The following is a 57671-nucleotide window of genomic DNA, read 5'->3' on the forward strand; positions in this document are numbered from 1 at the left end:
GCACGGCAACGGCGAGCTGGAACTGCGCCTTCGCTACCGCGAGCAGGCCTTTGCCCTGCGCGGAAAAATCGACCTTTTCGACCCCGCCCAGGGCATCGTGGACTACCGTGTTGCCCTGGAGCACAGCGATCTCGACCTCAGCAGCGAGGGGCGTCTGGTACTCAATCCCAATCTGCAGGACAGCGACCTTCGCGCCGAGCTGGCCCTGCGCCGGGTTGACCGGCTGGCGTCACTCGCCCAGGTGGAACTGCCTGACCTCCCCGCCATCAAGGCATCCACCCAGCTGACCATAACCCCGAACTACGAATTCAGCGAGCTGACTCTGGCCGTTGGCGAAAACCAACTGACCGGTGGCGTCACACTCTCGCCGGACGCCAGTCGAATTGATGCCAAGCTGAGCAGCCAATCTCTGGCCCTCGACCCGCTTATCGCCCTGTTCGCTCCCCCGGCAGAGACCGACACCAGCACCGCCCAAACCAACACTGCAGCGGCCAAGCCGGTGGCGAGCAATGAAGCTGAAATGGACTGGACCTGGCTCAGCAAACAAACCGTCAACGCCGAGCTGGCAGTGGCCAAGCTGTCGGCCCAGGGCTGGAACATCTCCGGACTGAAACTGAACACTCGCCTCGACAAGGCGATCCACCTCGAAGCGGCGGCGTCGACCATCCGCGAGGAAGCCAGTGGCCGCGACATTCCCGATTTCACTAGCAAGCTGGTCATCACCCCACTCGCCGTCCAAACCCAGGGGGCTGACGCCGATATCGACCTGGCTATTACCCAGAGCGAACTCAAGGTCAACGCCAGCGGCAAAGTGAACCTGAACGGCACCAGCGACAATAGCCTGAAACTCACCGCCAGCGCCCCGCGCAGCGCCGACCTGTGGGCACTGGGACTACTGCCCTGGCAGGAGGCCGGCGCCCTGAAGATCGACGCCACCATCGACAGCCCCTCATCGAAGGAATATACCGTCGACGCGCAGCTGGGCCTCGGTGAACAGCGCGCCGAGTTTGACCTGCGCTTTAACCCGGCTATCGACGACGGCGCCACCGCGCAACTCAATGGCGACATCGCCCTGAGCAAGATTTCTCTGGCATTTATGAACGATGTGGCCGCCGGAGAGGTGGTCAACACGGAGCCGGCACCGGCCCCTGCCGGCGATGGCAAGGTACTGAGCAACGAGCCACTTCCCTTCGATGCAATGAAGCAGCTCGACGCAAAATTGAATATTACCCTGACCAGCATCGACACCGGTCACCTGCTGATTTCCAAGGCGACCTTCCAGCCCACCCTCAACAAGGGCCATTTGAAATTGCCCAGCACCCGTATTTCGGTACCCGAGGGTGAGGCCTATATCGACCTGGAAATCGACGCCAGCAAGACCTCCCCACAGATTGCCACCAGCATCAAGATAGACAGCAGCAACTATGGCAAGCTGGGGCTGGACAAGGCCGCCGGGATCAAGAAGGGTCACGGCAAAATCCGTGTCGATTTGCGTGCAAACGGCAGCAATCCCAGGCAGCTGGCGGCCTCGGCCAGCGGCAGAGTTGATATGAAAGTGAAGGACCTCGTCGCCAAGGGCAATGCCCTCAACCTGATTGGCAGCGACGTGCTGTCAGCCACCATCGACAAGCTCAACCCTTTTCGGGAAAAGCGCACCACCACCAAGCTGGAGTGTGTGGCCACTCACTTCAAGGGTGAAAATGGTCGCTTTTATACCAAGAACGGGATTGCGGTCGAGACCAAGGAAACCAAGATTATCGGCACCGGCAGCCTCGACTTCCGCGACGAAGAACTGCTGTTCAGCGTGACTCCGATTGCCCGCACCGGTGTTGGCGTGAACGTCGGTGCCGCCGCCGGCCTGGTGCGACTGGCGGGCTCCTTCAGCAAGCCCAAGGTAGAAGCCGACCCGGCGGGAATGTTCACCTCGGGGCTATCCACCGGCGCGGCGCTGTACACCGGCGGCTTGTCGATTCTGGCCCAGGGGCTGATTAAACGCGCACTCTACTCGGGCAGCGCCTGTGACGGTGAACTGGATGAAATTCCTGCGGCGGATGAAATTCCCGAAGAACTCCTCAACCCGCCACAACCGGCTGCCGACGGTCAGGCCACCGAGGCAGCAGGCAATGAAGCCAACAGCGCGGGCGCTGATAACAACCCAGCGCCCTGACAGGGCTATTTGCGCAGCCGAATCACCCTGAAGCCATCGCGATCAGCGATGACTTCGCTGTGGCTGAACAGGCCCTCGGCCTTGCGCTGCAGAGGAATAAACTGGTTCACCACAAACAGAGCCTGACCGTCATTGCGCAACAGGCGGTGTGTCGCCGCCAGGAAACGCTCGGTCAGACTGCCCTCCACGGCAAAGCCTTGATGAAATGGGGGATTGCACAGCACTGCATCCACCGGCCCGGAGACGCCTTCGGCACAATCTGCCAAATGCAGCTCTGCGGACAGGCCGTGTGTCTCGACATTTTTGGCACAGGCCAACAGGGCCGTCGCATTGTTATCGGTCAACAACCAGCGGCTGTCCGGCAGTTGCGCACTGGCCATCACCGGCAGATAACCATAGCCACAGCCCAGATCCGCCAGGCTGCGCGGCCGTTGCGTAAATCCGTCGAGAAAGCTGCCCAGGCTGTCGATTAACAGAGCGCTGCCGCGGTCCTGCTTTTGCCAGCCGTAGATTCCCGGCTTGCTGAACAGCAGCGGTTCGGTGGCAATCTGCCGCAGTTCGCGGTAGTCACTGTCGGGCAGGAAGTGCTCCGGCTCGGCCTGTTTTACCAGCTCTGCCACATAAGCGTTACCCGACATCTTGCGCACATTGCTCGCGGTAGACAGCATTTTCGCCGCCTTGTCCCCATAGGTTTTCAAGCCGTCATTTTTAAACCCACTGAGCAACAACACACCGCCAATCGGCAGTCGCCGCGCGGCCTCGTTAATCAAAAAATGAACCAGCGGTTTTTCCTTTGACACCCGGTAGCAAATGGTGGCCGGGGTAGCGGCACTGGCGGCGTCAATATCAAAGTCTCCCAGCGCTACATTAAAACCGGCGGCAGTGAGTCCCGCCGCTGTGTCGCAGCGGTTGCTGAACACCCAACAATCCTCCCGCCGCGACGGTATCTCGTCGCTCACTTGCTCGTCGGCAAACCACCACAGAGGGCCAGTGCTGTTTTGCATTTTGCTGTAGAGGGCGCTCAGCGCACTATCACTCATGGTCTTCGCTCCAGACACTGTTAATTTCCTGCTCGCTGAGGCTGCGGTAGTCACCTTCCTCCAGCATGTCATCAAGTTCAATATGCCCGATGGCCTCGCGATGCAGCGCAATCACCGCATTGCCCAGGGCGGCAAACATACGCTTTACCTGATGATATCGCCCCTCGCAGATTTCCAGCCGCGCTTCGCAGTCATCGATAAGCACCAGCCGGGCAGGCAGGGTACGCGCCTTATCGTCCTTCAGGAACACCCCCTTGCTGAATTTATCAACGGTGTTCGCGGGTATCGGTTCAGCCGTGCGCAGCCAATAGCGTTTCCAGCAGGCGCGTTTCGGCGACGTAATCGCGTGGGACCAATTACCGTCGTCGGTCAACAACACCAGTCCCGTCGTGTCGATATCCAGCCTGCCGGCGACATGCAGACGCTCAGGATTGTCCTCATCAAGCAGGTCCAGCACAGTTAAATGCCGCCGATCCCGCGCGGCGCAAACATAGTCACGGGGCTTGTGCAGCATAAAATAGCGGGGCGCAGCGGCGCGCAGGCTGTGTCCGCGCAGGCGTACATCGGCATCGGCGGCGATCGGCTGTCGCGGGTCGCTGAGCACCGCACCATCAAGGGTGATTTCCCCGGCCTTTATCAGCCGTTTGGCTTCACTGCGGGAATAGTCGGTGACCGTGGCGAGAAAGCGATCCAGTCTGAGTGTTTGCGGCGGAGTGGATTTGGTCACAGCTGGCCTGCGTGGCTAGGAGGTAAAGCAGGCTATTGTCGGGAATGCCCACTCTGCGATCAAGTTCTGTGTTCGAGTTCGCTGGCCAGGCAAAACAGTAGGGGCTCGTAAACCATAGCATACAAACAAAAACGGGAGCCGAAGCTCCCGTTTCTCCGCCGTGGCGGAATCGCAGTACAACTTATTTTGCCTTGGCGTCTGCACCGGCCTCAACATTGGCGCTGGCGTTAACCTTAACGTTGGTCGCTTCGCGCAGTGCTTCCTTACGTGCCTGCATGTCTGCCTTGGCTTTGGCCTTGGCTTCAGCGCGGGCCTGGGCATCGGCTTCAGCCTTGGCTTTGCGCTCGGCTTTACGGGCTTCAGCCGCTTTGCGCTCTTCCTCGCGCTTGGCATCCGCCGCTGCTTTACGCTCTGCCGCTTCAGCCTTGGCCGCTGCTTTACGTTCTGCCGCTTCAGCCTTGGCAGCGTCTTTCTTCGCCTCAGCCTCGGCCTTCATGTCGTCTTTCTTCTTTTTGGCCTTGTCCAGGGTAGCATCGAGACCCAGATCCGCATTGGCTTCTGCGCTGCCTTCCATTGAGCCGCCGTCAGTGGAGCCACTGCCGCTCAGACCCAGGCTGCCACCCAGACCACCGGCGGCCAATACCGCGCTGCTGCCAACGGCCAGTACCAGAGCAAAAACACCGTGTTTAAAAGTCATCGTCATCTCCCCTTGCTTGATTTATGTCTCACCATTCTAATGCCGGGAGTCAGCTGCACAAGCCACACAATGGGGTAATTTTCACTGCAACTTTTCTATACTTGCGTGGTCTTCGCCATCATTTCGTCACAAATGCGTTTTCTGCCCAAGCCCTTTAATGCTCTCGAGTCGCGTGGAAATTCACCTTGGGGTGGCGCTCCTCGGTAAGGGACAGATTGACCCGAGTGGGCGCGAGATAGCAAAGGTGGCCGCCGCCATCAATCGCCAGATTATCAGCGCATTTGCGCTTGAATTCGGCAAAGGCCTTGTCATCGTCGCTGTCCACCCAACGCGCGGTATACACGTTGATAGGCTCGTAGATCGCCTCAACCTTGTATTCGTCCTTGAGACGATAGGCCACCACGTCGAACTGCAACACACCGACCGCGCCAACAATCAGGTCGCTGTTACGCTCGGGCATAAATACCTGGGTAGACCCCTCCTCCGACAACTGCTGCAAACCCTTTTGCAACTGCTTGGACTTCAATGGATCGCGCAGGCGAATGCGGCGAAACAGCTCCGGCGCAAAGTGAGGTATGCCAGTGAACTTGACCTCTTCGCCCTCAGTAAAGGTGTCGCCAATCTGAATGGTGCCGTGGTTGTGCAGACCGATAATGTCCCCCGACACGGCCTCCTCAACCAGTTCGCGGTCACCGGCGAGGAAGCTCACTGCATCGGCGATTTTGACATCTTTGCCCAGGCGCACATGGCGCATTTTCATACCTTTGCGGTAGGTGCCCGAACACACCCGCATAAACGCGATACGGTCCCGGTGTTTGGGGTCCATATTGGCCTGAATTTTAAAGATAAAGCCGCTGAAGCTTTCCTCCCGCGCGTCAACGGTACGCACATCGGTGTCGCGGTTAAGGGGGGCGGGGGCCCACTCGACAAAGCCGTCGAGCATTTCCCTGACACCGAAGTTGGACAGCGCCGTACCGAAGAACACCGGGCTCAATTGCCCGGCCAGGTATTGCTCCAATTCAAACTGGTGGCTGGCACCCCGCACCAGCTCAATCTCGTCACAGAAATCCGCGTATTCATCGTCCAGCAAGGCCTTGGCCTCGTCGGATTCCAGTCCTTCAATGCGAATGTCCTCGGCGATAACGCTGCCCTTGCCCGGCTTGAACACATGAATGGTATCGGTATAGAGGTTGTAAACTCCCTTGAAGTCCCGGCCCATGCCGATAGGCCAGTTGATCGGCGCCGCCGCAATGCCCAACACCTCCTCGATTTCGTCGAGCAGTTCAATGGGGTCGCGAATATCCCGGTCCATTTTGTTGACGAAGCTCAAAATCGGCGTGTCCCGCAGCCGACAGACGTTCATCAGTTTGATGGTGCGATCCTCGACACCCTTGGCGCCGTCAATCACCATCAGCGCCGAATCGACCGCGGTCAGGGTGCGATAGGTATCCTCAGAGAAATCCTCGTGGCCCGGTGTATCCAGCAGATTGACGATGCGATCGTTGTAGGGGAACTGCATCACCGAGGAGGTCACCGAAATCCCCCGCTCCTTTTCCAGCGACATCCAGTCAGAGGTCGCCGCACGGTCATTTTTCTTGCCCTTGACCGTGCCCGCCACCTGAATCAATTTGCCGAGCAGAATCAGCTTTTCGGTAATGGTGGTCTTACCGGCATCGGGGTGGGAGATGATCGCGAAGGTGCGGCGCTTGTTGATTTCCTGCTGGACATTAAAATCGGACATGAATCGGGTCTTCTGGCTCGACGTCAGCAGCGACGAAGGCCGCGTGAACGCACTGATCTATTTAGGAGGGCGGATTCTACGTCATTCCGGTCATTTTTTCATCGCGGACATTGGCGGGAACGCCGCCCACCGGCACCATTCCCAAAGGAAATTGATCAAAAAATCACCATTCATCTGGTGATTATTACAGATATGCCGTAAACTTCGGCACCGCCCCACTGGCGGAACCGCAAACCGGGGCAGCCCTATCCCTTCAGCAATACATCATACCGTGCCACCAGGGCCACCGCAGCGGCACCCCTTATTGAGATTTTCTATGCAGTTTAACGAACTGGGGCTTTCTGCTCCTATCCTCGACGCCGTTACCGAAAGCGGCTACACCGAACCCTCGCCGATTCAAGCCAAAGCCATCCCCGCCGTTCTCGAAGGACGGGATGTTATGGCCGCCGCCCAGACCGGCACCGGCAAAACCGCTGGCTTTACCCTGCCGATTCTTGAGTTGCTGTCCACTGGCCGCCCCGCGTCGCCCAATCAGGCTCGGGCACTGATCCTTACACCGACTCGGGAACTCGCCGCGCAAATTGACGAAAACGTCAGCAAATACGGCAAGAACTTACCCCTGCGCTCCACCGTGGTGTTTGGCGGCGTCAAGATCAACCCGCAAATGATGAAGCTGCGCCGTGGCGTCGATATTCTGGTTGCCACCCCCGGCCGCTTGCTGGATCTGTATCAGCAAAATGCCGTGCGTTTTAACGAGCTGGAAATTCTGGTGCTGGATGAAGCCGACCGCATGCTCGACATGGGCTTTATCCACGATATTCGCAAGATTCTTAAGGTGTTACCGCCAAAACGGCAGAACCTGATGTTTTCCGCGACCTTCTCCGACGATATTCGCCAACTCGCCCGGGGCATTGTCAACAACCCTGTCGAAGTCTCCGTAGCCGCACCGAACAGCACCGCTGAACGGGTCGAGCAGTGGATTTGTCCGGTGGATAAAAACCGCAAACCGGCGGTGCTGGCGCAGCTGATTCAGGACAACGACTGGCAGCAGGTGCTGGTGTTCTCCCGCACCAAACACGGCGCCAACAAACTCAGCCGTTTTCTGGATGAGCGGGGCATCAAGTCCGCGCCCATTCACGGCAACAAGAGTCAGAACGCGCGCACCAAGGCGCTGGCGGAATTCAAGAGCGGTGAAATTCGCGCACTGGTTGCCACCGACATCGCCGCCCGGGGCCTGGACATCAGCCAACTGCCCCACGTCGTCAATGTCGATCTGCCCAATGTGCCCGAAGACTACGTGCATCGCATCGGCCGCACCGGCCGCGCAGGTGCCGCAGGACAGGCAGTTTCACTGGTCAGCGCCGACGAATTCGACATGCTGGTCGCTATTGAGCGACTGATAAAGCAGGAGTTGAAGCGGGTCGATATCGAGGGCTATACCCCGGTGCACCCACTGCCCGCCTCTGACCTCAGCGCCCGTCCGCGCCGAGCCAAGCCCCAGGGTCAACGCCGCCCCCACAGCGAGCATCGCGACGGCCAAAAGCCGCCCGCTGCACGCCGTCGTCGCCGTTCCTCAGGGCCGCGCCCAGGCTAATGTTGCAGGCAAATGACCACCGCCGCGTTATAACTGCGCCAGGTGGTCGGCACCACATAGGAGCGTAACTCCGTTGGTAAATGGATTTTCCCCGGCGCTCCTGACACCACCACAGGTACCGAAATCATAAAGTTCTTGCCCAGTTCACGGCGGGCATTACCGGAAATGGTATTGGCCACCTCCCCCACCAGATCGACCATATTTTCGTCCGAGGTATCAGGCTCTCCCAGACTCAGAATCAGATGCCTGAGCATGGCCTTCGGCGCGGTGAAATACACACAGCCCTTATTGGACCCCGACACGCCGATCAAACCGGTATAGTCCATCGACACCGGCGCGCAGTTGTCGGCCAAATAGGGGGTGCCCACCCGCAGATCGTTGTCCTTGGTGTGTTCGAAATAGCGACTCACGCCATCAATAAATACTTGCAGGGTTTCTTCAGTCATAAAGATGTTCCGTCAGTTCGTCCAGCGCCTCGCGCAGTTGTTCTTCGCTAAAGGGCTTGAGTAAAAAGCCACTGGCACCGTTCTCCAAAGCCTCAATACCCGTGGCCTGATCCGAAAGGGCCGACACCACCAGAATCAGCACCTCCGGGTCGATCCGCGCCAACTTGGCAATACATTCAAGGCCGTCAACATTGGGCATGGTCAGGTCCATGGTCACCACATCGGGACGGCATTCATGAAACATTCGCAGGGCCTCGGCTCCATCGCAGGCAATGGCGACCACATCGAAGCGCTCACTGTCATGGGCTCGACAAATTTTTGAACGGATGATGTTCGAATCATCCACAATCATCATTTTTAACATAGCGTCCTCAGGCGGCAGATTTCACAGCGTTGATCTCCGCTGGAAAAAACAGTTGAAAGCGCGTGCCACGGCCGCGGCGCGACTGAATGGTGACTCGCCCGCCCAGCTCCCTTACCACTTCACGAATGGCGTGCATGCCCACTCCCCGTCCGGCGTCTTCATCGACCTCGCTGCGGGTAGACAGTTGGGGATGGAATATCAGGTTCATAATCGCCTTGCTGTCGAGGCTTTCCGCCGCCGCACCGTCAATCAGGCCACGGTCAACCGCGGTGTCGATCACCGCCTGCCGGTCGATACCGTCGCCGTCGTCTTCCACACTGAGTTGAATGCTGCCATCGGCCCTGGCAAGCAGGCGCACATCGACTTCGCCACGTGGCGGCTTTTGAGCAAGCCTGCGCTGCTCCGGCGTTTCAATACCGTGACTGATGGCGTTGCGAATTAACTGCACCGTGAGGGTATTCAGCGCCGCTTCCATGGTTTTCGGCAGCGGCACATCGTTAAATCCGCTGCACAGCAACTCGACTTCCTTGCCCTGACGCTCGGCGACTTGTTCAGCGAACAGAGACCAGTGCGGGTAGGCGTATGTCGCGCTGGAGGAAGCAACCTGACTCGTCCCACTGAGGCCTAGAGTACCCAGCTTTTCCACCAGCCCCTGAATCGTCTCGGTCTGGGCAATCAGCTTGTTCAAATGAACCACCAGGCCAAGGAAGTCATTGCCGGATAGCTCCGCACTGCGCCGCAGCCCGTCCAGCAGTTCCTCAAACTGATGGGCCTGGCGTGCAAAGCGGTGCAATTCCAGCGCCGCTGCCTCGCCCTTGTAGTTATGAATCAGCGCGAAGATCTGATTCGCCTTGTCGATGTACTGCTGATGGGTTTTCGCCGGCTGTTTCAGCAGGCCATTTATTTTCTGGAAACTTGCAAAGCTGTTGCTGAGGAAATGACGCAGCAGATCACCGTTGCTCTGCAGTATGGTCGACAGCAATTCCAGCTGCTCCTCCCCCTGCACCTTGGCGGCCTCAAGCTCGTCGGCCAGTTTGATCTGCCGGGAGATATCCTGCACGGTCACCAGAACATGGACGATCTCACCGTCGATCACCACTCGGGAAAAACCAAAGCTCAGGTGCTTATTGGCAAAGCTGCCATCTGGCTGGGGAATATGCACTTCAACCTGCCGCAGCGGATTCAGATCGCCGATCAGCTTCTGCTTTTTACGGGGATCAAACAGCAGCTTGATGAAGCCGGCAGCAGTGTTGCGGTCCCGGTCAGAGACGATGCCATCCAGCAACTCGGCAAAGGCCACCCCCTCCAACTCCCGCTGCCCAAGGATATTCAGCAAGGCGTGGGAGTACTGGCTGCCGATATGCTGGTCGCGGTCGAGCAGGAACAGCCCCTCATTCACCGTGTCGAGAATTTCCCGTGTTTCCTGGCGGGCCAACTCTATCTTGCTGTCACTCTCACGCAATTGCCGCAAAAAGTGGAACATGATGATAAAGAAGTTAAGCACGGCGAGGCTGATACCCACCGTTTGAATCAGACGCAGGCGCTTGGCCTTGGAAGCAGCGACGTTTTCAAGGTCGACCGTCAGCGCATTCATCAGTCGCAACAGCGTTAAATTATTCGCTCGCCCATAGGCCACCGCGTTGTGCAGACGCGCAGCATAACTGGCGTCACCGCCCAGCGAATGCCGGTCAATAAGCGGGTCCAGTCGCTGAAGAAAGGGCAACCAAAGGGTTTTTGCTTCCTCCAGCGCCTGACGTCCCGCCGGCGAATTCACCGCCCCTAGCATCACCCCATGCCCCTCTGCACTGAGGGTTTCCCCACCCGAGGCAAAAGCCCGCAGAGTATTGTCGAACAGGGCCACCGTTTGGCTCAGCTCAGCCATCGCCAGCTGTCGCTGCTCAACGGAGTCTGCGGCGTCCAGATCCAGCAGCGATTTCATCATTCGCTGGGACAGCATCCGCTGCCGCCCGGCGAGGTTGACCCCCACCGCATCCTCGGAAATTTCAAAGGAGATATAAAAATTCATTAGCAGTACTGAGGCGTCCAGCAGCAGAAATAGCGCGACTGACACAATGATTCCCCGGTACTTGCCGAAATCGAGTTTCATAGGTGCTCACCCATTTTGTTGTTGCGCCCCCACGGCGGGGCGATTTGGAATAGATTCGGTAAAGCTATGGCCGGGGGGGAATTGCAAGGAGCGCGCCCGGAATCGACGGCGCAGCAAAATAATTACGCACCAAAGTGGCAAGTCTGAAAGGCCCTGTTTCTGCGGAAAATGACAACAGCGGGCTCGCATGGCACTGCATTGACGCATTCCCGCTGCCACACACTGCGCCACACGCGCACCAAAACGAGACAATATAAGTACCAAGCAGCCCGCTGCGAATACGATAAAAACCAACAATATTAATAAATTAGCGCTGCATCACCACGGAGCTACACCACTATGCGCTACCGTAATAGAGGCAGCAAAAATACGGCTTATAGCGCATCGCCTTCGGTGTCATACGCGGTTGATAAAATTGGCCACAACGACACCACAATAGCGCCTATCGGCCAACCACATATGCCCCGGCTTCGCTTAACCTTGTCTGGTTAAATTCTGGATTCGATCAGGCCCTGACACTTGGCCACACCCATCTGAAAATAGGGAACCCCATGACACAACGATCTTTGCAACACTCTCGTTTTCGTCTCTCTCCCCTCATTAATGCACTCCTGCTCAGCACCCTGCCACTGTCGCTGAATGCCGCTCCGGCGCTGGAGGAGGTTCTGGTGACCGCCCAAAAGCGCAGTGAAAGCACCCAGGACATTCCCGTGGCGGTAACCGGCCTGGGCGGCGACATGCTGGACAAGCTGGGCTTTGACAACGCCAATGACATCGGCGCCCAGGTGCCGAATATGCAGGTCAGCGGCGCTTACGGGGAAGTGCAGCCGATTTTCTCCATTCGCGGTGTCAGCATGTCTGACTACAGCTCCAACCAGGCCAGCCCCATCGGGGTCTATGTTGACGAGGCCTATCTCGGCCCCACCTACAGCCACGGCGCAAGCTTCTTCGACGTAGACCGACTGGAAGTACTGCGTGGCCCCCAGGGCACCCTGTACGGCAAAAACACCACCGGCGGTGCAATCAATATCATCACCCGTACACCGGACATTGCCGGCGAAGGCCGGCGCTACCTGAAAGCCGGCGTTGGCAATTTCAACTCCCACAGCATTGAGGGTGCCACCGAATCGGTACTGATCGACAACACCCTGGCAGTGCGGGTGGCCGGTAGCCTGAAAAAAAGTGATGGCTGGATGGATATTGTCGGCAAAGACGCCAACGGCGCCGAAACCGACTTTCGCGGCGGGCGGATCGCCTTCAACTGGCTGATTAACGACCGCTTGGACGCGGTGCTGAAACTGACCTCTGCCGCCAACGATGGCAGCAGCACACCGCCCAAGGGTGAGCCCCGTACCGACCTACGCGGCACCGGCACCGAGGGCGACAGCAACGGCTTTATCGACTACACCGGCTACTCGCGGCCGGAGAGTCTTGGCTTTCACCAGGTGGAGGCCAATGCCTCCGGCGCGCTGACTACCAAAACCGATCTCGCGGTTGCCACGGTCAACTATAACGCCGACAACTACACCCTGACCTCGGTCACCTCCTACCTGAATGCCGATTACTATCAGGAACAGGACACCGACGGTGGCCCCAATGGCTTGCTGGAAATTATCTGGTCGTCAGATTCACAAAGCTACAGCCAGGACCTGCGCTTCACCTCGGCCTTCGACGGCATGTTCAACATCATTGCCGGTGTCTACTACGGCTTTGAAGAACTGTATATGCACAACACCTACCTGATCTATCGCGATCCACCGGACCCGCGGGTGTTGCTGGCCAAGCCTGACACCGCTGGCGACGCGCCCTTTTTGCTGGTCGTCGGCCAGGTCGTACAGCGCATGACCACCGAGAAGGAGAGCGCGGCGGCCTACACCCAGATGCGCTTTGACTTCACCGCCAACCTGGGCATGGATATCGGCCTGCGCTACACCCGAGACCGCAACACCATGCCCTACCTCAACCTGTCCCGTTACAGCGACGACGGCGAACCCATCGGCACCTGGGTGCCCGGCAACAACACCGGCGTCGACAATGGCTGGGTGCGCACACCGCTCACCCCCGATGCACTGCTGGCACTGGTGGCCAACCCCCAGGCCTTCTCGGCATTTACCTCGGCGGGCTACACCCACGGCCCCTTCACCCTGGATTCCGCCCCTGAGCTGGACGTGGTGGAAAGCGAAGTCACCGGCAAAGTCGGCCTCGACTACCGCTTTAACGACGAGTGGATGGTCTACACCAGCGCCAGTCGCGGCTATCGCGCCGGCAGCTATAATGGCGGGGTTTACTACGTTGAGCGCCCGGTGGAAACCGCCTACGCGGCACCGGAGTATATCGACGCCCTGGAAATCGGCCTGAAAGCCGACCTGTTTGAAAACAGCGTGCGACTGAATATGGCGGCGTTTTCCTACGACTATACCGACCAGCAGTTTATCAACGTAGTCGGCATCTCCAACTTCCTCGAAAATGCCGGCGCCTCCAGTATTCTCGGTTTCGAGGCCGAACTTTGGGCGCGCCTCACCGAGCGCCTGACCGTGCAAACCACCCTGGGTTACCTCGACACGGAATACTCAGAGCTGAGCCTGGCCAACACCGAAACCCTCAACGACCCCGACGACCAGGTCGACCTGTCCGGCAATGAATTGATTTCAGCGCCAAAACTCAACCTGAGCTACTCCGTCGATTACGACCTGCTGGTGACCGACCACGGCTACTTGAGCGCCAACGTAAACGCCAGCTTCCAGGACGACCAGTGGTACAGCGCCTACAACAACCAGAATGGCTACGGCGAAATTCGCCAGGACGCCTACTGGCTATATAACGGACGCCTCTCCTGGTACGCCAACGACGGCAGCTACAGCGTTTCAATGTGGGGCAAAAACCTGCTGGACGAGGAGTACCATGTGTACGCCCTTAACCTGCAGGCGAGCTTTGGCTTTGACGAGTATATTGCCGGAGAACCGCGTAGTTACGGTGTTGAAGTATCGATGAGCTTCTAGACCAGAAAGGGGGCGTAACCGCCCCCTGTTTCCCCGGGTGAGCCGGGCTGTTCGAGTGTCAGCTCGACTACGCAGAACATCGAACATTCTTCAGATTGGAGAATTTCATCAGAGCTGTGGTACTAACTCCCGGGAAGTCAGCTGCCGGACTTCCCGTTTTGTTATGCATTCCTTTCATCAATATTGCCGAGCTCTCGCCATTGATTAGAGTCAATTAGCCCATCCTCTACAAGCATTTCGTAAGCTAGTGACTTTTGAAGACGAATAACCAGAGACCTTCCGTTATTGTTAAGAGGTAAAACGGTCATTGAATAAGCTGTGGTACTCTTGAAATATTCTAACTCAATGTGATTTAGAAAATCACCAGCAGCTTTAAGCGCTGCATTCACGTCAGCCCGAGACACACCTGGCAGTGGAGAATTTTCGCTGCCAATAGCAACAGCCAAATCATTGTGTGCAATTCGTTTATTTCGGATATGTCGGAATGTTCCTGCTCTCCCCTGAAGCTCTTCTAGCAGTTCCTTTAGCTTCTGGACTATTTCTTCCCTGCCACTCCGTTCAATTTCTTCAATGAGATAAGAGAAAGATAGATTGGAATTTCCTTTCATTCTGGACGGATCAGTAAACTTACTTAATCCTAGAATCATGCTGTCTATTACAAGGCTTTGAAATTCAACCAGCAAGTTAGAAGCTGTTTTGTTAATAATTTGAATTCGGTGTGAATTCGTCCCAAAAAGCTCCACATACATTATCCAACGATAGTGCAGATGAGTAAGCTCTCTTTTCGCTCGGTCAAATACAGATTTTAAATCGTCTTCCATAAAATTCTCAAAATCGCTAATACCGCCAGCAGGCGTCCATTTGAGTGGAGCAAAGCACAACGAAAAATGGTCGCCTGCCTTACATTTTTAGGCGAAGCCTGGTGGGTTGTGAACCTTGAATTTATACACGTGAACTGGGCCCTGTGTTTTACCTCCCCAAAGACACAATGACCCGACCCTTTGATTCGGGGATACAAAAGCACCCAACTTTCTATTTATAGATTTTGCAACTTCAAGGTATTCATCGCCACTTAACGCTTTGCCGTCTTTTCCAGCCAACAAAAGCATCAAGACTTCTTTGTTCTCGCTGGAATATGCCAGAACTGTTTGTGACCTTTCTGGCCAATCAATTAAATCATACTTTCCTGCTTCAGCTCGCCCAAGACCATCTTGGAGTGCGTGCTTTATCTCGTCTATAAACACCATAATTCTCCTCGAGAATGATTTCGCCTAAGCCGTCGCCGCGTCGCATGGCCTTGATATGCGCACTGATATCTGACAACCCTCAGACTACCGAGAAATCTTTATATCCGGAACAGACTCCATATTTGGCCTTTTTAATTCCGGATCGTCCTCTTTTAAACACCGAAAATGTAATTCAGCGCTTGCCATCGACGAGCCCTTATCTCTATATGAATCACGCAATGGCATAAACTGCTTTCCTATAGACACGCAGTACTGGTTAGCCGACTGATAGAGCCCTGCCTTGATCTTACTCCCAGAGTAGTCAAACTCACCTCCTTGCCCTGCTATCATGTATGTATCTTTTCCTGCGGGAACCACATCACTCGTGGAGGCGCAACCATAGACCATAAGCGCCATTATTAGGTGAATAAAAAACTTCATGCTCAGCCTCCAGAAAAGCTCTATTTAATTATGGAAAGTATCAGAGCGACAACGGACACACATAGCGATCCAAAGGAGATGGATAATGAGATTAGTGACCTCCGAGAGCTACGGTACATTTCCAAGCGCCGATAAAGCTCCGCATCCGATGCAACACCGCGCAGCTTTGAATAGTCCCCTTCCTTAGTTTCCGTGGGATCGTCAATACAAGTGGGAACTCCATATTTTTCACATTGAACAAGTAATGAACCAGAATCTTTTGGATTCTTGTTCCCAAAAAAACTCGACCAGTCAGTTTGTTTCCGGTCAGACATTGTGCTCACCAATTGAACTCACAAATCCACTAGATTCCGAATCGTGGGATTCGCATGACAGCCTGTTAATTAACAAGGCCTGCGACCTGATGAGAATTCTTAGCGGGCGGCCCGTGTAATATCTTAGGCTGGCCCAGAAAAAACCAGCCAAGCCCATGAAAAAATTAATATTATTTTTCACTTACCCTACGGGCCAGGCATTTTTTCAGGGCGCACCGTGCAAACACAGCGAACATAAAACACTGTTTAAATACACCGCATTCGGCAATTTCGGTAAGGGAGTATCGAAATGTCGTCGTCAGCATCCCCATTCCTTGAGTCAATCCGCGAGTATATGTTGGTGCAGCACTATCTATCGCCGCCGTACTGTAAGTACGTACCTGTACTGAATCCGTTACTTTATTGTATTTCAGGAAAAAATACATCCTTGCGATTTAAGCGGGCAGGCAGTAGAGCAGTTTTAAGGTGGCTAGCTGTAGACCTTCCCCCAGAGTTTGCGCACACGCGTATACTGAACAAGCTGCTAACTGGCAGCAGGCTACGACCCCAGGGCCATTCAAGAGGAGCATGGGCATTGAATATTTCAACAACGGAGCGAACAATTTACCGGCGAATAGGCGCCAGGCAAGCGCCTATTTTTTGAAGAACTTGTTAAACAATTCCTTCGCCGCTTCGCTGTTTTCACCGCCGATTTTTTTGTCGATCGCTTCCCGGGCCTTTTCCTGCACCTTGGCCTTGGCCTTGTCTTTGGCAATATCCTCGATCACTCGAAAGTCGGGCAGGCAGCTTGTGGCCGACACGCCGTTAAAGTCGGCCTTGCAGCGAATGGGAATCTCTCGGTCGAGGAGCTTTTCATTGCGTATGGCGCAGCCCACACCCTGCTGATCGGCCTGTTTGAGGGTCGCCCCCAGCACCACGTCAAAACTCTCCTGGGTTAGATCGACCTTGCCTTCTCCGGTCAGGGCGAGTTTGCTCACCCCGGAATTCAGTTGCTGTATACGGGCCAGACCATCGGTAATGGTGATACGGGTTTTGGTGTCCCGCAGTTCACTAAAGGCGGGCCAGTCAGCGGGGTTGAAGGTCTCTTGCTGCAAACGCATCACCAGCTGGCAGAAGGCGCGCTCGATGTTCATATTGTTCAGTCGCAATTGCTGGGCATTCAGTTCGATCAGACCGTTGAGGTTTTTTTTCACCGCCGATACCGTTGCGCCCGATGTTTTCAGTTGCAGGTCAACATCGCTCAGGCCTGCCAGCTGGCGATTGTCTGCGACGTCTTCAAGAATGCGGCCAATGGGAATTTGCTTCGCCAGGGCCTTGGCCGACATCTTGGCGGCTTCGCCTCGGCTGTCCAGCTGTGCGTCCAGCACAAAGTTGCCGTCGTAAAGCTGCGCCTTCAACGGCGCGATACTGGTCAAACCCTGTTTGGCCGACGCCTGCAACAGCAGGTTTTTCATCGGCATTTTTTTAATCACCAGTTCGCCGATGGTGAGCTTTGCATCGGCATTGAGCGTGTTGAGTAACTCCCTGGGGATGGGCAGTTCATCTGCTGCTGGTTCCACCGGCGCAGCGGGTGCTGTGCTCTGGGCACTGGTCTGTTCCACCGGCGGCAGGTAGTGATCGGCATTGAGACGATCAATAGCCAATTCCAGGGTGTGGGCGGTTTTCCCGGAGAAATCCAGTTCGGCTTTACCGGTGAAGGTGCTGTTGTCCAACTTACCCCGCAGCGACGGCACCGACAGTTTCTGGTCATTCCCCTTAATTGTCGCCTCCAGACCCACAATAGAAAGGGTGCCCGGCCCGGCCATTTCCGGTAACGTTAATGACAGTGCCTGCGCCATCTTGCGCAGATCAAAGGGCGTGACCGCCACAGCCCCCTCATACGCCAATGGCGCAAGTTGCGCGGCAACATCGCCACTCAGGGTCACATCCTGACCGTTTAGCGAGGCCACCAGGCGAGTGCCCTTGGCCGCCACGGTGTCAAAGCTGGCACCGAGTTGCAAGGTGGTATCGAGGGCCATCCGCCCTTTCAATTCCTGCTGATCCGGCGCTTTATAGAGCAAATCGCCACGCAGCGAGATTGGCGCGGCCTCGCCTCCGGGGCTGACACCACCGCTGAGGGTCAGCGACGACACTTCAGCGCGCATTCCCGCTTTATCGGCGTAACTCAGCTGGCCGTCCTTCAGTTCCAGCTTCCCCAGCGACCACTGCAGCGTCTCTGCGGTATCGACCTCGGCGGCGGCGATCACCGCGATGGTGGCATCAAGGCTTGCCTGCTCACTGCGCTGTTTTACCGCGACATCCAGCTTTACATCGTTAAAGGAAAAATGATTCAACGCCTCGTTGAGCCCTATCTGCGCGGCTAGGCCCAGCTCGCCGGAGAGCTGCTGCCCGTTACCCTCCATTGCAAAGCCCGCATCGAGGGCAACAGGAATAGGCTGGCCACTCAGCTGGACGTTATCCCCCCGCAGGTTCACATTGCGCAACACTACGTCCTGACCGGTAGCGGCATCGCGATAATGAATTTCTGCACCGTTAAGACGCAGCGATGCTATTGCCAACTGCAGGGGCTTAACATCTTCCCCGCCCTGTTCCGGCTCAGCAGGGGCGTCCTTAGGGGCCGCATTTTTCTCCGCATCAACAATCTTTGTCCAATTGCCTACGCCCTCCTGGTCGACACTCAGGTTCAGCACTACGCCATCGAGGCCAATACCCTGAACAATGACTTCCTTGCGCAGCAGCGGCATCAGCGCCACCGACAGGCGCGCCGCATCCAGGTGCATAAAGGTGCTCTGTTCACTGTCGTGGAGGTTCAGACTGGCCGCCCCGGTCACCAGTTGAATATCGGGGAACAACTGCCAGGACAGGTCGCCCTCAAGGGCCAGGTTCACCCCCTGTGCCTCCGCCAGGCGCTCGATATCGTCGCGAAAGATATTCGGGTCGATAATAAAAACCAGCGCGGCAAAGGCCAGTGCAACAACACCGACGACACCGGCAAGAGAGAGGGTCAGAATTTTTATAAAGCGTGGCATGGTGCTCCCCAAAGGTGTACCTGCTTGACTTGAATGTTGGGTATAGACACGGAAAGTGCCTGAGGTTTCCTGAAGATGGCAAAGATGCCCGGCTCCGGCAAGTGAAATCTATACACAGGAATAAACAAGAATTGCGCCAAGAGACGGTCTGGGTCAGAAACTCGACCCCGGCTGCTGCAAAAATTCCAGCTCCGCCGCCGTGGATTCGCGCCCCAGTATGGCATTGCGATGGGGGTAACGACCGAAGCGATCAATGATGTGTTTGTGCCGCAACTCGAATTGATAATTATCACCGGGCGCGTGCTCTCGAAACAGCGCCTCGGCACAGATATGTACCGCCGCTGACTCACTGTGCATATAGGGCATCAGCATAAAGCTGCAACGGGTGGGTTCAAGGGTCAGATGGCAGCCCTGCGCGACCGCCTCCTGTGCCAGCGCGAGCGCCATACCGTCCTGGGCAAAAGCTCGCGGGGTGTTGCGATAAATATTGCGGGAAAACTGGTCCAGCACAATGATTTCCGCCAAACGCCCCGCAGCACTCGACCGCCAGCTATAAAACTCCCCGGCGGCGGCTTGGCACAGGGTCTTGCCGAAGCGCTGCTCAATCTGCGCATCGAGGGCCTGATCCACCGACCACCACTGGCCGGGTGAAAGCTCTGAAAACCAGAAATACAGTACGTCTTCCATAGCCTGCCCCCCTGGGCAAAGTGCCCCCTTCTGGTGTTCGCCGGTGACGGCTCTACCGGTGCGGGATTGCCAGAACCTCACCCGCCATAGTGGTCACCGCCTGCCCGAACAGTAACACGCGCTGATCGCGCAGGGCCACCGACAGCTCGCCGCCTCTGGGCGAGAGCTGGCGCGCGGAAAACTCTGCTTTACCCAGACGTCGCGCCCAGTAGTCGGCCAAAGCACAGTGAGCAGAGCCTGTTACCGGATCTTCATTGATGCCAAAGCGAGGGGCGAAAAATCGCGACACAATATCGCAGTCGTCACCCGCCGCGGTAATGATCACACCGCGCACAGGAATGGCTGCCAAGGCGGCAAAATCGGGGACAAAGCCCGCCACAGCCTCGGCATTTGGCAGTTCAACAAGGATGTCCTCCCCCGCATCAGCGACACTGACAAAACCCGCCACGGCGTTTTTCACTGCCTCACTGACATGCGGCTGCTCCAGCGTCTTGGTGCGGGGGAAGTCCATACAAATCCGCCCATCATTGCGGCTCACCAACAAACAGCCACTGCGGCTGTGGAAGCGAATATTGTCGCTGTTTTCCAGGCCCTGGCTCCACAGTGCATGTGCAGAGGCCAATGTCGCATGACCACACAGGTTGACCTCCCGCAATGGGGTAAACCAGCGCAGATCCCACTCTCCCTCAGCCCGTTTGCTGAGGTAGGCGGTTTCGGAAAGGTTGAACTCTGCCGCAAGGGCTTGCAGTAGCTCGTCGTTATAACTCTGTTCCAGCACGCACACCGCAGCGGGGTTGCCGCCAAATTTGCTGGAGGTAAAGGCATCGACAATGGTGTAACGCATAGTTGCTTCTCTCAGTGAATATTCCACCACCACGGGCGTGTTGTGTTTGTCTTGTCGAACACTGCCCCGTAGCGCTGTCCGTCGCTCGGCAAGCCCTCGACAGCAGGCGCTAGCCATAGCATAGCAAGCAGAACAGCAACGCCGACGATGGCGGCAACAATGTAAAAGTAAATGCTTCCATGATTGTTCATAGGGCCCCCTTACACCCCTAGTTTGCAAGGAAGCAGAAAACCAATACAGATACAGATTAAATATTTTGTTACGATACAGATCAAATACTTTTCAATCTGTCATGGTGCACAGCTGGCGATGGAAAACCCACAGGCAGTGAATAGCGAATCTCCCCTTTATCTGCAGATCGCAGAACAAGTGATCGAAGGTATCGGCTCGGGCAAACTGCGCAGCGGCGAACGCCTGCCCGGCGTGCGGCCCATCAGCCGAGCCTATGGTGTAAGCCTGGCCACAGCGGTGGCAGCCTATCGCTACCTGGAACGGGAAAATATTATCGAGGCACGGCCGCGATCCGGCTTTTTCGTCAAACACCGTTTCAGTGAGTCACTGCAGCAGCCGGAACAGTCGCGCCCCCGTCAGTGGCCTACCCCGGTAACGGGCCAGCAACGGGTGATGCAGGTTATCGAGGCCAGCCACGAACCCGGCTTGCTACACCTGGGCGCCGCCGTACCCGACCCGGACCTGTTGCCTCTCAAGGCCATCCAACGCGCCCTTGCCTCGGCCGCCCGACACCCCTTGACCACCCGTGGTGGCTACGAATTTCCTCCTGGCTTCAGCGGCCTGCGCGAGCCACTGGCTGCCCGACTTCAGCAATTGGACTGCCGAGTAAGCGCCGAGGAAATTGTTGTCACCAACGGCGGCCAGGAAGCCCTGATGCTTGCACTGCGCACCCTTTGCCAACCGGGGGATATTGTCGCGCTGGAGTCCCCCGCTTTTTATGGCTTGTTGCAGATTATCGACGCACTGGGCCTGAAGGCACTGGAAATTCCCACCCATCCCGACAGCGGTATTTCGCTGGACGCCTTGCAGCTGGCAATCGAGAAGTGGCCGATCAAGGTCTGTGTGGTGGTGTCAAACTTCAGCAACCCGCTGGGCTGCGTCATGCCCGACAGTCACAAACAGCAGCTCGCGCAAATGATGGAGAAGGCGGGTATTCCCCTGATCGAAGACGATATCTACGGCGACCTTAGCTTCGACAGCTCCCGTCCCGGCACTATCAAGCGTCACGATGTCAGCGGCAACATCCTCTACTGCTCCTCTTTTTCCAAGACGCTGTCCCCCGGCCTTCGAGTGGGCTGGCTATGCCCCGGCCGCTACCTTGAGGCGGTAAAGTACCAAAAGTTTATTCACAGCTGCGCCTCGCCCACAGTGCCGCAAATTGCCGCCGGCCAGCTGCTGGCCAGCGGCGATTACGACCGGCATATTCACCGCATGCGCGGCGAGCTTTACCGCTCGGTGATGCGTATGCGTGAGCGCCTGTGCCACCATCTTCCCAGTGGTACTCGAATCACCCTGCCCAAAGGCGGCTTTGTGCTGTGGGTGGAACTACCGCCCAATGTAGACAGCCTGGCCCTCGCCCAGCTGGCGCTGGCAGAGGGGGTCAGCATTGCCGCCGGCCCGCTGTTTTCCGCTAGCGAAAAATATCGCAACTTCATGCGGATTTCCTGCGCCTGCCCCTGGAGCGACCAGGTAGAGCTGGGGCTGGCCACACTGGGCAGACTCGCGCGACAATTGTGTCAACCCTGAAATTCCTACACCACATGGCGAGGTCACACTTGGTGAAATCCTTACATCTGCGCATCACCGGCCGCGTACAGGGCGTTTGGTACCGACGTTGGACGGCGACGACCGCCCGCAAACTCGGCGTCAACGGCTGGGTTAGAAACCGCAGCGACGGCAGCGTTGAGGCGGTGTTCAGTGGCCCTGAGGACAAAGTCGATGAGCTATTGGCGCGCTGTTGGCAGGGGCCGGAAAATGCCCATGTCGAGCACATTGAAACTCACCTCACCGAGCCAGTGTTAGAGCCCGGCTTTGCGCAGCGCGACACCCTTTAGCCAAACAGTCGCCGCAATCCCGCAGGCAGAATCCGTTGCGGCCGCACACCGCTGTGTACCAACAGTGCAAACAGAATCAATATCGCACCGGCAACCATCGGGCCGGTCAGCGTTTCGTCGGCAATCAGCACCCCGAGGGTCATTGCCAGCACCGGGGTGATCAACGGAATCACCGACACCGCCGACACGCTCATATTCGCCAGGATGTGGTAGTAGGCAAAAAAGCCAAACAGCGAAGCCACCAGCGCCAGGTACAGCAATGAACCCAGTGACACCGGGCTGAATACGATCGGCTCGACCCCGTAGAACAACACCCAACTGACGACCAGCCCCGGCAGGGCAAAGGCCATTGCCCCCAGCGTTTGCTCCATCGGCTCAACCGCCAGCGTGGCATTGAGTTTTTTAACCCACAGCGCGCTGGAGGAGAACAGCACGCTGGATAACAGCATCAGGGCAATGCCGCGATAGCTGTCGCCGGTCACCACAATGTCGTCATAGAGAATACACAGCAGCCCTGCCAGCGCCACCAGTATGGCGATGATTTTCCGCGGTTGAAGCAGGCTCTCACCCAGTATCAACCCGGACAACAGCACGGTAGTGAAGGGGCTTAAGCCAAACAGCAGCGCAATCAAACCCGACGGCAAATACTCCGCGGCCTGGTATACCAGCGCCATATTGGGGAACAGGCTGATCGATGCCGCAAAATAGATTTTCCAGTGGCGACGAAATGACAGACCGGCGTAGCCGCACAGGGTGAGCAACAAACTGCCCGCCATCAGTGCCACCACCAGGCGCAGGGTCAGACCGGCGATCGGTGCCAGGGTGTCACCGCCCAACTGGATCGCCAGGGGTGTCGTGGCCCATATCAAAATGACCGCCACGTAGTTGATTCTTACCAGCATTATCTTGCCCCTGCATACTGCCGAGGTCACCCTGTGCCTGAAACGAAAAAGGCCGCAGGGTGAGCTGCGGCCTTTGGAAAAATCGGTATTGATGACTACATCATTTTCCCGCCGCACAGCCCATCGCCCAACGCAGTGCTGCACTGCGATTGGCGACGACGATCATGGCGGGACAGAAAAATGTCATAGTTTTTCGATGTATTCATTTACGTTACGAACAACCGACTATACGGGATGCAAATTTACCTGTGCAAGCAATTATTACTCGCCGCCGTAGGTTTCGTTGAGGTAGCGGAGAATTTCCGTCGACTCGTACAGATCCATCCCGGTGTTGGGGTCGATCAAATAGGGCACCTGAAAGCGGCCGGTTAATTCAAACATCCGCTGGCGATTCGGGCTGGTAATCGGCGCGTCGGGAAAGAAGCGACGACGCACTCCGGGTGGCCCCATTTCCTGCCAGCGGGACTTGCCAAAATTGCGCAGATGATACGGCAGCTCCAGCTCACACATCAGCTCGCGCACGGGTCGTGAATAGGGGCTGCTTTCAAAGCTATAAAGCTCAAGAGGCTGCTCTGGTGCCGATGACGCCTTGGCGTAAATCCCACGGGCGCCGAGCACTGAACGTGTGGCGGTGGCCGCCATCGACGTGGCCACCTGGAACTGGCGCACTGGGCCACGGGCCGGTACACGTTTGCGGGTGTTGCCGTAGGTCTCGTAGAGGTAATTCACGATGTCGGCAGACTCCAGCATCACCACGCCGGTATTCGGATCAACCAATATGGGAAACTGATTGATTCCCGCTTGGTCGAGCGCCTCGGGACGGAAACGCATGCCGCCCTTCGGACAGGGGTATATCATCGCGTCGAGATCCAGTTCGCACAGCACTTCCCTTACAAGACGGCAGTAGGGGCAGCCCTCCATGTCGTAGAGCTTTAACAATTGCTCCGGCGCGGTCGCCTTGGCGGAAAAGGACGACGTACCCCGCCAGCCCCGTACCGCGCTGGTCATAAGGGAGTTGAGCAAATCAATGGTAGACATAGTGGGTCTCCGACCTGGGTAATGAAAGTGGATTAGTTGACGCGGGGCGCGCCATCAATTTCCGCCAACAGGTATACAGAAAAATACTCGCGAGACCAATGGTTCACGTGCGCTTTTTCCTGGCCTTTGCGGCATTCTTTTTCTTGTCACCCTTGGGCGGGTTCGCCGCAGTGTCTACGTCATCAAGCCAAAACAGGGTATCCAGATAGGCCATGTATCGCTGCAGATATTGCGGTGACAGCTCGCGCATCGTGGTCAAGGCCTTGATCGCCAGCATCTGCGGGTTGAGTGGCCCAGGGCTTTCAGGGCTGCGCTCAATGGCCTGGTCAACACGCTGCTCGACACTGTTCTGCTCACTGCGCTGACGCAACACCTTGATGGATTTTAATGGCGGCGCGCCCGAGGTTTGCGGCGACTGACTGGTGGACGCCGACTCCGGCTCAGCGGTGGCCAGCGCCGACAAAATTTCCTGCTGCTGGGCGCGCAGCATTTTATCTACCTCACTGAGGCCGACCACCTCAATATCCAGCGAGGCGTCCAGCGCCCGGCGCAGGGCCGCCAATTCATCGACTAATTGGCTGTGAGTAAAGCGCCGGCGACAGGCCGCCGCATAGCGCAACACACCGTGCAAATCACCCTGTTCGCGCAGCTGCGCGCAATGCTCATTTTGCGCCGGCGACAACAGCGGCAAGGCCGACAGGCAGTCGTCGACCCGGGCCTGCAGGGTGTCGCGCTCGACAACAAAAGCCTCCAGCGCCGTACTCAGTCGATTGAACAAACGGTTGCGGCGCGGTTCCGACGCCGACAACCAGCGCCGATGCAAGGCCACAATATGCGCCCAGGCGGTGGCGCTGATGCGCTCGGCACCCGTCCCTTGCAAGTCGTCGAAGCGGCGCTGCAGCGCCTCGACATCTGGCTCTGAGCGGTGCGTCCCGGCAGTGATTGGGGCGTGCTCAGTCATCGGCGGGCAGTGCACTCTCAACCGGCGCGGAGGCTTCCAGCATCGGCACCGGCGACATTTCCACACGGCGATTGCGCGAGCGGGACTCGCCATCCACATTGGGCACCACCGGCTGCTGGGCGCCAAAGGCCGCCGCGAATACTCGCTCGGCGGGCATGCCCTCGGCAATCAGTGCCCGGGTAACGGTCAACGCACGCTGAGCGGAAAGCTCCCAATTGTCACTGAAATGCAGATTGCCCTGCTGAATAGGCAGGTCGTCGGTAAACCCGCTGACCATCAACATCAAACCGTTCTCGCGCAGATAGAATTCCAGTGGCCCACGCAGATTGCGCAGCAGCTCCTGCCCCTCCTCCTGCAATTCCGCCGAGTTCAGCGAGAATAGAACATTGCCGCTGATACCAATACGTCCGTCGGTCAGCGTCACCCGCCCTTCGGCCAGCGGAACCGCCAGTGCCTGTTCGAGGTCTGCCCGGCGCTGTTCGGCCTGCTCTCGCTTCTGGGTTTCCTGCTCGAGACTTTGGGACAGCTCCAATTGAAATCCCAGCGCCCATACCAGCATCAGTACGAACACGCCGACCAAGCCGGTCATCAAGTCACCAAACACCGCCCAGATCGGCGGTTCCTGGGCCAGTTCGTTTTCCAGCTCAGACATGGCTACACCTGCTCAAGGGGCATGGCTATTTGGCCATCGCCCAACTGCTTGATCAGCGCCTGCTGCGACAGCAGCGTGTTGTCGATAATTTCCCGCGCCTGGGCAACATAGTAGGCCAGCTGTTCATCGCTGCGCTCGGTACTGGCCACCAGGCTCTGCTCTACCCGCCCCAGGGTGTCCAGCAAACCGGCATTTGCTTCACCGAACTGGGTTACGGCGGCGGCAAAGGACTCACCCAGGCAAGCCAGTTCGCTGGCACCATCGGCCACCTCAGCCACGGTGTTCTGCAGTTTATCGGTTTCACCTTCCAGCGCGGTCGTAAAGCGACCAGCGATTTCCGTCAGTGACGCCGCCGACTGGGCGACGATATTTTCCACCAACTCACGCTGACCATTCACGGATTGCTGCAGCGATGCCGACAGTGCATTCAGCTGTGCCATCAGTTCAGTGCGTTCTTCGATCAGGCTGTTGTCGCGCTGAATGTTTTTACTCAGTTCTTCACGCAGCTTAACCATCAGTTCTGCGGCCACCCGCGGTGCCTCAGAGGCGGTATTCATCAGCTCGGCCATCGGCCCGGTCAGCTCAGTGGCCAGCGAAGACAAGTGCCCGGCTACGGCGGACTCCAATTCGGCAAGGCGCTGTACCGCCGCCGCACCGCGCTCGGCTTCCTGTTCACGAAGCTCGGCAAAGGCCGCTGTAACAGTGCCATTAAGTTGCTCGGTACGCGCGTTAAAGTCTTGCTGCCATTGCTGCTCACCCTCAGCCCGTGCGGCGACCAGCTGCTCACATTGGGTGAGCAAGTCGGTCATTTTCGCCAACAGTTCGTCGGCGGAGTGTTGCGCAGCGACATTGATCTGCTCGATGTTGTGCTCAATCAAACTGCGACTTTGTGCGCACACTGCCTCCCACTGGGCCACGCGCTGCTCGTCAGCAACACGCTGCTGGGCCTGCCACTCACTCAATGCCGATGCCATTTGCTCGCCGCTGTCGCGCAATAGTTCGGCACTCTGTGCCGACACCATCTGCCATTGTTGCAAACGCTGTTGCTCCGCCTCCTGCTGGCGCTGCTGCCACTGCCTGGCCCCCTCGGCCAGCTCAGCCACCAGGGCACCGCTGGCACGGCTGAGTTCGCCGTGGAATTCACCCAGACTGGCAACCAGGGTTTCTTCCAGGCGGGCGTTCTCCTGTTGCTGAGCCGCGAGGCCCTGCTGCCAGCCACTGCTGAAGTCCTCGGCGGTTGTGGCAAACCGTTCGCTGAGGGCCTGCAAGTGCCCTTCTGCGGTTGCCTGCAACTGCTGTTGGCCATCGAGCAGGCTGCGCTGGACATCTCCCAACAGGGTTTCGACCACCGGGCGCATGCTCTCCCCGGCAAGCCGACCACTTTCACCAAGACTGCGCTGCAGCGACTCGCCAACCGAGGTTGCCAACTGCTGGTAGTGGCGTTCTGCATTCTGGTGAAACTGTTGTTGCTCCTGCTGTAACCCGCTGGTCAGTGTTGTACCCATGGTTTCCAGGCGCTCGGCCAGTGTGTCGAGGCGCTCAACAACAGCGGGCAGGGCAGCGGACTGGGCCTGCATCGCAGCATAGCCCTCGCGGCGCTGGTGGCTCAGTGAATACGCGGCGAATACCGTTGCCATACGGCCGTCCAATTGCCGTGACACCTGAAGACGCTCACGACGGCTTAGAATTGAGATAAGACCGAGCAGTGCCGATGCACTCACCCCCGCAACCGAGGTTGCGAAGGCAATACTCAAACCCTGAATCGGTGCAGCCAGGCCAGCGCGCACCGCTTCAAGTTCGTTACTACCCCGCAGGGCGGTAACAGCACCATTCAGCGTATCGACCATACCGATAAAGGTGCCGAGCAGGCCGAGCATCACCAGCAGGCCGATCAGATAGGGGCTCAGCAGCGGTGCCGGCAAGCCGACATAGTCGCCCCGAATACGCTGGCGCACGGCATTGCGCAGGCTGTTGGGCACCTGTTCCAGCCAGCGGTCCAGACCCTCAGGTGGCGCTGTTGCTGCGGCCAGCGCCGCGCTCAAACCGCGACTGGCCCGCTGGTAATTCAACAGTTCGACAAAACCGACGGTATAGGCAATGGCAATCAGCAGGCTCACCACCAAGGCCAGAGCGTTGCTGCCCACCACGGCAATGGCCATCCACAGTACGATCGCGCCCCCCACAGCGAATGCCGCCACCGAGCTTAATCTAGTCATTGTTGTTTTCCACCTCTACATCCAGTGCTTCCAGCAGGCCAATCAGCGGCATTAACCGCATGTCCAACTCAGCGATCAGCAGGCCGCGCATCTCGGCCAGAAATTGTTGGAGGCCACCGCCGGCGGCAACCCATTGCGCAAACACCTCATTCGGCGCCAACGCCGTATCCTGTTCAATTTGGGCACGGATCAAAGCATGAAAACGCTGACCCAGTAAACGGGGAATACTCGCCAAAACGCGCCTTGAATAATCGCCCAGGGTCTCGGTGAGGCTACGATCCAGTTCGGCCAGTTGCGCCAATGCTGCCGAGCGCGCGGTCAACACCTGTTGCATGTGCTTGCGCAGCGCGATCAGCCGGTAGTCCATTTCACTCTGGTGCAGGGCATAAAACCGCTGGTAGGCCTTATAGGCCTCTGCCGGCTCATCAATACTGTCGGTGGGCGGCCTGGGCAGAATAAAGGGCAGCGACGGGGCGCCTTCTTCGGTGCTGTCTTCATCGACAAAGCTGTTCACGATAAAGCCGAGGATTTCACCACGGGCGGTGAGTAATTCGCGGTGCAGCGACCCGGCGCCGGCATCGCCCTTTGGCCCCAGGCGCTTGAGACTGCGCAGCGACTCCGACAGGGCAATGGCATTCGACAGGCCGATCAGCTGTCCCAGCTTGTCGGCAAAGTCCCGGTGACTGAGCGCCCCCGCACTGCCGGTGAGCGCCTGTAATTGAGCCTGAAGAGTCGTGTGACGCTGCCCACCTGAGGGCGGCGATGTGTGGTGGTGCGGCAATAGTTGCGACATGATTTCCTGATGTTGTCATCATCGGCGGCGCCCGTTGTTGTTATGGACGGCTTATTACAGGCGGCGTTCACTGGCGGCCAACGATGGGCAGCAGGGTTATCCTGCTGCAATACGCAGCCAATTATCGCTATTCCAGCCCGATATTCAAGAAAACAGGGGGGATCATCAGAGACGACGGCGACTTCGGCCTCAGCCGCGCCGGGGCCGGCGGCGGTATTCGGGGGGAATATGCATCTCGTAGGTTGCGCCGAGAAAGCCACCCACACCGTCCGGGCCCCGCTGGCTGTTGAAATACAAGCGCGAGCCGTCAGGGGTAAAGGCCGGCCCGGTAATTTCCGAGTCGCCACCGATTATTTGCATCAACAACTGGGGCTGGCCGTTGGGCACGATTACCATCAACCGCTGCGAGCTGCCATCCTCGGCAACCACCACATCACCGGCGGGGCTGACCACCACATTATCGACCTGACTAAAGCGCGGACCACGCCGCAGCTTGCCTCGCTCGTCCACCGAGCTCATTTGCTGCTGATTGTCGTTATCGAACACGATCTCCACCAGCGCGTTCTCGATATCATAGGCGTAGATGCGGTTGTCTTTTTTGGTCGCGAAGAACATTACACCACGGGTCGGCTTGAGGCCCTCAACCGGGGGCATTTGCATCGACACCGGCACCTCGTGGTACCAAAGGCCCTCGCCACCGGCGAAATAGGTGCCCGCGTCACCGCCTGCTGGCACCCAGTTCACCCGGCGTGGCAGACGCAGATCGCTGGCCTTGGGTTTTCCGCCATTTTCAAACCCCGCCACCGACATGACTTGCAGCTCACCCTTTTCAAGCCCCATGCGCTTGCCGCCCCCCGGAAGGTCGGTCAGATCCTCAGGGGTGGAGACGAAGCGATAAAAACGCTGGTTGCCACCATCTTCGGTTTGGTAGCAGGTGTGGTGGATGGGGTCGATGGCACAGGCTTCGTGGGGAAAGGCCCCCAGCGCCGGCTTCACCACCGCATCGGCGGTGCTGCCGAAGGGGTCGCACTCATAAACCAGACCGTCCGAGACTTCTTCACAGGACAACCAGGTGCCCCAGGGGGTCGCGCCGCCGGCGCAGTTGCGACGTGTATCGTCGAGCACGCGGTAGGCGGCGGTTTTATTGCCGGCGGCATCAAAGCGCAACGCGCCCACTCCGCCGGGCACCGCCTCGCTGTTACAGGCATAGACCCAGCCACCATCGTCGGCGGGAAAGACAGCTCCGCCGTCGGGGTCACGATGCCAGTGGTAGCCGTCGCCCCCGGCCGCCATCGTCAATGGATCGAGGCCGTGACGGGCGACACAACGGACTTCAAATCCCTTCGGCGCATACAAGCGATCGTCGATACCCCGGGCAACGCCATCGGCAATCACCTTCTTCTCAATCGGCGGCAGCTTCGCCAGCGGCCCGGCAGCCAATTTCAGCTCTCCCGCAACCCGGTCTGCCGACGCCTTCGCCAGGGCCGGCCATGGTGCCGCGCCCAGCGCCACCCCACCAAGAAACACATTGCGTAAAAAACTGCGTCTACTCTGTGCCGCCAGATTCCGCATGAACCGCCTCACTTTTATCCATCAGGCGTTCAGTTTACGTGATTTTTAGCGGGAAAGAAGCGGCGTGATCCGCGACCCGGAATACTACTTGGCCTTTTTACTCGCACCGGTAATGGCATCTGACTCGGAACCATCCAGCCCCCGGTTGATGGCGTCAATGCGCAGCACACTCAACTCGGTGATCGACAATAACAGCGCGATTTCATCAAGCATGGCCGCCCGGTAGCGGGCAATGAGCTGTCGTCCAGCAGCGTTTGTCGCGGCGGGATCGCCCAGGGCCTCCAGTCGCGACTCGGCGGTATAGATATTTCCCATTCGAGTTTTTTTCCAGTCGTCGAACAGAGCCTGCCAGGAACGCAGCTCTGTGCGCAATTCAAATGCGCGTTGTTTTAGCCAGGGTTCGTTGGCTGCCACCACGGCGGCGTCCTTGCAGGGCGAATCGCAGGGGGTCATTGCCTTGCTGATATCCAGCTGTTTCTGGCCATAGGCCCGTTGAAGCCAGCGTTTGCGTTTGGCCAGCTGCGCCTCGGGGGTTTTATTGCCCTGATGCCTGACCAGATATACCCCATAGCTGCGCGCCGCCGCCTGAAATTCAGCGGTAGCGGGGAGATTATCCGGCACCGGCGCCAGACTCGGCGGAAGCTGCCCCCCGTTCAACCCGGCGACCTGCTCGCGCTGCGCGGCCAGTTCAGCGCGCACTGAAAGCACATCGGGATGGGAGATCTCGCCCTGCTGCAGCCAGGTCTGGGCGGCGGCTACCGCCACGGGCGGGGCCGGCACAGCATCGTAAAGTGACGACAGTGCACCACTATGGGCCAAAGTTACTCCCAAAACCTGAGTGAACAGGGTGATAAGGCATAACCGGGAGAGATTGCGCAAACGTGACATAGGCAGGCATTCCAGGGTCAGAGTGAAGGATGGAAGTGCCTTGATGCGAAGCAATAATAGTGCCTATCCCCAAGGAGGCAGCCCCATTGGCACAGACCTTGTATCTCTCATGACAGGCTCGATGTAGCGTCGCAACGGAGATCATTACAACAACATGACCCATAACATCACCTGGCTGGATTGGCTCGTTATCGCCTTGTACTGCCTTGGGCTGCTCGGCATGGCCGCCGCTCTGGCCAGAGGACAGCACAACCGCGAGGACTACTATGTCGGCGGCCGCAATCTTGGGCCCTGGCCCGTTGGGCTGTCTATTATGGCCACCCAGTGTTCCACCAACAGCATTCTCGGCGCACCGGCCTTTGTTGCCTTTGCTGCAGGCGGCGGCATGGTCTGGCTGCAATATGAGCTGGCAGTGCCGCTGGCGATGATTGCGCTGATGCTGTTTGCCATGCCGCTGTTCCGTCACCGGCAGCTGGTGTCGGTCTACGGCTATCTCGAGCAGCGCTATGACCTGCCGACGCGGCTGACCCTGAGTGGGCTATTCCTTTTTGTACGGGCCTTCGCCACCGCCGTGACGGTATACAGCATCGCGCTGGTCATCGAGCTTATTACCGGTTTGGGCTTTGTCGCGTCAGTGCTGCTACTCGGCGCGTTTACCGTGGTCTACGATGTGCTGGGCGGCATTCGCGGAGTGATCTACAGTGATGTGCTGCAGTTGCTGATACTGGTGGTAATGCTGGCACTGGTACTGGCCTTTCTCCTCGACGCCGGTGGCGGTATCACCACGCTGTGGCAGTCCTTTGCGCCAGAGCGGAAAAACGCGCTGGACTTCGCCCACCACGGGCTGGGTGACGGCCAGACCTTTGCCTTTTGGCCGATGCTGTTTGGCGGTCTGTTTTTGTATGTGTCTTACTATGGCTGCGACCAAAGTCAGGTGCAGCGACAATTAAGCACGCGGAACATCGATGCCACCAACAATGCCCTGCTGATAAACGGCCTGCTGCGCTTCCCTCTGGTATTGCTCTACTGCATGGTCGGCGCGGGTATCGCCGTGTACAGCGCACAACACCCGGACTTTGTCGCGGCCCTGCCCGTGAATAATGACCGCCCCGAATACAATCTTGCGGTGCCGCTGTATATGATAAATGCCCTGCCGACGGGACTGGTGGGCTTGAGCCTGGTCGCGCTGTTTGCCGCCGCCATGTCGTCGCTGGATTCGGTAATTAACTCCCTCAGTGCCACCACGATGGAGGATTTCGTACTGCGTTTTTCTTCCCGCACACTGAGTCCGCAGCAGGAGCTACTGTATTCCCGGTGCATAACCATTATCTGGGGGAGCATTACCATTGGCATGGCTTTTTTCGTCGCTGACATCGCACCCACTGTGCTTGAAGCCATCAATAAAATCGGTTCTCTGGCCAATGGCCCGATCCTGGCGGTATTTGTACTGGGCATGACCACCCACCGCGTTCGCGGCGCCCACGTGGTTGCGGGGCTGTTCTCCGGCATCATCGCCAATGCGGGATGCTGGTTATTTTTACCCGAGGTATCCTGGCTGTGGTGGAATGTATCGGGGTTTGCTGTTGCCGTGCTCACCGCCCTGCTTATCGCCACCCTCTCCCCGCGAAAACCCTCGACCTCAACCCCGATCACCACAGCCTTCGCCGAGGCAAAACAGCTGTTGCAAAAGCAGTCGGATATTAATTGGTACTGGCGCAGTGCACTGCTGGTGGTGTGGTTTACTGTGCTGTTGGGGGGACTGGCAATGCTTGGCTGAGCCAGTTCTGTCGGGGCTTATGAATACACTTGCTATGTATTCTCACTTCTTGCGATTGCCCGCTTTGTAAAATCTTCCAAATTCATGGTTTCATCAATACGGTAATCTTCTACCCAGATATCCAAATTTCCAAATGCGTTTCGAAAATCCTCCCATTCCAGCGGGGCATTGTTGAACTCCTCTTCATTCCTCGCAAAGCCAAATAACTTTCCGATGAGAGCTTGAAGCTCGCCAAGACGGTACAAGTACGTGAGTATATTGTGCCGATCCGGATCGGCTAGTTCAGAACTTTTGTAATTTTCAACGTACCCCCTTATGCGGGAGTTATGGATCTGAAGCCGGACCAGAATTTTCGAAAGATAATCACCTACATCTGGTTTCGCGCACCTAATACACTGCTGGAATATTTCCTTGTATTCATCAGGTAGCATAGGTGCTTCGGTAGAAAGGGGTTGCGTGCCGTTTGCGTCCCAGCCTTCAACAAGGGCTGCCGCACTTAATTTAAGATAATCCAATAGCTCGGCAAGGGCTGCGGGAAGAAATGCTTTTGTGGCCTGAAAATCTCTCTCGCGCTGTTTGTTGGCGTTAAAGCGAGCTATGTTGAAAGCAATAATGCTTGAAACAAATGCTAGCATACCAACATTTAGGCTCTGCCATCTATCCCATACGTTCTGAACGAGACCCCAATCCCACCCCTTATCAAACCAGGGATACACAAACATGCTTGCGATATAGAGCAGTGCAAGTGGGATACCGATCCAATTTAAGAGATCGACTAGCCTGTCAGGTTTCAAGGCTCCGATGTGCTTCAACTCTCGTCCCTTAGCTGATGCTGCTTTTTTTGCACATAACAACCCCTATTCAAACGTCGCCGCACTGTGTAGAAACGCCAGACACCCACCGCCAGCACCACACCACCCGCCGCCACTAACAGCCAGGCTACAGCGAGATACGCGTTCAATGTGGAAAAGAACTGGAATAGCACGGCGGACGCCGCCAACAGCGACAGGCCAGTGCGAATGTAAGCCAGAAACGTGCGCTCATTGGCCAGCCGGGTACGTTCCAGTGCCAGTTGATCGCGCACATCGCTGCCTTCAGTCATACCGCCCTACTCCTCATTCCTGCACACATTACTGGGGGCCACTGACTTGCAGAGGGGTGTCCCACAATGCCGACCAGACATAGTCGCCGGAAATAAAATAAACGGCGTCGCCGTCGATCACCGAGCGATGCCGGTAGCCGCCATACCAGTCCGGGTTGTCCGGCCAGCTGGCCTGCACACTGCCCTTTGCGTCAAGTGATGCGGCGCCGGCGTCGAGGGTATTGTTGACCTCAAACAGATACAACGCTTCGATGTTGTAATAGTCCCCGTCGGTGTGACGCCCCGAACTTTGCACCGGCACTGCAAAACGGTCGCGGTTATCACCCGCCAAATAGCTAAACGCGTGGCGGTTGTACTGGGCCTCTGACCAATTCCAGCTGTCGCCACTGCCGATCAGCGCAACGCCGCGGGATACCGGCGAGGTAGCATCGGATACGTCAAACAGTTCCAGTTTTACCTGCGAATTGCGGTCGGCGGTGGTGCCCAAACCCAGTAACAAATCGTCACCAATCGGGTGAAGGAAGTCGGAGAACCCTGGCAAATCCATCGACCCGGCGATAAACGGGTCACGCGGGTTACTCAGATCAATCACATACAGGGGGTCGATCTGCTCAAAGGTCACGGCATAGGCGCGGTCACCGACAAAACGCACTCCGAACAGCCCCTCGTTGGGTTTGCCTATTTCTGCCGGACGAGCATTGTTGGGCAGCTGCGCCACGATCTCCAGCGACTCGCCGGTGTCGGCTTCTTCCAGCAGGTAAAGGGTGTGATCCTGACGGTCATCGTCGTCACCGGTCCAGCGGGTGGTAAACACCCGCAGCCTGCCATCGTGTTCGGATATACGGAAATCCCGCTGGCCGCCGGTCCACAGGTAGCCGCCTACTTCTGCCGATCCACGGTAGCGCGGCTTGCCGCTGCCGAGGGCAAATTTGTGAATGCGAGTCAGTGATTCACCTTCACCGTAGCGAACATCGCTCAGATAAATGGCGCTGGACGAAACATAGACCCCCGCCGCCGATTCGTTGTAACACAGGGTTTGGGGGTTAAGCGGGTCGTCGATGGCGATAGCAGTAATGCTGGTGAGGGTCTGGTAGCCCGAGCGATCATCGCTGACTCGCCCCTCGTTGGTGATCATGCAGTCCTGGGGGGCAAACAGTGGTCGAGTCTGCTCATCGGCGCCCCGGCGAATGGTCAGCTTGGGAATAAGGTCTTCGCTGTTCAGCGATTTGAACGCATTGCGGTTGGACTCATACTCCTGCTCAGTGGTCGGGTAGTAGTGAATATTGTCCAGGGTCGGGGTGTGACGACTGACCACATATACGGTGTCGCCGACCCGGCGACTATCAACAAAGCCGCCCTCCAGCTCCACGCTCCAGGACTTGCCGGGCGCACTCGCGGTGCTGACATCGTAGTAGTCCACGCGCACGTTCTGCTGCTGCCAGGCCCACAGATCAAACCAATACACGCCGTAGCCCATATGGAGATTTTGCGTACCGACGGTCAGCAGGGCGTCTTTATCAGGCAGTATATACAGGCCCTGCACATATTCCCCCTCTCCCAGGGGGATGGTCGCGACTTGCGTGGCGGTGGCCGCAGCGGTATCGGTGGCGAGAATACGAATGGCCGGTTGCGGTGACTGCTCCGGCGCTTGGCTGCCATCGCTCTCCCCCGCTGGTGTGGTACTACTGGTGAATGTCGCGTAACAGCAGCTGAATTGCTGGCTGGGCACGATGTAGAGATGCTCGCCGTCGTACTTTACGACGTCGATTTCATCGACATCGACTTCCTGAGTATAGGTGGTGGTATAGCTGGCCGAGGTCCCGGAGTCTTCCTGGGACCCACCGGCAGCAGCAACGGGAAAGGCCTCACCCTCGCTGCGATTGCGCGCATCGGCATCACTGGAATAGGCCGCCTCCATCGCGCTGAGAAATTCCTCCTCACTCGCGACAGGTTTAAGCAAGCCGGTGAACTGGGCAGGGTCTGAACTCGGCGCCGGTGTCGATGACCCTCCGCCGCCACAGGCCGACAACATCAAGCCGCCGACCCCGACAAAAGACAGCAGCATTCCACGGAATAAACGTGGGCGAATATGGGGCTGAAAACGCGTGCATCCTGTCATCTCGCATCCCTCAACGTATCCATTGCAGACGGCGTCCAGCGGCACTCGCGACGGCACCACCCGACGAATATTTACCACTTATTCGACCATACTACTCCTGATATCGGGGTCTGTCCCCCCCGACAATCAGCTGTCCAGACCGCCCATACACAGGTATTTCATCACCATGTATTCGTCCAGACCATATCGGGAACCTTCGCGCCCAAAGCCCGACTGTTTCACCCCGCCAAAGGGTGCCACTTCATTGGAAATCAGCCCGGTGTTGATGCCAACCATGCCGTAGTCCAGGGCACCGGCAACCCGCCATACGCGCCCGATATCGCGGCTGTAAAAGTAGCTCGCCAGACCGAACTCGGTGTCATTTGCCATTTGAATCACCTCGTCGTCGCTGCTGAAGCGAATCAGTGGTGCAACGGGGCCGAAGGTTTCTTCCCGGGCGATGAGCATCTGTTGATTAACATCGGCGAGCACTGTGGGTGCAAAGAAATTTTCCCCCTCGGACAGCCTCTGACCACCGCGGATCACTCGAGCGCCCTGCTGAACGGCATCGTCGATATGTTCCTCGACCTTGCTCACCGCCGAGGCGTCGATCAGCGGCCCCTGGGTGACCCCCGACTCGGTACCATTGCCCACCTTCAGCTCGCCGACTGCCGCCGACAGCTTTTCGGCAAAGGCGTCGTAGATCCTGTCGTGAACATAAAAACGGTTGGTGCAAACGCAGGTTTGGCCCGCATTGCGAAATTTGGAAGCGATCGCCCCCTCCACCGCCGCGTCGAGGTCAGCGTCATCAAACACGATAAAGGGCGCGTTGCCGCCGAGCTCCAGCGACAGCTTTTTCAATCCGGGAGAGCACTGCTCCATCAGCACCCGCCCCACCTCGGTAGAGCCGGTGAAGGACAGCTTGCGCACTGTATTATTGCCGGTTAATTCTGCGCCAATTACCTGTGCCTTGCCGGTAATGACATTGAAAACACCGGCGGGGATACCCGCCTCCTCGGCCAGTGCCGCCAGGGCCAGCGCGGTTAATGGCGTGGCGTCCGCCGGACGAACAATCATGGTGCAGCCGGCTGCCAATGCCGGCGCGGCCTTGCGGGTAATCATCGCGGCGGGAAAATTCCACGGCGTAATCGCCGCGCACACACCTACCGGCTCTTTAACCACCAGCAACCTTTTATCGTCTGCGGGGCTGGGAATCACATCGCCGTATGCGCGCTTGCCCTCTTCGGCAAACCACTCGATAAACGACGCCGCATACTGCACCTCCCCCTTGGCCTCCGCCAGCGGTTTACCCTGCTCCGCCGTCATGATCTGCGCAATATCGTTGGCGTTGGCCAGTATCAACTCGTACCACCGCCGCAGATAACCACCACGCACCTTTGCGGTGTGCGCCCGCCAGGACTTCAGTGCCGCCTCCGCCGCCACAATGGTTGATCGGGTTTCCTCCGCACTCAGCCGGGGAACGCGGCCCACCTGTTCTCCGGTGGCAGGATTAAACACCTCAATATACTCACCGGAAGCGGCGTCGTGCCAGCGGCCATCAGTGTAGGCTTGATGACGAAGAAGTGCGGAATTGGTCAGCGATAGCATAGTCAGACTCCATTTTTTCAGGGCGAATGCACGGTTAGAACCACAGCGGCTGGCGCCAGTTCAACCCGTGCACTCTGCCCCGTAAAACGACGCTTATACGCGTCCGGTAACCGGAATCAAGGCACCGGTAATCGGCTCCGACGCATCACTTAACAGGAACAGAATCACCTCGGCCAGGGCCTTGGGGCTCACCCAAGCAGAGAAGTCCGCATCGGGCATATCCGCACGATTGGGCGCGGTGTCGATAACGCTTGGCATCACCGCATTCACCGTGATGTTTTTCGCCTTCAGCTCCTCCGCCAGCGCCTCGGTCAAGCGGGCTACGCCAGACTTGGATGCCGCGTAGGCCCCCATACCCATGGCCGCCTTCACCGCCCCTGCCGCACTGATATTCACGACACGGCCGCCACTTTTCGGAAAATGCGGCAAGGTCGCCTGACAGGCATTGGCCGCCGTGCGCACGTTGAGTTGGTACATGCGGTCCCAGGAATCGATCGAGCCGTCTTCCAGGGTTTCCCAGACAAAGCCCCCTGCGATATTTACAATAGCGTCGATCTTACCGTGAGCTTGCGCGATCTCGGCAAACCCGGCCTTGGTCTTGGCAGAATCCAGCAGGTCGATGACATGACACGCCGCGACTCCCGCCTCCGGCTCACCACTGACACAATCCACGCCGACAACGGTAGCGCCGGCCGCCACGGCCGTTGACGACATTGCCCGTCCAAGAGTGCCCAATGCACCGGTAATTACGACAACTTTCTGGTTTAAATTCACTTCCACGCCCTTTAATAAATTATAGTAATACATGAAGTTCCGAATACTCTCGGAACACCCGTTAGCGAAGCAGGTTATGCCATGGAGACCCACATCAGTGACATAGCCAAGCGCCGTATCCTACTATAATTTTCAGGCGATCGCCGCCAACACAAAGGGATACAGAGCTGTAACCACTACCGGATCCACAACGAAACGTCGCAGCCGATGAACTCGCGACGACCTGTATGTTCAAACCTCTGAACTCATTCAGCAAGGACACACCATGACCATTACTCTCGACATCGTGCCGTTAATTTCCATCGCCGCCGGCGCCGCCATACTCATCAAACCCCGCCTGCTGAATTACATCGTAGCGGGCTACCTGATCGCCGTCGGCGTCATCGACCTGTTCAACCTCAGCATTTAACATAATTGGGGACAGACCCCGGGGTCTGTCCCCAACCCGGCAGTGCACCGTATAATGCCGGCAAATCTGTCCACCTTGAGAGTCCCATGGAACGTTTTGTTGAAAATTTGATGTACGGTGCGCGCTGGATTCTGGCACCGATTTATATCGGCCTGAGCCTTGCGCTGTTTATGCTGGGTTTGAAGTTTTTCCAGGAAATCATTCATCACATGCCGATGATTTTTGCGATGAAGGAAGCGGACCTGGTGCTGCTGGTGCTGTCGCTGATTGATATGGCCCTGGTTGGCGGCCTGCTGGTGATGGTGATGTTCAGCGGTTATGAAAACTTTGTCTCACAGTTGGACATCGACGAAGGCCGGGAGAAACTCAGCTGGCTGGGCAAGGTAGACTCCGGCACTCTGAAGAACAAAGTCGCCGCGTCGATTGTCGCGATTTCTTCAATCCATTTGCTCAAGGTGTTTGTGAATACCGAAAATATCGATACGACCTACCTGAAATGGTACGTGATCATTCACCTCACCTTTGTCGCCTCGGCCTTTGCGATGGGCTATCTGGACAAAATCACCCGCAACAGCCACTGACCCCTGCCGGGGTCTGTCCCCGGGGACAGACCCCGAAAGTGCGAAAGTGTCAGGCCTCGGCCCGCAGGGCCGCTTCCAGAGTCGGATAACGAAATTCAAAGCCCTTTTCCAGCAACACCTGTGGCACCACCCGCTGTCCACCGATCAATAATGTCGCAGCTTCTCCCAGGAGCAGTCTCAGTAGCCACCCCGGCGTGACAAACAACGTGGGGCGCTTCACCACTCGGCCGAGGGTGTCGGTAAATTCACGGTTGTTCACCGGGTGCGGCGCGGTCGCGTTGATCACCGGTTCATCAATGTTTCCCTGCACACAAGCCAAAAATATCTTCACCACATCGTCGATGTGTATCCAACTGAACCACTGTCTGCCCGATGCAATGCGACCGCCGCCTCCCAGCTTGAATTGGGGCAGCAATTTCGCCAGCGCGCCGCCATTGCCCAGCACCACGCCGAGACGGACGAGGTGTACAGTAATCTGACTGTTTGACGCTCGCGTTGCCTCCGCCTCCCAGTCGCAGCATAGTTTCGCGGAAAAATCCTGCCCCGGAGCGCTGTCTTCGCCAAGGGGCTCATCACCGGTCATACCGTAGTAGCCAATTGCCGAGGCTGAGACAAGTTTTCGCACCCGGGGCGCTTTAGCCATCTCCTCTACCAGTGCTCGAGTGAAGGCGATACGGCTATCGCGCATGATCTGTTTCTGGCGTTCGCTCCAGCGGCGTGCAAAGAGGTTTTCACCCTGCAGATTGATGACCTGCGTGTAGGACCAGTGACGCCCGTCGCCCAGTTCTGTCACATAGTCGAGTTCAGGTCGAGGCGACGACCGCGGATTGCGAGTCAAGACGGTCACCCGATGACCGAGGGCAAGCAGCGCCGGAACCAGATGCTCGCCGACAAATCCGGTGCCACCGGTAACAAAAATATGTTCTGCCATATCGCTCCCCTGTTAAAAACCGTTAAGAAGTGTCAAAACTCCTCATCTTCGTCGGAATGACGAACACACACCGGCTGACGCGAGCGGTGATCCTCGCTCCCCCCTGCCCACAAAACACACACCACCGCTGCCGTAGCAATCAGCATTAGTATCAGCATCATCGTGCTCTCCTCACATTATAGGCCTTGCCATCACTACTGCTTACGTAGGTCCTCCCACAGTAGAGCAATGTCGATTCCATTTATTGCGGTGCTCCATAACAGGCGCAGCTGCGTAAACCTGAAAACAGTCACGGCGAGACCCCATGCAACGGCTACCTCTGTTAATCACTCTGGCACTGCTGACTTCAGCCTGCGCAAACCCACACGGCCCTTTGCCCCGCCCCGCAGAGGTGGACCTCAATAGATTTATGGGCGACTGGTATGTCATTGGCTTTATCCCCCTCTACCCGGAGCGCCACGCCCACAATGGCGTGGAAAGCTACACCCTCACCGAGGAGGGCACTATCGCAGTCACCTACCGCTTCAATCACGGTAGTCCCAACGGGCCCGTAAAGACTTACCGGCCCACCGCAAAGCCCGTTGCCGGCACCGGCAATACCCAGTGGGACATGCAGTTCTTCTGGCCCTTCTCCGCCGACTACCGTATCGCCTATGTCTCTAAGGATTATTCTGAAACCATTATTGCCCGCCAGGCCCGGGACTATGTATGGCTGATGGCCCGCTCCCCCACGTTGCCGCCAGCACGCCTGCAAGCGCTGACGAATAAAATTGCAGCAATGGGCTACGATCTCACCGACTTCACACTGCAACCGCAACAGTGGCCGGAGCGGTGAGTTTTTTTCGCGGATTCCCTCGACACCGTCGAAGCTGCACCAACGGAAACCACGCGCCCTGCCAGAGTGCAGCAATGCGCCCACAATGACGCCCATCACCTTCGGCTGCCAGAGCACGCAGAGTCACAGCTGCAGCAATTCGAGCAACAGCTGGCACAGCGGTTGCTACATCATGCACACACAGAGCACCAGCCCGGTGCAAACACTCCTCAGGGGTCTGAAACTGCATGATAAAACCGCACCGTTTTGTTCCACTCCTCCTCATACTGCCCGCCAGCGCTTTTGCTGATACAGACCAAACCGCCACGGATATGGTGTGGCTGGTTACCGCCAGCGCCCTGGTGTTTTTCATGCAGGCGGGTTTTGCCCTGCTGGAAAGTGGTATGTCACGTTCCAAGAACGCCCTTAACGTAGTGATGAAAAATTACATGGATGTCTGCCTGGGCACCCTGGTGTTCTGGTTACTGGGTTACGGCCTGATGTTTGGCAGCAACCCCAGTGGTTTTATTGGCACCGACCTCTTTTTGATTAACGACAGCGACCCCAACACCTACGGGGTACTGCTATTCCAGACGATGTTTGCCGCCACAGTGGTCACTATCGCCAGTGGGGCTATGGCGGAACGCACCCGCTTTGACGCCTACCTCGTTGGCGCCTTCGTCATCACCGCCGTCATTTATCCGATTTTTGGCAGCTGGGTGTGGAATGCCGATGGCTGGCTGGCCAAGCTCGGCTTTATCGACTTTGCCGGTTCGACTGTTGTGCATTCCGTCGGTGCCTGGACAGCGTTAGCAGGCATCGTGGTATTGGGCCCGCGCCTTGGGCGGTTTGACCGCAGCGGACGGCCACGGGAACTCCGCGGGCACAACCTCGGTTTCGTCGCCATCGGTGGGTTTATTCTGTGGTTTGGTTGGTTTGGCTTTAACGGTGGTTCGACACTCGCTGCCTCGGCAGATATCGGTTTAATCAATCTAAACACCCAACTTGCCGCCGCAGCGGGCGCCACCGCCAGTATGCTTCTTGCGGTACTTGGCAGACGGCCTATTTTGCTGACCGAAACAGTGAATGGCAGCATTGCCGGGCTGGTGGCCATCACCGCGGGCTGTGCCTCCATGCTCCCCCTGTACGCGGCCCTCACCGGCGCCATCGGCGGCATTGTTTGCACCTTGAGCAGTCACGCCCTGCTGCGCTGGCAGCTCGACGATGTTGTCGGTGCCGTTTCCGCCCATGGTGTCGCAGGCGCCTGGGGCACTCTGGCTGCAGGCCTGTTTTTTACTGGCAATATGTTCAACACCCAGCTCGTCGCAGTGCAGCTGGTGGGGATTACCGCCTGCTTCATCTGGACCTTCGGCTGCGCGCTGATGATGTACTTCGCTATCGACAAGATCATTGGGTTACGCGCGCCGACACTCCATGAACAACGGGGGCTGGATTTGAGCGAGCACGCCGAAATCGGCTACCCGGAATTCCACTCGAACACCACGGCTTATACCTCAGAACGGATAGACAGCGGCGAGGTGCGGGCATGAATACACTGAGCCTGGATCACCGGCGGCAGGCCATTCGCGAGGGCCTGGCGACCTATCTGGCGGAGGCCGAGCTTAGCCGGGCTATCACCCATTGGGAAAATCGCTATGCCGACCAACCCAGTCTGGCCTTGCAACGCTATGTGGCCGATATTTGTCAGGCCTACGCCATTCCAGAGAAGCGCTCCACTGTGCTGCGCAGTTTGATCCACGCAATGGGCCAGCTTCCCGCGGGCGAAGTCACAGCACGCGCAGCCTCTACCACTGCCAAAACTTCAGGTGCCGATGCACTCAGCCAGGCCTTTTCCGCACTGATGCTGGCCATGATGGCCCAGCTCGATGACAGCCAGCGGCATAAAATCCGTATCGATTACCTCGCTGCTCTACGGCAACAGCAACTACCGCTGCCGGTCAGAGAGTCCTTGCAGCGCTGGCTGGGCAATCGCGAAACGCTGTCGCTAACAAGTACCTCCAACAGTTTGCTACAAACTCTGCTGAATCAGTTTTATGTGTTGCTGTGCGAACGCCTCGGGCCGGTGATCGCCGACCATATTCTGGCCCGCGGGGTGCGCCGGGTAAAAGAGCACAGTCCGCAATTGAACAGCGCGGTCAATCGACTGTTATGATTGCCCCTACTGCCTGAACGCCTCCACCAGAAAATCGATCAATACCCGCTGACGTAACGGCGTATAGGGGCTTTTGCGGTACAACAGGGAAATATGTCGCCGACTACCGGCATAACTCTGCAACACCTCGCAAAGCGTCCCCTCGCGCAACTCCTTTTCAACTGGCGGCAACCGAGAGCAACGAGCCCGGCTTGATGTCGCTGTGGTCGGGGCAGTCTGCACCACTGCTGACGCAGCATCAGGCCAGCAGCCTGATCCGGGAACTGGAACAACAAACCAACGCGCTATTACAGTCAGGGCATTGATGAGCACAAGCCCAGGACCGGTGTATTTCGCTATATCTCGCTGTGCGAGTCGATGCAAAAACGCCGAGGTCACCCCGGCACTTTGCATTTGCATCATCGCGCGTTTTGTTAGAGCCTTCGTTCCAGAAAATTGATAGCAACGGTGACGAAGATGGAATACCAGTGTTTAGAAATTGAAATCAGAGACCGGGTAGGCATTCTCTCCCTGAATCGCCCTGACAGCCTCAACGCCCTGACGCCACGCCTGGTCGAAGAATTGCTGCACGCCACACGGGATCTGCCCCGGCATTGCCGGGCGATGATTCTTACCGCCAAGGGCCGCTTCTTTTGTTCCGGGGCTTCCCTCGACCCGGCGGAGCCCTTGTCTCCTCTGACCAATAACCCTGCAGAACGGGATTTGGGCAAAATCGTCGAGGACAAGCTCAATCCTCTGATCAACCAGCTACGCGATTTGCCTATTCCCTGGATTTCAGCAATCCGCGGTGGCGCGGCCGGCTACGGGGCCTCTCTAGCACTGGCGGCCGACATGGTGGTGACTACCGAGGGTAGTTATTTCGCGCAGATTTTTTCCCGAATTGGCTTGGTGCCAGACGGCGGCTCGACTCATCTGCTGACCCGCAATATTGGCCGCGTGCGCACCATGGAAATGTTGCTATTGGGCGAAAAGCTCCCCGCAGACAAAGCCCTGGCCTGGGGACTGGTAAATCGTGTGGTGAGCACCGATGAGCTGGAAGAGGAAGCCTTTGCCCTTGCTCTGCGTTTAGCCAACGGGCCGAGCCAATCGCTGGCCATGATCAGAAATGCGGTGTGGGCTGCAGTCGATGGCGACTGGCAGAGCAACCTCGATAATGAGCGGAATATGCAGCGCACCGCGGGCCGGCATCCGGATTTTGACGAGGGTGTCGCGGCCTTTCTGGAAAAGCGCCCCCCCAAATTCGGCCAATAAGCCAGAAAATATAGCAACACTACACTTACTAACCACCTGTGGAGCTGGCTCCGCTCCGCAGGTAACGCCCCCTTCCCATTGAGGCAAATCGCCCTCAACCCCACCGTAATGGCATCAAACCGTCAACTCACCTTACGGTTAGCTTACAATTTGAGCCATAGACGATGACTAAATCGGCCTGAACCCTTAAACTCTCTCTCTTTCGCGATTACAACAACAAATACTGACAGGCTGTGGTGATAACAGGCCACAACGCAAAAAACAGGAGCCCTTAAATGAGCCAGGAGCATTGTATTATCATTGGCGGAAGCCACGCTGCCGCAGCACTCGCAGCAGGTCTTCGCCAGGAAGGCTGGGAAGGCAAAATTTCGCTGATCGGCGCAGATCCCCTGCCCCCCTACCATCGCCCACCGCTGTCCAAGGCGTTTCTTTGCGGCGATAAAAGCGAATCGGAGCTGTTGATTCGCCCGGCCGACTTTTACGAAAAGAACAATATCGACCTGGTTCTGGGCAGCCGTGTCACCAATATTGACCGTGAGAAGAAGACCGTTACCCTGCACGATGGCGGCGTAATCAGCTACACCAAGCTGGCACTGACCACCGGTGCAAAGGTTCGCAAAATCCCCATTGAGGGCAGTGATCTGGGTGGCGTCTTCTATCTGCGCGACCTTGGCGACGTGCAGCAGATCAAGAAGTACATCGGCAAGGGCAAGTCAGCTGCGATTATCGGCGGCGGCTACATCGGTCTGGAAGCCGCGGCATCTATGCGCAAAATGGGCATGAACGTTACCGTGCTGGAAGCCATGCCGCGTATTCTCCAGCGGGTTACGGCGCCGGAAATATCCGCCTTTTATGCACGGGTTCATCAGGAAGAAGGCGTTGAAATCATCACTGAAGCCTCTGTGAAAGCGATTGAAGGCAGTGGCGACGTCAACGCGGTAGCGCTGGCAGATGGGCGCAGTATCCCCGCTGACATTGTGATTATCGGTGTTGGTGTACTGCCCGATGTTGAACTGGCCGAGCAAGCGGGTCTGGAGCTGGACAACGGTATTGTTGTAGACGAATACGCACGCACCAGCGATCATGACATTGTTGCAGCCGGTGACTGCACCAACCACTTCAACCCGATTTACGGCCGTCGCCTGCGCCTGGAGTCTGTTCAGAATGCCTCCGACCAGGCCAAGATCGCCGCGAAAACCCTGTGTGGCAATTTAACCGAATACCGCGCCCTGCCGTGGTTCTGGTCTGACCAGTTCGACCTCAAACTGCAAATTGCCGGTTTGTCCCAGGGCTTTGACCAAGTGGTGACCCGTGGGGATTACGCCAACACCCGCAGTTTTGCCGCGTTTTATTTCCAGGACGGTAAATTACTGGCTGTAGACGCGATCAACCGCCCGAAAGAGTTTATGCTGAGCAAGCGTTTTCTCGCCGAAGGCAAAAATGCAGACCCTGTCAAACTGGCAGACGAGTCTGTTGAAGTTAAAGATGCCTTCGAAGGCTGAAAACCAATAATTCAAGAGGAACCACCATGCCACTGATTACCTTCGTTTCCCACGACGGCGAAGCCAAAGAAGTTCACGTCGAGTCTGGCACCAACCTGATGCAAGCTGCCGTTGATAACGGTGTTGACGGCATTCTCGGCGAGTGTGGCGGCGTGTGCAGCTGTGCCACATGCCACTGCTACATTGACGATGCCTGGGTCGCTAAAGTCCCTGCGGCGGAAGACCTGGAAAAAGACATGCTGGACTGCGTGCTGGAGCCCAAGGATAGCAGCCGCCTGAGCTGCCAGGTTGAAGTTAGCGACGAGCTTGACGGCATCGTGGTTCACCTGCCCGAATCACAGTTCTGATCTCTATCAGCGAGTGAGCGAAAAGGCTGCTTCGGCGGCCTTTTTTGTGCCAGTGCGCCTGACCGGCAAAAGGCCGCTGCTATTGTTTGACCCTGTGTCTCAGTGCAAGGCCTGTTGGCGACAATTATCCTACAATGATACGGATAAGCGGCCGTGCGATAGCCAGCAATACGGCCTCGCCTACTCTTAACAAAAAAAGCGACACCAGAATGGCTGTACCCCGCAACACGTTTTTATTGTTTTTACTGGCCGTACTCAGTGCTTGCAGTGCTGCACCGCAACTTCCCCCCCTCGCGGAAGTCAGTCCGCAGGAACGGGAGCGGCTGCTCCATCTGGAGGGTCAGTTCGACCTGCCAGCCACCAGCCTGACTGAGCCCGACGACAATATTTTCGGCCTCGACGCCGATATGCGCTATTTTGTGAACGAGCATGTCCCCGCGGTGTTATCTCCTCGCGCGCGACTGCGCTACCTCAGCGACGCCCTGGCCAGCCCCGCCAAACTCGGCCTCGCCTACAATCCGGGGCTTACCCTCACCGCCTCACAGGCTTACTATCAGGGTGAGGGCAATTGCCTGTCGCTGACGGCGCTGTTTGTTGCACTCGCCCGTGAGGCGAAACTCAACGCCTACTTCAATGAAGTCACCATTCCCCCCAGCTGGGAAATGCTCAGCAATAACAGCTCGGCAACCTACCGTCACGTGAACGCCGTGGTAGACCTGGGCGAGGGCCGAACCGAAGTCGTCGATTTCAGTGTCGACATCTACGACTACCGCTATCCTCAGAACCGCATCAGCGAAAACACCCTGTCGGCACAGTTCTACAGCAACCGCGGCATTCAATTTCTGAACCAACAGAACTATGGGCAGGCCTATCTCTATTTGCGGCGCGCCGTGTATCTCGCTCCGGAACAAGCCTATTTATGGGGTAATCTCGGCGTACTGTTCCGGCGGCAGGGGCTGGACCCGCAGGCAGAACTGGCCTATCGCTACGCACTGCAATTAAACCCCGATGAAAACGCCTCACTGAATAACCTCGCCCGCCTCTACCGCGACCAGCAACAGGACAAGGCCGCAAAAGCCCTGGAGCAGGTTGCGGAAGCACGACAACGAGACAATCCTTTTCTGTATTACAGCCATGCCCGAGATGCCTACGAACGCGGCGAGTTCAACCTGGCACTCGCCGCAATTCACCGAGCAATTCGACTGAACAATGACGAATACCGCTTCCATCAGTTTGCCGCCGTGATTTACCGAAGACTGGGCAATATGGAGAAGTATGAGGAATTTGGGCGACGGGCGGCGCGACTTAAACTGGCGAAGTCCACTTGACCAGCTATTCCCGGCATAAAAAAACCCCGCATTGCACGGGGTTCAAACGATAAACAAGCCTAATATCGTTATCAGTATTTCCAGCTGACGCTTACACTCACGCTTGTACCGACCTCCTGCTCCAGAATCTGCACCGCGCGACCACTGGCGTTCTTCTGTTCAAACTCCCGCTTTTCACCCAGCAGGTTACTGGCTTTCAATTTAACGCTCGTCTGCATCGTCGGATACCAACTGTAGGTCGCATCCAATGAATGGAAGGGCTGTTCAAAGGCATCGTCGTTACCGCTGGTTCCCGCGAAGAATATACGCTCGCCGGATACGTTATACAGCAACGCAGCACTGTGCTTTTCGTCGGCTGAATCATAGCCCAGGGTCGCATTCAGCACGTACTCAGAGTGACCGGTCAAACGACGCTGGGTATTGGTCACCTCGTTGTTCGAGGTAATTTCAATTTCAGAGTCGCTCAGGGTCACGTTGCCCGACAGGAAGAATCCCGCAGCCAGAGTGCGCAGGCCTTCCAACTCAATGCCGTAAACCTCGCCCGAGTCACCATTGAGATAGGTCAGAACGGTATCGTCGTCCGAACCCGCGCCCTCAACTTGCTCAATAGGTAAAGTGAGGTCCTTATAGAACAGCGAAATGGTCAGGTTGTCGCCACCCTCATAGAAGAACTCGCCGCGCAGTTCTGCATTTTTGACTTCTGTCGTTTGCAAGTTCGGGTTGCCGAAGACACGCACACTTAACTCAGGGTCTATGTATGCAACGTCAGCCAACTCCCGAAGATCCGGGCGAACCACCGTTTCACTTACACCGAAGCGCAGTTGAAATTCATCAGCGCCAAGCAGGTCTGTCCCCATATAGGTCAGCGCTGCACTAACAAAAATATCGTCATCAGCGACAGCGAAGGTCTGGTCGGGGTCGCTCAAGGCATCAATCAACTGCTGGTTGGGCACACCGGTAAAGTCGAGCAGATCAACGGGCAATACCGCCTGCTGGTACTCTTCCCAGCGCGCGCCCAGGGCAAACCGCCAGCTTTCACCCATGCGATAATCCATACCGCCGAACACTGCGTTAACCTTTTGCGCGGCGACGTAGCTTTCATTACCAAAGCCCGAGCCCATCGCCAGGTCAAAGGCGTTGTTCAGGTCGGCAATACGCTCGTCGGTGAACACGGTTTGTGGTGTACCTTCGGTAGCACGGGTCCCCACATTAGCGGTGTAGCCGTAGTACTCACGGGTTTTCTGCGATGCCCACCAGCCAGATGAAAGGTTCAGCTCGTCGTAGCCTACCGCGATAGGCAGCGAGATTTCGCCACCATAGCTTTCCATTTCATCCACCAGCTGCAGGAATTCAAACTGGCCAGCAGTGGCTGACTGAGAGATAAAACGCCGCTCAGGGTCAGTGCTTCGATCGATAGAGCCGGAGAAGTTAGATGCGTTTGGGATATCGGTGGTGGCCTCTGCGTCGGAATAAAACCAGTCCAGGCTCAGCGGAGCCAACCACTCGACAGGAGCAAACTCCCCCAGACGATGAGTCCCTTTCAGCTGATTCAAGGTCAACTCCCGCTCCTCGAGTCGAGTCTCGTAAGAGAGATATTGACGCTGGTCCTCAGGAGTATTATTGCCGTCATACCCGGCAGTAATACGAGCTTCGTCGTATTCGTTATTGATGACATAGCTGCTGAACTGCACCGAGTGCTCTTCGGTATATTCCGCACCCAATAGCAAGGCCAATGTCGTACGCTCGTCCCGGGCCGTCCGCTGCGTCTCCGAACTCACGCGATCCGGGTTGCCCACACCGCGCTCTTTCTGATCCTTGTTGCGGTACTGCTCACTGTAAGCACCGCTTAACGAAGCGCCGAGCACCCAATTGTCTGCCACATCCCAGGCGTTGCCAAGATCGACCTTGATATCCTTGTCAGGGTCGAGGCTACCCTCACTGATAGCAACGTTGCGGTTGAGGGATAGAATCAGATCGCGCTGTATCTGCTCAGCCTGCTCGTTTGTAATGCTATTGCCGGCGTTGTTTTCAGTATCGCGAATATTGCTGGTCGACAGATCACCGCGGTAGCGATTAATTGCAAAGCGAATCGCGCCCGGCATGGGCGATGCGCCGTTTTCCGGATAGGAAAGCCCATCATCGCTTTCGGTATTAAAGCCGGTACCGACAGAAATACTAGCCACCGGGCCGGAAGGAACGCTGCGGGTACGAATATCTATCGCACCACCACCGAAGTTGGCGGGCAGATTCTGACTCCAGGATTTCTGGATTTTTAATGATTCAACAATGCTGGAAGGAAAAAGATCCAGTGGAATCACGCTGCGCGCGAGATCCGGCGATGGTACCGCAGCACCATTGACCGTAACTGATGAGTAACGCTCACCAAGGCCGCGTACATAGATGAATTTGTTATCGACGAGGGTCAAACCTGTTACTCGGCGCAGCGCCGCACCAATCGTGCTGTCCCCCGCCCGTGAAATAGCCTCAAAGCCCATAAAGTCTGCTGAATAGGGCAGTTCAAGCCGCTCGTCTACCAGAGAGGCCGCGACACTTTGCAGACGGCCCACGACAACGACTTCTTCGAGTACCGGCTTGCCGATAAACCCGTCGTCCTCTTGCGCCAGCGTCTGGGCACTGGCACCTGCGCTAATCAGCGCAATGGCGCTAGCCAGCTTATGCCGCGCATGGATTTGTTTACGCATAATAATGACATCCAAAGTGTTCCGAAATAAGCCCTCTGAGTCGAGGGCATTCGTGTTAAATACTGGCGGGGATTAGATTGCGTCCCCCGCCATCCCTGCGGAACAGGACTTTGTAGTGACAGATCAGGGGTTCAGCGGCTTGTCAAAGCCAACAGTCCAGCCATCCAGCCAGTCGTCGCTGGCAGAGGCACCGCCAAGATAGGTTGGCGTGCTGAAGTATGCGTCGATGGTTGATACATCTGTCAGCTGTGTAGACTGGTCGAAGACTTCGGTATTCGAGCCATCCTGGATAGACGCTGCTGTGCGGTAATCCCGCGTTCCGGTGCCATTAACAATCACTTTGGCTGGCAGGTCGCCGCCGGTGATAATCACATTGTTGGCGTTACTGTTAGCAGGAGTTTGCGCGTTAGCACCACCACCAGCCAACCAGTTCACCAGGTCGAAACCGGTGTTCGCCACATTGGCACCGATTTTTGTCGCTTCGCCACAGGCAATCACGTTGCTGCTCGCTTTTGACGTTCCCGACTGGGCCGCATCAATCGTCTGGGGGCCTTCGGAGTCATCCAGCTCCAGACACTCGTTGCTATTCATCAAGGTATCATTGGACGTAATCAGCGAGTTATACATCTCGAAGAACACCCCTTCCCGATACAGAGGGCCTTCCGAATCACCTTTGGAAGTCACATTGGTACCGCCATTGGTATCGACGGCTGAAGTGATACAAGTGAGGTTGGAAATAATCATCTTGGTCGTTGGCGTAATGCCGTCACCCCGGTTCTCACCGGTATTGTCGCCTTCAACACAGCGGTTAGAGCCGGACGTATGCAAAACAACCGCGTACTGGATTTTACCGTTGTAGCCTTCGGAATAATCGATCGAGTCGTCGCCCACGTTGACTGCAACAATGTGGTCCAGGTTAACGGCGCCACCGAACATTTCAAAGCCGTCGTCCAGTGAAGTGTAGGTTTGTACATGGCTGATCGTGGTGCCGCTGCCCACTGCATTCAACGTCAGGGCATTCAATTCATCGCCGTCTACTACCTCAAATCCAGCGTGTTTGATAACAACATACTCCAACGCACCTGAACTCTCGGCGTCGTTGTTACCACCGTAAGTCGAAGGACGACCCTCTGCAGTCTGGTTACAGTTGTGGACATTGTTGGCGGTGGCAGCAAAGTCACTCACAGTGCCTGTGCCAGAGCCGGTTGCGGTGCCGTCATGGCACTTGTTGGTACGACCGTTGCCGTTAATCTGAATGCCGCCCCAGAGGCCGCGATCGTCTTCAGTCGCGTTGCCTTCATAGTCTTCATCGGCAGTGAAAATAATCGGCGCGTCCGCTGTACCCTGAGCAAAGATCTGCGAGCCGCGGGCGATCCGCACATAGCCTTCGCGAGATTCAAACACCATGCTTACACCGGCATCCACGTAAAGCTTGGTACCTTCCCCTTCCTGGGGAATACGAGTGCCATTCTGAGCAGCAGTTGCATCGACATCCGCGCCGACAAACAGCGCATTTTCAAAGATATGGGCACCGGCGATACGGCCAAAACGCACTTCATCCGCGGTAATCGGATTAGTCGAACTGACAAACTGAGCGTTGTAGAAGCAGTCATTGCCAACTTGCTGGCCCTGGAAGGTTTGTCCGTTTTCAACATAGCTGGCACAGGCATTGGTAGACCCGCCGCCGCTGCTCTGGCTATTGTCTACACTGTTGTCGATATTCGTCGGACTAAGATTAATATCACCACCACCGCAACCAACCAGCGTTACCGCTGAAGCTATGGCTGTCATTGCAAAGAGCTTTTTCATAGGGACCTATCTCCGAAAGCTTTCAAGGGGTTTCTATAGAGCTGTTTTGATGAGGTGTATGCTAGAGGCGACAGATGACGGCTATATGATGAAAATATGACATTAATATTTCAAAAACGAAGAATTCGCCGGGATTTGTTACAGTTTGATGTTTTGCAGGCCTTGGGGTACTCGGGAATAATATCGGCCAGCTGACAGGTTGGCCCTGAACCGCAATAGGAAGCCTCTGGTGCAGATCGGGTCTTGCGGTATTTTGCGCCGACTGAACTCTACAGGAAGTAGCCTCCAGCAGGGTATTTCGGAGCTTGATGGATGAAATAGCCCGAATCTTCACCGCGCTTCACGATCGGTGGAGAACGGCAGGAGCCGAACCAATAATCGGTATTTCTGTGACGCAAATCACACAAAATACTACTACTCTATCGTTCTTACTCGGTGACATTTATATGAAAGTATTACGACACAGCCTTTTGGCAATGGCCGTTGCCGCACCCGCGCTCGCTCAAGCGGAGGACTTCACGCCCAATTTCTATGGTCGCGCGGACATTTCCATCAATAACACAGACACCGAGGCAGACGGCACCACTGTTACGACCAGCAGCAACGCCTCGCGTATTGGCATTCACAACAGCCACGCGATCGACGAAGGCCTGTCGGTATTTTACCGCCTTGAGTACGAAGTGAACTGGGATGAGCGCCACAAGTCCGGTGATGACAAGTCCGACAACGCCGACATCGACGGCCAAACCCTGCGTAACCGCAACAGCATCGTCGGTTTGAAAGGCGGCTGGGGTAGCGTTTTTGTTGGTATTCACGACACGCCACTGAAAAAAGCCGAGCAGAAGGTTGACCTGTTCAGCGACGTATTTAATGCCGATATCGACAATGTCCTTGAAGGCCAGCAGCGCCTGTCCGACACCATCAGCTACAAGACTCCCAAGGCCGCAGGTCTTCAGGGCTGGGTGATGCTGATTCCCGGCGAAGGCGAGAAGAACAGCGGCAGCGATGCCCTGGGCGCACCGAATGACGACGGTGTAGCCGACGCGGTTTCTGCCTCAATTAGCTATGAAACGAAACCTGTCAGCCTGGCGCTGGCCTACGAGACCGACGTCAAGGATCGCGACATCGTTCGTCTGTCTGCCCAGCACAAGAGCGGCCCCCTGCAACTGGGTGCGCTGGCGCAAATCGCTGAAAATTCAGACGGTACCGGCACCGATGGCCTTGGCTACGTGCTGAGCGTGGGCTACAAGGTGAGCGACAAGAACACCCTGAAGCTTCAGTTCACCAGCGCCGACGACGAGTCGGTAGAAGAATCTGCCGGCTCTGACATGGTGTCACTGGGGCTGGATCGCAAACTGGGTAAATCCACCAAGCTGTATTTCTTCGTTACTGACCGCAGCAACGATGATAATGCCGCTGAAGAATACACCAGCGCGGGCATCGGTATTCAGCACAAGTTTGGCAAAGACAAGTAATATCCGCCAGACACACGCCTTATCAAAGGCGCGCCAACAAAAAAGCCGCAGAAGTGATTCTGCGGCTTTTTTGTTGCTGGCAATACCGGATCAGTCACCCACCGAGGTAGGCGGCTGAATTGTATCAACCAAAGGGATGACGCAATACGATGGTTTCAACCCGGTCTGGACCAGTTGAGATAATATCGATGGGCACACCCACAACGGCCTCAAGGCGCTTGATATAGGCACGGGCATTTTCCGGCAGTTCTTCGAGGGTTTTTGCGCCTACCGTCGACTCGCTCCAGCCGGGCATATCTTCATAGATAGGAGTGATATCGCCGTAGTCCTCGCAGTCGAAGGGCGCCGCGATAGACTCGCCTGCCGGATTCTTGTAATCCACGCACAGACGCACCGTTTCAAGGCCATCCAGTACGTCGAGCTTGGTCAGGCACATGCCGGTCACGCTGTTGATGCGCACAGACTGGCGCAATGCGACGGCATCGAACCAACCGCAACGCCGGGCTCGGCCAGTGGTCGCGCCGAACTCGTGGCCCTTTTTCGCCAGGTGGGCACCGACATCATCAAACAGCTCGGTCGGAAAGGGACCTGCGCCGACACGGGTGGTGTAAGCCTTGGTAATCCCCAGCACGTAGTCGAGATACAGCGGGCCGAAACCACTACCCGTCGCAGTGCCGCCTGCGGTGGTATTGGAAGAGGTCACAAAGGGGTAAGTGCCGTGATCGATGTCCAGCAGCGAGCCCTGGGCACCCTCAAACAGAATGCGCGCACCCTCTTCGCGGTATTTATGCAAGGCACTGGTGACGTCGACGACCATATCGCGCATTTGCTCGGCCATTTTCAGCGTGTCATCGAGAGTCTTCTGATAATCAACCGCGTCGACCTTGTAATACTGGGTCAGCGCAAAGTTGTGATACTCCATCACCTCCTTGAGCTTTTCCGCGAAACGCTCGGGATTGAATACGTCGCCGAGACGCAGACCGCGACGGGCGACCTTGTCTTCATAGGCGGGGCCAATGCCGCGACCGGTGGTGCCGATTTTGGCGTCGCCACGGGCGCGCTCACGGGCGAGATCCAGAGCCACATGGTAGGGCAGAATCAGTGGGCACGCCGGGCTCAGGCGCAGGCGCTCACGCACCGGCACACCACGTGCTTCCAGCTCGGCCATTTCCTTCAGCAGTGCCTCCGGAGACAGCACCACACCGTTGCCGATCAGGCAGGTTACGCCCTCGCGCAGAATCCCCGAGGGAATCAGGTGGAGCACGGTTTTCTCGCCGCCAATGACCAGGGTATGGCCGGCATTGTGCCCCCCCTGAAAGCGAGCGACCGCATCGGCCTGATCGGTGAGCAGATCAACGATCTTGCCTTTGCCTTCGTCACCCCACTGGGTGCCCAATACCACTACATTCTTGTTCATATCCGCATCTCTGGATCGCAGGTTTTGACTTACACCAGGGGCTGTACCTGCCACTGGCCATTCTGTTCAACTAGTTGACGGTCACAGTCTTCGGCGGGGGCTTGCCCGGGTAGGCCACTGACCACCCGCTCACCCGCATCACGCAGGGCCTGAACCGCTTGCCACTGACTGAGGCTATCGTTGTAGGGAGCAAATATTCCCGGTGGCGGCGGTGTTGGCGCCACCAAATTGAGCAGTGACTTCAGGTCGATACTGAAGCCCGTTGCCGGACGCGCCCGACCGAATACCTCGCCGATGTCGTCGTAGCGGCCACCCGAGGCCACCGCCTGACCGTGCTCACTGACCAGTGCCGAAAACACCAACCCGGTGTGGTAGTGAAAGCCGCGCAGCTCGGCCAGATCGAAATAGAAACTCAGCGATGGAATGCGCGCAGTCAATTGGGACTGGAGTTTTTCGAGACTGGCAATGGCGTCGATCGCCGCAGGCAGCTCGGCAAACAGCTCTCGCCCCTTCGCCAGCACTTCACTGCCACCGTGCAGAGCATTCAGGCCGCGCAGTTGATCGGCAACCCGCTCTGCCGGCGCCAGATCAGTGATAAAACTTTCCAGCTCGGCCACGCCCTTGCGCTGTAAAATATCGAAGTAGCGCGCTTCCTGTTCGGCGTCGAGCTGTGCGGCATCGACTACTGCGCGATACACAGCGACATGGCCGGTATCCAGGGTGATATTCTCAAGCCCGGCAACCCGCAGGGTTTCCAACATCAGGCAAATAATTTCAAGGTCGCTGGCCTGGCTGTTGTCGCCGTAGAGTTCTGCCCCCAACTGTATGGGTGAACGGGACGCCAGCGGCTTTTTCGGACGGGTATGCAGCACACTGCCCGCGTAGCAAAGACGCACCGGCCCTTCGCGGTTCAAGCTGTGTGCATCAATACGCGCCGCCTGGGGAGTAATGTCGGCACGCAGGCCCATCAACCGGCCGGTAAGCTGGTCGGTGACGCGAAAGGTCAGCAGATCAATATCGCCACCCAGCCCCACCAACAATGATTCGGTGTATTCCATCAGCGGCGGCACGACCAGCTCGTAACCCCAGCGTTGGTAGAGATCCAGCAACTTGCGCCGCAGCGATTCCACTTGCGCCGCTTGCGCGGGCAGCAGTTCTTCCACCCCATCGGGGAGTAGCCAACGATCAACCAGGGTCATAAATCCACTTTCTCTTGAGCAGTGCTGTGTTAACGCAGGAAACTGAGCATCAACAGGCCGGACAACATACTGAGCAGCCCGACGATGCGAACTGACTTAGCCTCCATATCGGCCATGCGATAGGCCAGCATGCGCCAGCGGTTCGGGCTGAGAAAGGGCAGAATACCTTCGATAATCAGCACTAAACTGAGTGCTACCGCCAATTCCTGCCACATGCGCACAACCCGCTAAAAACAAAAAAATCCGCGCAGCATCGGGGGCGTTTTGCCCGGACCCTGCTCGGATTCGCGGATGATACCACAATCATAGCCATTACTGGCAGGGGGCGTTAGCCGCCCACCCGCCAATGCGGATTATTTACCGCTACCCTTCTTCAAATACCGGAAGAACTCGCTTTCCGCATCCAGCACCAGCAGGTTGCCGTCGGCACTGAAGGAAGACTTATACGCGGTCAAACTACGTACAAAGGCATAGAACTCGGGGTCGGCGTTGTAGGCTGATGCGTAGATCCTTGCGGCCTCGGCATCGCCCTCACCGCGGATCACCTCGGCATCGCGGTAGGCGTTGGCAGCGATAATGGTGCGCTGACGATCCGCCGTTGCACGAATTTTTTCGGCCAGCTCGCGACCGGTAGAGCGATGCTCCCGCGCCTCGCGCTCACGCTCGGACTTCATCCGCTCGAACACCGATTGGCTGACCTGGCTCGGCAGGTCGATACGCTTGACCCGCACATCCACCAATTCGATCCCGAATTCGGCCACGGTAATGAGGTTCAGGTCGCGGGTCAGCTCAGTCATCAGCAAATCACGCTCACCGGACACCACGTCGTGGAAGGTGCGCTCACCGAACTTGTTACGCAGTCC

General features: G+C 57.1%; 51 protein-coding genes (2 of these 51 only partly in view). 16 read left to right on the forward strand and 35 right to left on the reverse strand.

Features of this window, described 5'->3' with window-relative positions:
• Window positions 1-2167, forward strand: the 3' portion of a protein-coding gene (locus tag HCU74_RS16470; RefSeq protein ID WP_168451508.1) for an AsmA family protein. It extends 539 nt beyond the left edge of the window; the window shows 2167 of its 2706 coding nt (coding positions 540-2706); the start codon falls outside the window, past its left edge; it ends in the stop codon at window positions 2165-2167.
• Between the two features lie 5 nt (window positions 2168-2172).
• Here HCU74_RS16470 and HCU74_RS16475 read toward each other — a convergent pair whose 3' ends face one another.
• The 4 genes from HCU74_RS16475 to HCU74_RS16490 all read right to left on the reverse strand — a co-directional run bounded on the left by HCU74_RS16475 (window position 2173) and on the right by HCU74_RS16490 (window position 6372).
• Window positions 2173-3207, reverse strand: a complete 1035-nt coding sequence (locus HCU74_RS16475) for a class I SAM-dependent methyltransferase (protein ID WP_168451509.1) — start codon at window positions 3205-3207, stop codon at window positions 2173-2175.
• The gene (locus tag HCU74_RS16480; protein WP_168451510.1) at window positions 3200-3934 is read right to left on the reverse strand and encodes a pseudouridine synthase; all 735 of its coding nucleotides are present in this window, start codon (window positions 3932-3934) and stop codon (window positions 3200-3202) included. Before HCU74_RS16480 ends, HCU74_RS16475 begins: the two co-directional genes overlap by 8 nt.
• A gap of 181 nt (window positions 3935-4115) precedes the next feature.
• Window positions 4116-4631: a hypothetical protein gene (locus HCU74_RS16485; RefSeq protein WP_168451511.1), complete on the reverse strand. Its 516-nt coding sequence runs from the start codon at window positions 4629-4631 to the stop codon at window positions 4116-4118.
• Between the two features lie 154 nt (window positions 4632-4785).
• Entirely contained in the window at window positions 4786-6372 is a 1587-nt protein-coding gene (locus HCU74_RS16490; protein WP_168451512.1) for a peptide chain release factor 3, read from the reverse strand.
• 316 nt (window positions 6373-6688) lie between these two features.
• Between HCU74_RS16490 and HCU74_RS16495 the strand changes: the two genes are divergently transcribed.
• Window positions 6689-7966, forward strand: coding sequence for a DEAD/DEAH box helicase (locus HCU74_RS16495; RefSeq protein WP_168451513.1), 1278 nt, complete (start codon window positions 6689-6691; stop codon window positions 7964-7966).
• On the opposite strand, the gene HCU74_RS16500 is transcribed toward HCU74_RS16495, so the two are convergent.
• Genes HCU74_RS16500 through HCU74_RS16510 form a run of 3 tightly spaced genes read right to left on the reverse strand, consistent with a single transcriptional unit; the run spans window position 7963 to window position 10883 of the window.
• Complete coding sequence (locus tag HCU74_RS16500) at window positions 7963-8412, reverse strand: chemotaxis protein CheX (RefSeq protein WP_168451514.1); 450 nt, start codon at window positions 8410-8412, stop codon at window positions 7963-7965. The genes HCU74_RS16495 and HCU74_RS16500 overlap by 4 nt on opposite strands.
• Complete coding sequence (locus HCU74_RS16505; RefSeq protein ID WP_168451515.1) at window positions 8405-8776, reverse strand: response regulator; 372 nt, start codon at window positions 8774-8776, stop codon at window positions 8405-8407. The genes HCU74_RS16500 and HCU74_RS16505 overlap by 8 nt, the downstream gene beginning before the upstream one ends.
• A gap of 7 nt (window positions 8777-8783) precedes the next feature.
• On the reverse strand, window positions 8784-10883 hold the full coding sequence (locus tag HCU74_RS16510) for an ATP-binding protein (RefSeq protein ID WP_168451516.1): 2100 nt from the start codon (window positions 10881-10883) through the stop codon (window positions 8784-8786).
• Between the two features lie 551 nt (window positions 10884-11434).
• Here HCU74_RS16510 and HCU74_RS16515 point away from each other — a divergent pair.
• Window positions 11435-13882 (forward strand): TonB-dependent receptor, encoded by a 2448-nt coding sequence (locus tag HCU74_RS16515; RefSeq protein WP_168451517.1) that lies wholly within the window; start codon window positions 11435-11437, stop codon window positions 13880-13882.
• Window positions 13883-14043: 161 nt separating this feature from the next.
• Here HCU74_RS16515 and HCU74_RS16520 read toward each other — a convergent pair whose 3' ends face one another.
• From HCU74_RS16520 to HCU74_RS16550, 7 genes are all read right to left on the reverse strand, one after another.
• Complete coding sequence (locus HCU74_RS16520) at window positions 14044-14703, reverse strand: AbiU2 domain-containing protein (RefSeq protein ID WP_168451518.1); 660 nt, start codon at window positions 14701-14703, stop codon at window positions 14044-14046.
• Between the two features lie 87 nt (window positions 14704-14790).
• Window positions 14791-15129 carry a hypothetical protein gene (locus tag HCU74_RS16525; protein ID WP_168451519.1) on the reverse strand — a complete coding sequence of 113 codons (339 nt, stop codon included), beginning with the start codon at window positions 15127-15129 and terminating at the stop codon, window positions 14791-14793.
• An 84-nt stretch (window positions 15130-15213) separates the two neighbouring features.
• Window positions 15214-15549, reverse strand: coding sequence for a hypothetical protein (locus HCU74_RS16530; protein WP_168451520.1), 336 nt, complete (start codon window positions 15547-15549; stop codon window positions 15214-15216).
• Between the two features lie 946 nt (window positions 15550-16495).
• Window positions 16496-18892: an AsmA family protein gene (locus tag HCU74_RS16535; RefSeq protein ID WP_168451521.1), complete on the reverse strand. Its 2397-nt coding sequence runs from the start codon at window positions 18890-18892 to the stop codon at window positions 16496-16498.
• Window positions 18893-19045: 153 nt separating this feature from the next.
• A complete protein-coding gene (locus tag HCU74_RS16540) occupies window positions 19046-19579 on the reverse strand; it encodes a DUF924 family protein (RefSeq protein ID WP_168451522.1) in 534 nt (177 codons plus the stop codon).
• A gap of 52 nt (window positions 19580-19631) precedes the next feature.
• A complete protein-coding gene (locus HCU74_RS16545) occupies window positions 19632-20423 on the reverse strand; it encodes a PhzF family phenazine biosynthesis protein (protein ID WP_168451523.1) in 792 nt (263 codons plus the stop codon).
• An 11-nt stretch (window positions 20424-20434) separates the two neighbouring features.
• Window positions 20435-20614: a hypothetical protein gene (locus HCU74_RS16550; RefSeq protein ID WP_168451524.1), complete on the reverse strand. Its 180-nt coding sequence runs from the start codon at window positions 20612-20614 to the stop codon at window positions 20435-20437.
• Window positions 20615-20732: 118 nt separating this feature from the next.
• Between HCU74_RS16550 and HCU74_RS16555 the strand changes: the two genes are divergently transcribed.
• Both HCU74_RS16555 and HCU74_RS16560 read left to right on the forward strand, forming a co-directional pair.
• Entirely contained in the window at window positions 20733-22181 is a 1449-nt protein-coding gene (locus HCU74_RS16555; RefSeq protein WP_168451525.1) for an aminotransferase-like domain-containing protein, read from the forward strand.
• Window positions 22182-22213: 32 nt separating this feature from the next.
• On the forward strand, window positions 22214-22489 hold the full coding sequence (locus HCU74_RS16560) for an acylphosphatase (RefSeq protein WP_168451526.1): 276 nt from the start codon (window positions 22214-22216) through the stop codon (window positions 22487-22489).
• Here HCU74_RS16560 and HCU74_RS16565 read toward each other — a convergent pair.
• The 8 genes from HCU74_RS16565 to HCU74_RS16600 form a co-directional block, all read right to left on the reverse strand.
• Window positions 22486-23391, reverse strand: a complete 906-nt coding sequence (locus tag HCU74_RS16565) for a DMT family transporter (protein ID WP_168451527.1) — start codon at window positions 23389-23391, stop codon at window positions 22486-22488. The genes HCU74_RS16560 and HCU74_RS16565 overlap by 4 nt on opposite strands.
• A 261-nt stretch (window positions 23392-23652) precedes the next feature.
• Window positions 23653-24429 carry a glutathione S-transferase N-terminal domain-containing protein gene (locus HCU74_RS16570; RefSeq protein WP_168451528.1) on the reverse strand — a complete coding sequence of 259 codons (777 nt, stop codon included), beginning with the start codon at window positions 24427-24429 and terminating at the stop codon, window positions 23653-23655.
• 103 nt (window positions 24430-24532) lie between these two features.
• Complete coding sequence (locus HCU74_RS16575; RefSeq protein WP_168451529.1) at window positions 24533-25390, reverse strand: DUF2894 domain-containing protein; 858 nt, start codon at window positions 25388-25390, stop codon at window positions 24533-24535.
• Entirely contained in the window at window positions 25383-26042 is a 660-nt protein-coding gene (locus tag HCU74_RS16580) for an OmpA family protein (RefSeq protein WP_168451530.1), read from the reverse strand. The genes HCU74_RS16575 and HCU74_RS16580 overlap by 8 nt, the downstream gene beginning before the upstream one ends.
• A gap of 2 nt (window positions 26043-26044) precedes the next feature.
• On the reverse strand, window positions 26045-28258 hold the full coding sequence (locus tag HCU74_RS16585; RefSeq protein ID WP_168451531.1) for a DUF802 domain-containing protein: 2214 nt from the start codon (window positions 28256-28258) through the stop codon (window positions 26045-26047).
• Window positions 28251-29051 (reverse strand): DUF3348 family protein, encoded by an 801-nt coding sequence (locus tag HCU74_RS16590; protein ID WP_168451532.1) that lies wholly within the window; start codon window positions 29049-29051, stop codon window positions 28251-28253. The genes HCU74_RS16585 and HCU74_RS16590 overlap by 8 nt, the downstream gene beginning before the upstream one ends.
• A gap of 189 nt (window positions 29052-29240) precedes the next feature.
• A complete protein-coding gene (locus HCU74_RS16595; protein ID WP_168451533.1) occupies window positions 29241-30623 on the reverse strand; it encodes an alkaline phosphatase PhoX in 1383 nt (460 codons plus the stop codon).
• An 84-nt stretch (window positions 30624-30707) separates the two neighbouring features.
• Window positions 30708-31511: a hypothetical protein gene (locus HCU74_RS16600; protein ID WP_168451534.1), complete on the reverse strand. Its 804-nt coding sequence runs from the start codon at window positions 31509-31511 to the stop codon at window positions 30708-30710.
• 154 nt (window positions 31512-31665) lie between these two features.
• Here HCU74_RS16600 and HCU74_RS16605 point away from each other — a divergent pair, with 154 nt between their 5' ends.
• On the forward strand, window positions 31666-33288 hold the full coding sequence (locus HCU74_RS16605) for a sodium:solute symporter family protein (protein ID WP_168451535.1): 1623 nt from the start codon (window positions 31666-31668) through the stop codon (window positions 33286-33288).
• Window positions 33289-33320: 32 nt separating this feature from the next.
• Here HCU74_RS16605 and HCU74_RS16610 read toward each other — a convergent pair whose 3' ends face one another.
• The 5 genes from HCU74_RS16610 to HCU74_RS16630 all read right to left on the reverse strand — a co-directional run bounded on the left by HCU74_RS16610 (window position 33321) and on the right by HCU74_RS16630 (window position 38903).
• Window positions 33321-34100 (reverse strand): hypothetical protein, encoded by a 780-nt coding sequence (locus HCU74_RS16610; protein ID WP_168451536.1) that lies wholly within the window; start codon window positions 34098-34100, stop codon window positions 33321-33323.
• On the reverse strand, window positions 34097-34390 hold the full coding sequence (locus tag HCU74_RS16615) for a YidH family protein (protein WP_168451537.1): 294 nt from the start codon (window positions 34388-34390) through the stop codon (window positions 34097-34099). The genes HCU74_RS16610 and HCU74_RS16615 overlap by 4 nt, the downstream gene beginning before the upstream one ends.
• Window positions 34391-34418: 28 nt before the next feature.
• Window positions 34419-36509 carry a beta-propeller domain-containing protein gene (locus HCU74_RS16620; protein WP_168451538.1) on the reverse strand — a complete coding sequence of 697 codons (2091 nt, stop codon included), beginning with the start codon at window positions 36507-36509 and terminating at the stop codon, window positions 34419-34421.
• 126 nt (window positions 36510-36635) lie between these two features.
• Window positions 36636-38096, reverse strand: a complete 1461-nt coding sequence (locus HCU74_RS16625; RefSeq protein ID WP_210425343.1) for an NAD-dependent succinate-semialdehyde dehydrogenase — start codon at window positions 38094-38096, stop codon at window positions 36636-36638.
• Between the two features lie 93 nt (window positions 38097-38189).
• Complete coding sequence (locus HCU74_RS16630) at window positions 38190-38903, reverse strand: SDR family NAD(P)-dependent oxidoreductase (RefSeq protein ID WP_168451539.1); 714 nt, start codon at window positions 38901-38903, stop codon at window positions 38190-38192.
• A 232-nt stretch (window positions 38904-39135) separates the two neighbouring features.
• Between HCU74_RS16630 and HCU74_RS16635 the strand changes: the two genes are divergently transcribed.
• Window positions 39136-39279 (forward strand): DUF3096 domain-containing protein, encoded by a 144-nt coding sequence (locus HCU74_RS16635; RefSeq protein ID WP_168451540.1) that lies wholly within the window; start codon window positions 39136-39138, stop codon window positions 39277-39279.
• An 86-nt stretch (window positions 39280-39365) separates the two neighbouring features.
• Window positions 39366-39860 (forward strand): TIGR00645 family protein, encoded by a 495-nt coding sequence (locus tag HCU74_RS16640; protein WP_168451541.1) that lies wholly within the window; start codon window positions 39366-39368, stop codon window positions 39858-39860.
• A 49-nt stretch (window positions 39861-39909) separates the two neighbouring features.
• Here the strand turns inward: HCU74_RS16640 and HCU74_RS16645 are convergent, their stop codons facing one another.
• Together HCU74_RS16645 and HCU74_RS20205 are read right to left on the reverse strand one after the other, a co-directional pair.
• Window positions 39910-40791, reverse strand: a complete 882-nt coding sequence (locus HCU74_RS16645; RefSeq protein ID WP_168451542.1) for a TIGR01777 family oxidoreductase — start codon at window positions 40789-40791, stop codon at window positions 39910-39912.
• 32 nt (window positions 40792-40823) lie between these two features.
• On the reverse strand, window positions 40824-40952 hold the full coding sequence (locus HCU74_RS20205; protein ID WP_282596050.1) for a hypothetical protein: 129 nt from the start codon (window positions 40950-40952) through the stop codon (window positions 40824-40826).
• A gap of 143 nt (window positions 40953-41095) precedes the next feature.
• On the opposite strand from HCU74_RS20205, the gene HCU74_RS16650 reads away from it, so the two are divergent.
• The 7 genes from HCU74_RS16650 to HCU74_RS16680 all read left to right on the forward strand — a co-directional run bounded on the left by HCU74_RS16650 (window position 41096) and on the right by HCU74_RS16680 (window position 48206).
• Window positions 41096-41626, forward strand: coding sequence for a lipocalin family protein (locus HCU74_RS16650; RefSeq protein ID WP_168451543.1), 531 nt, complete (start codon window positions 41096-41098; stop codon window positions 41624-41626).
• A gap of 227 nt (window positions 41627-41853) precedes the next feature.
• Entirely contained in the window at window positions 41854-43155 is a 1302-nt protein-coding gene (locus HCU74_RS16655; protein ID WP_168451544.1) for an ammonium transporter, read from the forward strand.
• Entirely contained in the window at window positions 43152-43778 is a 627-nt protein-coding gene (locus HCU74_RS16660; protein ID WP_168451545.1) for a hypothetical protein, read from the forward strand. The genes HCU74_RS16655 and HCU74_RS16660 overlap by 4 nt, the downstream gene beginning before the upstream one ends.
• A gap of 456 nt (window positions 43779-44234) precedes the next feature.
• Entirely contained in the window at window positions 44235-45029 is a 795-nt protein-coding gene (locus tag HCU74_RS16665) for an enoyl-CoA hydratase-related protein (RefSeq protein ID WP_168451546.1), read from the forward strand.
• A gap of 275 nt (window positions 45030-45304) precedes the next feature.
• Window positions 45305-46531 carry an NAD(P)/FAD-dependent oxidoreductase gene (locus tag HCU74_RS16670; protein WP_168451547.1) on the forward strand — a complete coding sequence of 409 codons (1227 nt, stop codon included), beginning with the start codon at window positions 45305-45307 and terminating at the stop codon, window positions 46529-46531.
• 26 nt (window positions 46532-46557) lie between these two features.
• On the forward strand, window positions 46558-46878 hold the full coding sequence (locus tag HCU74_RS16675; RefSeq protein ID WP_168451548.1) for a 2Fe-2S iron-sulfur cluster-binding protein: 321 nt from the start codon (window positions 46558-46560) through the stop codon (window positions 46876-46878).
• A gap of 209 nt (window positions 46879-47087) precedes the next feature.
• The gene (locus HCU74_RS16680; RefSeq protein ID WP_168451549.1) at window positions 47088-48206 is read left to right on the forward strand and encodes a hypothetical protein; all 1119 of its coding nucleotides are present in this window, start codon (window positions 47088-47090) and stop codon (window positions 48204-48206) included.
• 71 nt (window positions 48207-48277) lie between these two features.
• On the opposite strand, the gene HCU74_RS16685 is transcribed toward HCU74_RS16680, so the two are convergent.
• Both HCU74_RS16685 and HCU74_RS16690 read right to left on the reverse strand, forming a co-directional pair.
• On the reverse strand, window positions 48278-50908 hold the full coding sequence (locus HCU74_RS16685) for a TonB-dependent receptor domain-containing protein (protein ID WP_168451550.1): 2631 nt from the start codon (window positions 50906-50908) through the stop codon (window positions 48278-48280).
• Window positions 50909-51031: 123 nt separating this feature from the next.
• Complete coding sequence (locus tag HCU74_RS16690; RefSeq protein WP_168451551.1) at window positions 51032-52717, reverse strand: hypothetical protein; 1686 nt, start codon at window positions 52715-52717, stop codon at window positions 51032-51034.
• A gap of 446 nt (window positions 52718-53163) precedes the next feature.
• Here HCU74_RS16690 and HCU74_RS16695 point away from each other — a divergent pair, with 446 nt between their 5' ends.
• Window positions 53164-54192, forward strand: coding sequence for a porin (locus HCU74_RS16695; RefSeq protein WP_168451552.1), 1029 nt, complete (start codon window positions 53164-53166; stop codon window positions 54190-54192).
• Window positions 54193-54316: 124 nt separating this feature from the next.
• On the opposite strand, the gene HCU74_RS16700 is transcribed toward HCU74_RS16695, so the two are convergent.
• The 4 genes from HCU74_RS16700 to hflC all read right to left on the reverse strand — a co-directional run.
• Complete coding sequence (locus tag HCU74_RS16700; RefSeq protein ID WP_168451553.1) at window positions 54317-55609, reverse strand: adenylosuccinate synthase; 1293 nt, start codon at window positions 55607-55609, stop codon at window positions 54317-54319.
• Between the two features lie 29 nt (window positions 55610-55638).
• Complete coding sequence (locus HCU74_RS16705) at window positions 55639-56808, reverse strand: ATP phosphoribosyltransferase regulatory subunit (protein WP_168451554.1); 1170 nt, start codon at window positions 56806-56808, stop codon at window positions 55639-55641.
• A 29-nt stretch (window positions 56809-56837) separates the two neighbouring features.
• Complete coding sequence (locus tag HCU74_RS16710) at window positions 56838-57023, reverse strand: DUF2065 domain-containing protein (protein ID WP_168451555.1); 186 nt, start codon at window positions 57021-57023, stop codon at window positions 56838-56840.
• Window positions 57024-57161: 138 nt separating this feature from the next.
• Window positions 57162-57671 carry the 3' portion of a protease modulator HflC gene (gene hflC / locus HCU74_RS16715; RefSeq protein WP_168451556.1) on the reverse strand. The gene runs 363 nt beyond the window's last position, so only the last 510 of its 873 coding nucleotides appear in the window; its start codon lies off the right edge, out of view; it ends in the stop codon at window positions 57162-57164.

This window comes from Spongiibacter thalassae, from assembly GCF_012272835.1.
Lineage (GTDB): Bacteria > Pseudomonadota > Gammaproteobacteria > Pseudomonadales > Spongiibacteraceae > Spongiibacter > Spongiibacter thalassae.

Bases quoted from the DNA above. Each gene is read 5' to 3' on its own strand.
- HCU74_RS16475 (WP_168451509.1), bottom strand. From the start codon at position 3,207: ATGAGTGATAGTGCGCTGAGCGCCCTCTACAGCAAAATGCAAAACAGC.
- HCU74_RS16485 (WP_168451511.1), bottom strand. From the start codon at position 4,631: ATGACTTTTAAACACGGTGTTTTTGCTCTGGTACTGGCCGTTGGCAGC.
- HCU74_RS16490 (WP_168451512.1), bottom strand. From the start codon at position 6,372: ATGTCCGATTTTAATGTCCAGCAGGAAATCAACAAGCGCCGCACCTTC.
- HCU74_RS16495 (WP_168451513.1), top strand. From the start codon at position 6,689: ATGCAGTTTAACGAACTGGGGCTTTCTGCTCCTATCCTCGACGCCGTT.
- HCU74_RS16500 (WP_168451514.1), bottom strand. From the start codon at position 8,412: ATGACTGAAGAAACCCTGCAAGTATTTATTGATGGCGTGAGTCGCTAT.
- HCU74_RS16505 (WP_168451515.1), bottom strand. From the start codon at position 8,776: ATGTTAAAAATGATGATTGTGGATGATTCGAACATCATCCGTTCAAAA.
- HCU74_RS16510 (WP_168451516.1), bottom strand. From the start codon at position 10,883: ATGAAACTCGATTTCGGCAAGTACCGGGGAATCATTGTGTCAGTCGCG.
- HCU74_RS16515 (WP_168451517.1), top strand. From the start codon at position 11,435: ATGACACAACGATCTTTGCAACACTCTCGTTTTCGTCTCTCTCCCCTC.
- HCU74_RS16520 (WP_168451518.1), bottom strand. From the start codon at position 14,703: ATGGAAGACGATTTAAAATCTGTATTTGACCGAGCGAAAAGAGAGCTT.
- HCU74_RS16525 (WP_168451519.1), bottom strand. From the start codon at position 15,129: ATGGTGTTTATAGACGAGATAAAGCACGCACTCCAAGATGGTCTTGGG.
- HCU74_RS16530 (WP_168451520.1), bottom strand. From the start codon at position 15,549: ATGAAGTTTTTTATTCACCTAATAATGGCGCTTATGGTCTATGGTTGC.
- HCU74_RS16535 (WP_168451521.1), bottom strand. From the start codon at position 18,892: ATGCCACGCTTTATAAAAATTCTGACCCTCTCTCTTGCCGGTGTCGTC.
- HCU74_RS16540 (WP_168451522.1), bottom strand. From the start codon at position 19,579: ATGGAAGACGTACTGTATTTCTGGTTTTCAGAGCTTTCACCCGGCCAG.
- HCU74_RS16545 (WP_168451523.1), bottom strand. From the start codon at position 20,423: ATGCGTTACACCATTGTCGATGCCTTTACCTCCAGCAAATTTGGCGGC.
- HCU74_RS16550 (WP_168451524.1), bottom strand. From the start codon at position 20,614: ATGAACAATCATGGAAGCATTTACTTTTACATTGTTGCCGCCATCGTC.
- HCU74_RS16555 (WP_168451525.1), top strand. From the start codon at position 20,733: ATGGAAAACCCACAGGCAGTGAATAGCGAATCTCCCCTTTATCTGCAG.
- HCU74_RS16565 (WP_168451527.1), bottom strand. From the start codon at position 23,391: ATGCTGGTAAGAATCAACTACGTGGCGGTCATTTTGATATGGGCCACG.
- HCU74_RS16570 (WP_168451528.1), bottom strand. From the start codon at position 24,429: ATGTCTACCATTGATTTGCTCAACTCCCTTATGACCAGCGCGGTACGG.
- HCU74_RS16575 (WP_168451529.1), bottom strand. From the start codon at position 25,390: ATGACTGAGCACGCCCCAATCACTGCCGGGACGCACCGCTCAGAGCCA.
- HCU74_RS16580 (WP_168451530.1), bottom strand. From the start codon at position 26,042: ATGTCTGAGCTGGAAAACGAACTGGCCCAGGAACCGCCGATCTGGGCG.
- HCU74_RS16585 (WP_168451531.1), bottom strand. From the start codon at position 28,258: ATGACTAGATTAAGCTCGGTGGCGGCATTCGCTGTGGGGGGCGCGATC.
- HCU74_RS16590 (WP_168451532.1), bottom strand. From the start codon at position 29,051: ATGTCGCAACTATTGCCGCACCACCACACATCGCCGCCCTCAGGTGGG.
- HCU74_RS16595 (WP_168451533.1), bottom strand. From the start codon at position 30,623: ATGCGGAATCTGGCGGCACAGAGTAGACGCAGTTTTTTACGCAATGTG.
- HCU74_RS16600 (WP_168451534.1), bottom strand. From the start codon at position 31,511: ATGTCACGTTTGCGCAATCTCTCCCGGTTATGCCTTATCACCCTGTTC.
- HCU74_RS16605 (WP_168451535.1), top strand. From the start codon at position 31,666: ATGACCCATAACATCACCTGGCTGGATTGGCTCGTTATCGCCTTGTAC.
- HCU74_RS16615 (WP_168451537.1), bottom strand. From the start codon at position 34,390: ATGACTGAAGGCAGCGATGTGCGCGATCAACTGGCACTGGAACGTACC.
- HCU74_RS16620 (WP_168451538.1), bottom strand. From the start codon at position 36,509: ATGACAGGATGCACGCGTTTTCAGCCCCATATTCGCCCACGTTTATTC.
- HCU74_RS16625 (WP_210425343.1), bottom strand. From the start codon at position 38,096: ATGCTATCGCTGACCAATTCCGCACTTCTTCGTCATCAAGCCTACACT.
- HCU74_RS16630 (WP_168451539.1), bottom strand. From the start codon at position 38,903: ATGTATTACTATAATTTATTAAAGGGCGTGGAAGTGAATTTAAACCAG.
- HCU74_RS16635 (WP_168451540.1), top strand. From the start codon at position 39,136: ATGACCATTACTCTCGACATCGTGCCGTTAATTTCCATCGCCGCCGGC.
- HCU74_RS16640 (WP_168451541.1), top strand. From the start codon at position 39,366: ATGGAACGTTTTGTTGAAAATTTGATGTACGGTGCGCGCTGGATTCTG.
- HCU74_RS16645 (WP_168451542.1), bottom strand. From the start codon at position 40,791: ATGGCAGAACATATTTTTGTTACCGGTGGCACCGGATTTGTCGGCGAG.
- HCU74_RS20205 (WP_282596050.1), bottom strand. From the start codon at position 40,952: ATGATGCTGATACTAATGCTGATTGCTACGGCAGCGGTGGTGTGTGTT.
- HCU74_RS16650 (WP_168451543.1), top strand. From the start codon at position 41,096: ATGCAACGGCTACCTCTGTTAATCACTCTGGCACTGCTGACTTCAGCC.
- HCU74_RS16655 (WP_168451544.1), top strand. From the start codon at position 41,854: ATGATAAAACCGCACCGTTTTGTTCCACTCCTCCTCATACTGCCCGCC.
- HCU74_RS16660 (WP_168451545.1), top strand. From the start codon at position 43,152: ATGAATACACTGAGCCTGGATCACCGGCGGCAGGCCATTCGCGAGGGC.
- HCU74_RS16665 (WP_168451546.1), top strand. From the start codon at position 44,235: ATGGAATACCAGTGTTTAGAAATTGAAATCAGAGACCGGGTAGGCATT.
- HCU74_RS16670 (WP_168451547.1), top strand. From the start codon at position 45,305: ATGAGCCAGGAGCATTGTATTATCATTGGCGGAAGCCACGCTGCCGCA.
- HCU74_RS16675 (WP_168451548.1), top strand. From the start codon at position 46,558: ATGCCACTGATTACCTTCGTTTCCCACGACGGCGAAGCCAAAGAAGTT.
- HCU74_RS16680 (WP_168451549.1), top strand. From the start codon at position 47,088: ATGGCTGTACCCCGCAACACGTTTTTATTGTTTTTACTGGCCGTACTC.
- HCU74_RS16685 (WP_168451550.1), bottom strand. From the start codon at position 50,908: ATGCGTAAACAAATCCATGCGCGGCATAAGCTGGCTAGCGCCATTGCG.
- HCU74_RS16690 (WP_168451551.1), bottom strand. From the start codon at position 52,717: ATGAAAAAGCTCTTTGCAATGACAGCCATAGCTTCAGCGGTAACGCTG.
- HCU74_RS16695 (WP_168451552.1), top strand. From the start codon at position 53,164: ATGAAAGTATTACGACACAGCCTTTTGGCAATGGCCGTTGCCGCACCC.
- HCU74_RS16700 (WP_168451553.1), bottom strand. From the start codon at position 55,609: ATGAACAAGAATGTAGTGGTATTGGGCACCCAGTGGGGTGACGAAGGC.
- HCU74_RS16705 (WP_168451554.1), bottom strand. From the start codon at position 56,808: ATGACCCTGGTTGATCGTTGGCTACTCCCCGATGGGGTGGAAGAACTG.
- HCU74_RS16710 (WP_168451555.1), bottom strand. From the start codon at position 57,023: ATGTGGCAGGAATTGGCGGTAGCACTCAGTTTAGTGCTGATTATCGAA.